This window comes from Acidovorax sp. 100, from assembly GCF_003688355.1.
Taxonomy (GTDB): domain Bacteria; phylum Pseudomonadota; class Gammaproteobacteria; order Burkholderiales; family Burkholderiaceae_C; genus Acidovorax; species Acidovorax delafieldii.
In genome coordinates this window covers 1,081,613-1,138,510 of the sequence record NZ_REFD01000001.1, presented here as the reverse complement: position 1 = coordinate 1,138,510, position 56,898 = coordinate 1,081,613, and the positions used below count along the sequence as shown (strand labels likewise).

50 protein-coding genes are annotated in these 56,898 nt (G+C 66.3%); 20 read left to right on the top strand and 30 right to left on the bottom strand.

Features of this window, described 5'->3' with window-relative positions:
* Positions 1-457: 457 nt before the first annotated feature.
* The gene (locus C8C96_RS05300; RefSeq protein ID WP_158605748.1) at positions 458-2,797 is read left to right on the top strand and encodes a choice-of-anchor U domain-containing protein; all 2,340 of its coding nucleotides are present in this window, start codon (positions 458-460) and stop codon (positions 2,795-2,797) included.
* A 526-nt stretch (positions 2,798-3,323) separates the two neighbouring features.
* On the opposite strand, the gene C8C96_RS05295 is transcribed toward C8C96_RS05300, so the two are convergent.
* From C8C96_RS05295 to C8C96_RS05250, 10 genes are all read right to left on the bottom strand, one after another.
* Positions 3,324-4,049: a YafY family protein gene (locus C8C96_RS05295; RefSeq protein ID WP_121941683.1), complete on the bottom strand. Its 726-nt coding sequence runs from the start codon at positions 4,047-4,049 to the stop codon at positions 3,324-3,326.
* Between the two features lie 59 nt (positions 4,050-4,108).
* Positions 4,109-4,753, bottom strand: coding sequence for a glutathione S-transferase family protein (locus C8C96_RS05290; RefSeq protein WP_056742202.1), 645 nt, complete (start codon positions 4,751-4,753; stop codon positions 4,109-4,111).
* A gap of 22 nt (positions 4,754-4,775) precedes the next feature.
* Positions 4,776-5,267, bottom strand: a complete 492-nt coding sequence (locus tag C8C96_RS05285; RefSeq protein ID WP_121941682.1) for a GyrI-like domain-containing protein — start codon at positions 5,265-5,267, stop codon at positions 4,776-4,778.
* A 234-nt stretch (positions 5,268-5,501) separates the two neighbouring features.
* Complete coding sequence (locus tag C8C96_RS05280; protein ID WP_056057231.1) at positions 5,502-6,464, bottom strand: ProQ/FINO family protein; 963 nt, start codon at positions 6,462-6,464, stop codon at positions 5,502-5,504.
* 129 nt (positions 6,465-6,593) lie between these two features.
* Positions 6,594-7,847, bottom strand: a complete 1,254-nt coding sequence (gene glcF / locus C8C96_RS05275; RefSeq protein WP_121941681.1) for a glycolate oxidase subunit GlcF — start codon at positions 7,845-7,847, stop codon at positions 6,594-6,596.
* 45 nt (positions 7,848-7,892) lie between these two features.
* The gene (locus C8C96_RS05270; protein ID WP_099732258.1) at positions 7,893-8,714 is read right to left on the bottom strand and encodes a YoaK family protein; all 822 of its coding nucleotides are present in this window, start codon (positions 8,712-8,714) and stop codon (positions 7,893-7,895) included.
* Between the two features lie 41 nt (positions 8,715-8,755).
* The gene (glcE, locus tag C8C96_RS05265) at positions 8,756-9,883 is read right to left on the bottom strand and encodes a glycolate oxidase subunit GlcE (protein ID WP_121941680.1); all 1,128 of its coding nucleotides are present in this window, start codon (positions 9,881-9,883) and stop codon (positions 8,756-8,758) included.
* Between the two features lie 257 nt (positions 9,884-10,140).
* Positions 10,141-11,688 (bottom strand): ammonium transporter, encoded by a 1,548-nt coding sequence (gene amt / locus C8C96_RS05260; protein ID WP_121941679.1) that lies wholly within the window; start codon positions 11,686-11,688, stop codon positions 10,141-10,143.
* 36 nt (positions 11,689-11,724) lie between these two features.
* Positions 11,725-12,063, bottom strand: coding sequence for a P-II family nitrogen regulator (glnK, locus tag C8C96_RS05255; protein ID WP_015012094.1), 339 nt, complete (start codon positions 12,061-12,063; stop codon positions 11,725-11,727).
* A 43-nt stretch (positions 12,064-12,106) separates the two neighbouring features.
* Entirely contained in the window at positions 12,107-12,817 is a 711-nt protein-coding gene (locus C8C96_RS05250) for a TorF family putative porin (RefSeq protein WP_056057222.1), read from the bottom strand.
* Between the two features lie 214 nt (positions 12,818-13,031).
* Between C8C96_RS05250 and C8C96_RS05245 the strand changes: the two genes are divergently transcribed.
* Both C8C96_RS05245 and C8C96_RS05240 read left to right on the top strand, forming a co-directional pair.
* The gene (locus C8C96_RS05245) at positions 13,032-14,576 is read left to right on the top strand and encodes a YifB family Mg chelatase-like AAA ATPase (protein ID WP_121941678.1); all 1,545 of its coding nucleotides are present in this window, start codon (positions 13,032-13,034) and stop codon (positions 14,574-14,576) included.
* 182 nt (positions 14,577-14,758) lie between these two features.
* The gene (locus C8C96_RS05240) at positions 14,759-15,256 is read left to right on the top strand and encodes a MarR family winged helix-turn-helix transcriptional regulator (protein ID WP_056057218.1); all 498 of its coding nucleotides are present in this window, start codon (positions 14,759-14,761) and stop codon (positions 15,254-15,256) included.
* Between the two features lie 42 nt (positions 15,257-15,298).
* On the opposite strand, the gene C8C96_RS05235 is transcribed toward C8C96_RS05240, so the two are convergent.
* Positions 15,299-16,186, bottom strand: a complete 888-nt coding sequence (locus C8C96_RS05235) for an amidohydrolase family protein (protein WP_121941677.1) — start codon at positions 16,184-16,186, stop codon at positions 15,299-15,301.
* Between the two features lie 160 nt (positions 16,187-16,346).
* Between C8C96_RS05235 and C8C96_RS05230 the strand changes: the two genes are divergently transcribed.
* The 6 genes from C8C96_RS05230 to C8C96_RS05200 all read left to right on the top strand — a co-directional run bounded on the left by C8C96_RS05230 (position 16,347) and on the right by C8C96_RS05200 (position 24,913).
* Positions 16,347-17,129 carry a crotonase/enoyl-CoA hydratase family protein gene (locus C8C96_RS05230; RefSeq protein WP_056057212.1) on the top strand — a complete coding sequence of 261 codons (783 nt, stop codon included), beginning with the start codon at positions 16,347-16,349 and terminating at the stop codon, positions 17,127-17,129.
* Between the two features lie 39 nt (positions 17,130-17,168).
* Positions 17,169-19,046 carry a feruloyl-CoA synthase gene (locus tag C8C96_RS05225; protein ID WP_121941676.1) on the top strand — a complete coding sequence of 626 codons (1,878 nt, stop codon included), beginning with the start codon at positions 17,169-17,171 and terminating at the stop codon, positions 19,044-19,046.
* A gap of 28 nt (positions 19,047-19,074) precedes the next feature.
* Positions 19,075-19,839 carry an SDR family NAD(P)-dependent oxidoreductase gene (locus C8C96_RS05220; RefSeq protein WP_121941675.1) on the top strand — a complete coding sequence of 255 codons (765 nt, stop codon included), beginning with the start codon at positions 19,075-19,077 and terminating at the stop codon, positions 19,837-19,839.
* Between the two features lie 98 nt (positions 19,840-19,937).
* Positions 19,938-20,927, top strand: coding sequence for a Bug family tripartite tricarboxylate transporter substrate binding protein (locus C8C96_RS05215; RefSeq protein ID WP_056057208.1), 990 nt, complete (start codon positions 19,938-19,940; stop codon positions 20,925-20,927).
* A 124-nt stretch (positions 20,928-21,051) separates the two neighbouring features.
* Positions 21,052-22,779: an acyl-CoA dehydrogenase family protein gene (locus tag C8C96_RS05210; protein WP_121941674.1), complete on the top strand. Its 1,728-nt coding sequence runs from the start codon at positions 21,052-21,054 to the stop codon at positions 22,777-22,779.
* A 421-nt stretch (positions 22,780-23,200) separates the two neighbouring features.
* Positions 23,201-24,913 carry a tannase/feruloyl esterase family alpha/beta hydrolase gene (locus C8C96_RS05200; RefSeq protein WP_121941673.1) on the top strand — a complete coding sequence of 571 codons (1,713 nt, stop codon included), beginning with the start codon at positions 23,201-23,203 and terminating at the stop codon, positions 24,911-24,913.
* A 191-nt stretch (positions 24,914-25,104) separates the two neighbouring features.
* Here the strand turns inward: C8C96_RS05200 and C8C96_RS24595 are convergent, their stop codons facing one another.
* From C8C96_RS24595 to pobA, 3 genes are all read right to left on the bottom strand, one after another.
* Positions 25,105-26,145, bottom strand: a complete 1,041-nt coding sequence (locus tag C8C96_RS24595) for a hypothetical protein (RefSeq protein ID WP_147455651.1) — start codon at positions 26,143-26,145, stop codon at positions 25,105-25,107.
* 189 nt (positions 26,146-26,334) lie between these two features.
* Positions 26,335-26,496, bottom strand: coding sequence for a hypothetical protein (locus C8C96_RS24995; protein ID WP_199737443.1), 162 nt, complete (start codon positions 26,494-26,496; stop codon positions 26,335-26,337).
* 413 nt (positions 26,497-26,909) lie between these two features.
* On the bottom strand, positions 26,910-28,082 hold the full coding sequence (gene pobA / locus C8C96_RS05195) for a 4-hydroxybenzoate 3-monooxygenase (RefSeq protein ID WP_121941672.1): 1,173 nt from the start codon (positions 28,080-28,082) through the stop codon (positions 26,910-26,912).
* A gap of 103 nt (positions 28,083-28,185) precedes the next feature.
* Between pobA and C8C96_RS05190 the strand changes: the two genes are divergently transcribed.
* The 3 genes from C8C96_RS05190 (at position 28,186) to C8C96_RS05180 (ending at position 30,009) form a co-directional block, all read left to right on the top strand.
* Positions 28,186-29,067, top strand: coding sequence for a helix-turn-helix domain-containing protein (locus tag C8C96_RS05190; protein WP_121941671.1), 882 nt, complete (start codon positions 28,186-28,188; stop codon positions 29,065-29,067).
* Positions 29,068-29,165: 98 nt separating this feature from the next.
* Entirely contained in the window at positions 29,166-29,543 is a 378-nt protein-coding gene (locus C8C96_RS05185) for a VOC family protein (protein WP_121941670.1), read from the top strand.
* 37 nt (positions 29,544-29,580) lie between these two features.
* Entirely contained in the window at positions 29,581-30,009 is a 429-nt protein-coding gene (locus C8C96_RS05180) for a VOC family protein (RefSeq protein WP_121941669.1), read from the top strand.
* Positions 30,010-30,017: 8 nt separating this feature from the next.
* On the opposite strand, the gene C8C96_RS05175 is transcribed toward C8C96_RS05180, so the two are convergent.
* Positions 30,018-30,467 (bottom strand): Lrp/AsnC family transcriptional regulator, encoded by a 450-nt coding sequence (locus C8C96_RS05175; protein ID WP_121941668.1) that lies wholly within the window; start codon positions 30,465-30,467, stop codon positions 30,018-30,020.
* Between the two features lie 101 nt (positions 30,468-30,568).
* Here C8C96_RS05175 and C8C96_RS05170 point away from each other — a divergent pair, with 101 nt between their 5' ends.
* Together C8C96_RS05170 and C8C96_RS05165 are read left to right on the top strand one after the other, a co-directional pair.
* Positions 30,569-31,189: a LysE family translocator gene (locus C8C96_RS05170; RefSeq protein ID WP_121941667.1), complete on the top strand. Its 621-nt coding sequence runs from the start codon at positions 30,569-30,571 to the stop codon at positions 31,187-31,189.
* Between the two features lie 162 nt (positions 31,190-31,351).
* Positions 31,352-31,831, top strand: coding sequence for an EVE domain-containing protein (locus tag C8C96_RS05165; RefSeq protein ID WP_121941666.1), 480 nt, complete (start codon positions 31,352-31,354; stop codon positions 31,829-31,831).
* 431 nt (positions 31,832-32,262) lie between these two features.
* Here the strand turns inward: C8C96_RS05165 and C8C96_RS05160 are convergent, their stop codons facing one another.
* The 13 genes from C8C96_RS05160 to C8C96_RS05100 all read right to left on the bottom strand — a co-directional run bounded on the left by C8C96_RS05160 (position 32,263) and on the right by C8C96_RS05100 (position 48,404).
* Positions 32,263-32,961 carry a hypothetical protein gene (locus tag C8C96_RS05160; RefSeq protein WP_233584165.1) on the bottom strand — a complete coding sequence of 233 codons (699 nt, stop codon included), beginning with the start codon at positions 32,959-32,961 and terminating at the stop codon, positions 32,263-32,265.
* Positions 32,962-33,144: 183 nt separating this feature from the next.
* Positions 33,145-36,888: a molybdopterin cofactor-binding domain-containing protein gene (locus tag C8C96_RS05155; protein WP_121941664.1), complete on the bottom strand. Its 3,744-nt coding sequence runs from the start codon at positions 36,886-36,888 to the stop codon at positions 33,145-33,147.
* Positions 36,885-37,391 (bottom strand): (2Fe-2S)-binding protein, encoded by a 507-nt coding sequence (locus C8C96_RS05150; RefSeq protein ID WP_121941663.1) that lies wholly within the window; start codon positions 37,389-37,391, stop codon positions 36,885-36,887. The genes C8C96_RS05155 and C8C96_RS05150 overlap by 4 nt, the downstream gene beginning before the upstream one ends.
* Positions 37,392-37,412: 21 nt before the next feature.
* Positions 37,413-38,585 (bottom strand): ABC transporter substrate-binding protein, encoded by a 1,173-nt coding sequence (locus tag C8C96_RS05145; RefSeq protein WP_082564832.1) that lies wholly within the window; start codon positions 38,583-38,585, stop codon positions 37,413-37,415.
* 120 nt (positions 38,586-38,705) lie between these two features.
* Positions 38,706-39,431 (bottom strand): bifunctional nicotinamidase/pyrazinamidase, encoded by a 726-nt coding sequence (pncA, locus tag C8C96_RS05140; RefSeq protein WP_121943889.1) that lies wholly within the window; start codon positions 39,429-39,431, stop codon positions 38,706-38,708.
* Between the two features lie 75 nt (positions 39,432-39,506).
* Positions 39,507-40,250, bottom strand: a complete 744-nt coding sequence (locus C8C96_RS05135; RefSeq protein WP_121943888.1) for an ABC transporter ATP-binding protein — start codon at positions 40,248-40,250, stop codon at positions 39,507-39,509.
* A 2-nt stretch (positions 40,251-40,252) separates the two neighbouring features.
* The gene (locus C8C96_RS05130) at positions 40,253-41,035 is read right to left on the bottom strand and encodes an ABC transporter ATP-binding protein (RefSeq protein WP_056057175.1); all 783 of its coding nucleotides are present in this window, start codon (positions 41,033-41,035) and stop codon (positions 40,253-40,255) included.
* The gene (locus C8C96_RS05125) at positions 41,032-42,939 is read right to left on the bottom strand and encodes an ABC transporter permease (protein WP_121941662.1); all 1,908 of its coding nucleotides are present in this window, start codon (positions 42,937-42,939) and stop codon (positions 41,032-41,034) included. The genes C8C96_RS05130 and C8C96_RS05125 overlap by 4 nt, the downstream gene beginning before the upstream one ends.
* Positions 42,940-43,115: 176 nt before the next feature.
* Positions 43,116-44,327 (bottom strand): ABC transporter substrate-binding protein, encoded by a 1,212-nt coding sequence (locus C8C96_RS05120; RefSeq protein WP_056057171.1) that lies wholly within the window; start codon positions 44,325-44,327, stop codon positions 43,116-43,118.
* 80 nt (positions 44,328-44,407) lie between these two features.
* On the bottom strand, positions 44,408-44,992 hold the full coding sequence (locus C8C96_RS05115; protein ID WP_063461058.1) for an amino acid synthesis family protein: 585 nt from the start codon (positions 44,990-44,992) through the stop codon (positions 44,408-44,410).
* A gap of 56 nt (positions 44,993-45,048) precedes the next feature.
* Entirely contained in the window at positions 45,049-45,690 is a 642-nt protein-coding gene (locus tag C8C96_RS05110; RefSeq protein WP_099731557.1) for an amino acid synthesis family protein, read from the bottom strand.
* Between the two features lie 21 nt (positions 45,691-45,711).
* On the bottom strand, positions 45,712-46,632 hold the full coding sequence (locus C8C96_RS05105; protein WP_121941661.1) for a UPF0280 family protein: 921 nt from the start codon (positions 46,630-46,632) through the stop codon (positions 45,712-45,714).
* A 152-nt stretch (positions 46,633-46,784) separates the two neighbouring features.
* Positions 46,785-48,404, bottom strand: coding sequence for a 6-hydroxynicotinate reductase (locus tag C8C96_RS05100; protein ID WP_121941660.1), 1,620 nt, complete (start codon positions 48,402-48,404; stop codon positions 46,785-46,787).
* Between the two features lie 175 nt (positions 48,405-48,579).
* Between C8C96_RS05100 and fdxA the strand changes: the two genes are divergently transcribed.
* The 4 genes from fdxA (at position 48,580) to C8C96_RS05080 (ending at position 51,776) form a co-directional block, all read left to right on the top strand.
* Positions 48,580-48,909 (top strand): ferredoxin FdxA, encoded by a 330-nt coding sequence (gene fdxA / locus C8C96_RS05095; protein ID WP_056057161.1) that lies wholly within the window; start codon positions 48,580-48,582, stop codon positions 48,907-48,909.
* Positions 48,910-48,975: 66 nt separating this feature from the next.
* A complete protein-coding gene (locus tag C8C96_RS05090; RefSeq protein WP_056742273.1) occupies positions 48,976-49,752 on the top strand; it encodes a ferredoxin--NADP reductase in 777 nt (258 codons plus the stop codon).
* 51 nt (positions 49,753-49,803) lie between these two features.
* The gene (locus C8C96_RS05085) at positions 49,804-50,520 is read left to right on the top strand and encodes a TetR/AcrR family transcriptional regulator (protein WP_056742275.1); all 717 of its coding nucleotides are present in this window, start codon (positions 49,804-49,806) and stop codon (positions 50,518-50,520) included.
* Between the two features lie 68 nt (positions 50,521-50,588).
* Positions 50,589-51,776, top strand: coding sequence for an amidohydrolase family protein (locus C8C96_RS05080; RefSeq protein ID WP_121941659.1), 1,188 nt, complete (start codon positions 50,589-50,591; stop codon positions 51,774-51,776).
* A gap of 90 nt (positions 51,777-51,866) precedes the next feature.
* On the opposite strand, the gene C8C96_RS05075 is transcribed toward C8C96_RS05080, so the two are convergent.
* Both C8C96_RS05075 and C8C96_RS05070 read right to left on the bottom strand, forming a co-directional pair.
* Entirely contained in the window at positions 51,867-52,658 is a 792-nt protein-coding gene (locus C8C96_RS05075; RefSeq protein ID WP_121943887.1) for a glycine zipper 2TM domain-containing protein, read from the bottom strand.
* A gap of 316 nt (positions 52,659-52,974) precedes the next feature.
* Positions 52,975-53,949: a YihY/virulence factor BrkB family protein gene (locus tag C8C96_RS05070; protein WP_121941658.1), complete on the bottom strand. Its 975-nt coding sequence runs from the start codon at positions 53,947-53,949 to the stop codon at positions 52,975-52,977.
* A gap of 328 nt (positions 53,950-54,277) precedes the next feature.
* Between C8C96_RS05070 and C8C96_RS05065 the strand changes: the two genes are divergently transcribed.
* Complete coding sequence (locus C8C96_RS05065; RefSeq protein ID WP_056742279.1) at positions 54,278-55,051, top strand: SDR family oxidoreductase; 774 nt, start codon at positions 54,278-54,280, stop codon at positions 55,049-55,051.
* A 104-nt stretch (positions 55,052-55,155) separates the two neighbouring features.
* Complete coding sequence (locus C8C96_RS05060) at positions 55,156-56,856, top strand: long-chain fatty acid--CoA ligase (protein ID WP_121941657.1); 1,701 nt, start codon at positions 55,156-55,158, stop codon at positions 56,854-56,856.
* Positions 56,857-56,898: the final 42 nt, after the last annotated feature.

The following is a 56,898-nucleotide window of genomic DNA, read 5'->3' as shown; positions in this document are numbered from 1 at the left end:
TTGCTCGCGGAAATCCTCGGAGTGCTGACATTCGAGGCTTTCCAGTTGGAAGGGACTCCCCGACATCGGGTTGAGGCCAGGCCTCCAAGCTCTGGTTGTCCCGTTGGCCCCGCCCCTGCCAGTTCACGGGCAACCAATTCTGGAGTGACCCGGTTGATCGAACTTTTCAGGATTTGTCTGGCAGGCTGCCTTCCGGCAAGCTTCTTTTTGGGAAACCTCTGAAAGAGCTTACCCAGCAAGGAGTGGTTCTTGGCGCCTCTGCGGACGCAGCACCACACGCGGCGCGCCTCGATAATTTTCCGATCATCCAATCGCCGCCTGGATGCGAGGAGCGATAGCGGGACACATTCGGCGTTCAAGGGCGTGGTATCAGCGAGTTGCCTCAGGAATTTGGCGCAGATTTGGTTACAGTATGTGTCATTCCGCTTCAGCCCCCTATAACTGTCGAGGCATTGGCATGACGAATATCAATCGGCTCGGAAGCGCACACCACGGTGCCTTGCAGCGGCTGCGCCCATGGAGCACCATCGTCGCGTACTGGGTCGGTCTGGTGATGTGGCTCGGAACCTCCGCCGCGTGGGCTCAGTTTCTTCCTCTTGATCCGACCCAGGTGGTGATCAACGCGGCGGGCGGCCAGACGGCTGTGGATGGGCTGCGCATTCACTTGGGCAATCTTGGAGGTATCCAGGTCGTCCGCGCCGGGGCTGGGCAATATTACGGCGACACGCCCACCGGCCCGCAGGGCGTCAACAACGGTTTTTTCATGGCAGTCGGTCCCGCAGGGTCGGCCACGGTGTACGGGCCACAACTCGACATTGCTTGGACAGCCACGGCCTGGACGCCCGTTTCGCAAACCCCGGTGACCGGGCAAGGCACCGCCGCAGACCCGTACCAAGCCGTCACCACCGTTTCAGCAGGTGGGTTTCGTCTCTTACAGACCGTTCGCTACGTCGTTCCCAACGTATATTTCGAAGTGCGATTGACGTTGGTGCCGCCAGCCGGCAATACCCAAAACGTCCGCATCTACCACTGGATCGACACCTACCTGGCCGGTGGAGACTTCGGCCCCGCCTTCTGGCAGCCGACCACCAATCCCACGGTCGTGGGCGTAGAAAAATCCGGTCAATACGACGTGCTGATCCAAGGCAACCGCGCTTGGAACGCCTATTTTTCTGGCCGCTACTACCGTCCAGGGGCACTGATGGAGTTGGGCGGCGCCCTGGACAACACGCTCGACGTCGACCCGTCCACAGACAACGGAATTGCGGCGCAGTGGGACTTCGCCGCACCTTCCAGCCCCGTCACTTGGACCTATCGCCTCGCCACGGGACAAAGTGGCGCTTCGACCTCCGGCGATGGTGTGATCTCGGGCTACGAGAGCTGTGACGACGGCAATACGAACAACAATGACGGCTGTAGCAGCATCAGTCAGGTCGAAGTCGGCTACACCTGCGTCGGTTCGCCCAGCGTCTGCAGTGTGGCCGCTCCGCCGACCATCACCTCTGCCAACGTGACAACGTTCACCGTGGGAGCAGCCAGCACCTTCTCCGTCACAACCTCCAGCGCCCAGATCGCCGCTATCACCACGGCGAGCACGCTGCCAGCGGGCATCACGCTGGTAGATAACGGCAATGGCACGGCGACGCTCTCTGGCACACCAGCGGCGGGAACGGCCGGGACCTACCCGCTCACCGTCACCGCAAGCAGCGGCGTGTCGCCCAATGCGGACCAGAGCTTTACCTTGAGCGTGAATCAGGCGCCAGCGATCACATCGGCCAACGCGACGACTTTCACCGTGGGAACGGCCGGCGCGTTCACCATCACGACCTCCGGCACCTCGATCGCGGCAATCAGCACGGCGAGCCCGCTGCCATCGGGCATCACGCTGGTCGATAACGGCAATGGCACAGCGACGCTCGCCGGCACGCCAGCGGCGGGGATGGCCGGGACCTACCCGCTCACCATCACCGCAAATAGCGGCGTGCTGCCGAATGCGAACCAGAACTTCACCTTGCTCGTGAACCCGGCGCCCGCGATCACCTCGGCGAACGCGACGACGTTCACCGTGGGAACAGCTGGCACCTTCACCGTCACGACGTCCGGTAACCCGATCGCGGCAATCAGCACGGCGAGCCCGCTGCCACCGGGCATCACGCTGGTCGATAACGGCAATGGCACGGCGACCCTCTCCGGGACAGCCGCGTACGGCCTGGGTGGCGTCTACACCCTGGCAATCACTGCCACTAACGGCGCGAGCCAGACGTTCACCCTGACGATCGCCAGCGTGACCCGCTTTTCCAGCCCGACCGCGACTGGAACAGGCACCGCAACCGCCCAAATCACCGGCGGTGGCTTGGCGTGCACGTTCCTCGGCGACGCCGCGTTCATCAACGCGAGCGGCGTCGGCACCCCTGTGCCGCTGCAGTTCCCCCACGGCCTGTTCTCCTTTACGCTGCGAGGCTGCACGGGCTCGGTGACTTTAACGATTACGTACCCCTCGGTGCTGCCGCCCGCCTCGGCCTACTGGAAGTACGGCCCGCAGCAAAAGGGGGCGCCCTCGACGTGGTACAAGTTCGTGGCAGCGCCGAACCCCGCCAGCGCGGTCTACACGCTGACGCTCGCAGACAATGCGCTGGGCGATGATGACTGGGACGCGACGACAGACATCGTGGACCAGGGCGGCCCAGCAGCATCACCGGTTGCGGCGGTTCCCACAGTCGGTGCCACTAAGCTGGCTCTCCTCGCGTGCTTGCTGGCGATCGCCGGTTTGCTGATGCTGCGGCGGATGGACACCTAACCCAGACCAGCTTCTTCAAGGGGCATCGCAGGGGCGCTGACACAGGCTGGTGATTGCGCGTGAGCAGAGCACTCGTCGCGCGGACTTCTCTTGCCTTTCAATGCAAAGGGGACAGCGCCGTAGGTGGGGTTGGTGGCCGTACGGTCAGCCCAATATCCAATCCAAAGGACTAAAGCAGTCTGTTTGAGTCGCTTTAATCGAATTCATTTGTAAGACATGTCGACCGACCGACATGCGTACTCGATGGCCTTGGGGCGCGGCTTCACGCATGAGAGTGTTCAACAGGAGGGTTCTGGGAAGCTGGATTTGCGGGGACTTCAGTCACCTCAGTAACCGAACTGGACAGATGACCACAAACATGCCAGAACGACGTTGGCGTAGTGCAAGTTGCTGGGTGATGAGGACTCCAAAACAAACCTGTCCGGAAGCTGGTGCATTCAGGTAGCTGCGGTTGGCGCATTGAGACCGCGAAGATCCGCAGTGAGTCCAGCCCTGTCTTCCGCCACTTCATCACTCCCTCAGAAATTTAGCGCGGCCCCGGCGCAGCCGCCCCCTCCACCGCTCGCCCCTCCATCTCCCCCTCCACCTTGCGCAGCAAGTCCGCCAAGGTCTTGCCGGGCTCCTGCCGGAACTGCTCGTCCAGCACGGTGATGGAAGAAATGCGGTCGATGCGAAAACCCCGGAAGTCATTGCGCAGCTCGCACCAGGCCGACAGCGTCCAGACCTTGCCCCAGTAAAAGCAGCCCAGCGGGCGCAGGCGGCGCAGGCTGGGGCGGCCGTTGACGTCAGCGTAGTCCACCTGCACCACGTGGCGGCTATGCACTGCCTCGCGCAGGGCCTGCAGGGTGGCCTGGGCGCGCGGGTCCAGGCCGACGGGCGGGGCATACAGGGCCTGGGCCTCGGCCGCCACGCGCGCGGCGGGGGGCAGCACGGACAGGATCTTGCCCAGGGCGCCTTCCACCTCTCGGGCCAGCCCGGCATCCAACCAGGTTTGGGCCAGACGGGCGGCAGCTACCAGCGCATTGGCTTCACCCTGGCTGAACATCAGCGGCGGCAGATCGAAGCCCGCGCCCAGGCGGTAGCCCACACCGGCTTCGCCCTCAATGGGCACGCCCTGGTGCTGGAGGTCCGCCACGTCGCGGTAGATGGTGCGGGCCGAGACTTCAAGCCGCTCGGCCAGGAAGGCGGCGGTGGACAGGCGCCGCCCCCGGATGAGCTGGACGATCTGGAACAGGCGGTCAGCGCGGCGCATGAACGTGCCCCCCGGGGCGAGCTGCAGCCGACCAGATGGGCAGTTTCAGGACGCAGAACTCAGCCATGGCCTTTGCTCTGCTGCGCCAGCGCGTCGTCGATCTGGGAGGCGCGCACAAACGCGGGGCGCTGCCTGAACGGTTGCACAAACTGCTCGAACGCGGGGCGGCGTTCGATGGTGCCGAACTGCATCCCCCAGATCAGGTGCGCGCCCACATACAGGTCGACGGCCGTGAAGTGGTCGCCGCACAGATGCGGGCCCTGGCTCACGGCTTGCTCCAGGGTGTTCATCACATCGGCGTAGCTGCCGTAGCCCACCATGGCCGCCCGTTCGGCGGGTGCCAGCAGGTTCAGCGCCTTGGCGGTGGCGGCGCTCTCCAGCGGGCCGGCGCAAAAGAACAGCCAGCGGTAGTACGCAGCGCGTGCAGGCGTGCCCACAGGGGGGGCTAACGATTTGTCGGGGAACAGGTCGGCCAGATAGGCGCAGATGGCCGCCACCTCGGTGACCACCACCTGCCCATGCCGCAGTGCAGGCACCTTGCCCATGGGGTTGATGGCCAGGTAGTCGGGAGCCTTCATGGTGGTGCCGTATTCAAGCAGCACGGTGTCGTAGGGCACACCACACTCTTCCAGCATCCAGCGCGCGGTACGGCCTCGGGACATGGGGTGGGTGTAGAACGTCAGGGCGGCAGAAGATGTGTTCATGGAGGCTCCTGGTTCGTTCAGGTCACGTGCGGGGCGCACTGGGGGCGATGCCGATATGGATGGCCACGCGGTCCGGGCCTTCATACAGCTCGAAATCGGTGCCAAAGCGCCGTGGCACTTGCGGGTGGGCCGCAAAGTAGCGCCAGACCTCGCCCCAGGCATCGATCACCATCTGCGGCATTGTGCCGTGGCCGTGGAACACCAGATAGTCGCCCGCCTGCACCGCGATCTGCACAGCCCCTGGCACCGAGGTGACGGGCGGTGGCACAGCCACGCCAGCAGTGACATCAAAGGCGCCGTGTTCGTCGGATTCGTAGTCGCTGTAGACGCCGAAGATGCGGCCATCCTCACCACGGCCGGGCAGGTTGCGCTCCCAGCTCTGGCTGAAAAAGCGGTCCCAGAGACCTCCAATGCGGGCGGTGGCGGGGTCCATCTCGTCGCGGTTGCGGGTGCGTACCGTCAGTCCAGTGACATGAAACGCGGCAACCGGGGTCATGGTGGGGGTTGGTGTCATGGTCAAGCTCCTCTCTGTGTCGGGCCAGGCATGGTGCAGCCCGGCTGCTGACAACATGGTGTCAGTAGCCTGTCTGCAGCATTGCAACAAGCCGTGACACGCGCCGACGCAGACGGAGCCACGCCGCAAGGCCCCATCTCGGCCGACGAGAAGACGACGGAAGCCGCTGCCAGCACGCCATGACCAGGGCGGGCAGAGGGAGCGTTGTGCCGCCCCCCGCTCAGCACGGGCCGGTCAGGCTGCGGCGGCGGAGTCGCCAGGCTCTGCGGCGGGAGCAGCAGATACCGCAGCCGCTGCAGAAGCCGCGGCAGCCGCCCGCCGGCGGGCGCGCTCCAGCTGCTGCCCCACCGTGCGGGGCACCATGCCGTACATATCGGCAAAGGCGTCCAGGGTCTGGCCGCTGGCCTCAAAGGCGCGCAGCAAGGCTTCATCCTTGGCGTTGCGGGCCGACCATTCGGCAAAGGCTTCTTCGAGGATGGCGTTGGCGGCTTCGTCGCGGCTCAACACCAGTTGGGTATATGCCTCGCGCGTGAGGCCCGAGGCCTCGAACGCAGCCATCATGCGGTTGCGCAGCTTGGGCAGCAGGTCTTCGGTGGCGCGCGCCTTCTTGCGGCGGTAGACCTCCAGCAGCGCATGGTGCACATGCTCGGGGGCCATGTCTTCCACAGGCTGGCCCTGCAGGTCGTGGCGCTTATCGCCTGCCGCCACGCTTTGCAGATAGCGCGTGGAGCGGGTGTGCAGGCCCAGCGCCACCTTGAGCGCCTCGCGCTCGAACAGCTCGGGGTGGGCCGCCAGGATGTCCTGGAAGATGCCGCGCTTGAGCGGACGGAACACGGCGCCAAACAGGTGGGGGTAGAGCCCTGCCAGCTGCTCCAGCGCGGGGTGCACGCGCTGCGGCGCGCGCGTGCCTGCGCCCGGGCCACCTGCGGGCGCTGCAGCGTCTGCCGCACCGTCGGCGCTTGCACGGCCCTGCGGCGCCTGGCGCCCTTCGGGTTTGCGGCGGTTGCGGCCACCCCGGCGCGAGCCGTCCTGGCGCCGCTGGGGCGCGCCGGCTTCGGCCAACGCAGCAGGTTCAGAGGCCGCCACGGCGACCGCAGCAGCCTCGGTCGGCACAGGCGCTGCCTGGGGAGCGGCAGGCGCTACGGGCGCGACGGGTGCGGTTTGGGGTTGTTCTTGTGCGGACACGGAGTCGGTCATGGCGGTGCAGTTCGGGGGCAAATGAGAGGCGACAAAACCCTCGATCATGCCAGCCTCGGGGCTACAGGCACCAAATGGGCCGGATTCCGGCGCACGCCGGGAGGGTTCGGCATCTCGCCCAACGCGCCCTCAACCTGTGCGCAGCGCCTCGTCCAGCACCTCCACCCAGTGCCGCACAGGCGTCCCCGTGCCGCTTTGCAGATGGGTGATGCAGCCGATGTTGGCCGACAGGATCATGTCGGGCGGCTGGTTGCCGAAGGCCTCGCCCAGCACACCGAGCTTGCGGTCGCGCAGCTGGTAGGACAGGTCGGGGTTGAGCACCGAATAGGTGCCCGCCGAGCCACAGCACAGGTGGGCATCGTTGCGCGCGGTGCGCAGCTTGAAGCCCAGCTGGTTCAGGTGCGCCTCCACCCCGCCGCGCAGCTTCTGGCCGTGCTGGAGCGTGCAAGGAGGGTGGTAGGCGTACAGGGTGTCCGGCTGGTTGACCCTGCCCTGCAGCTTGGTGGCCAGCTCGGGCAGCAGGGCGGGCAGCAGCTCCGACAGGTCGCGCGTGAGGCTGCTGATGCGTTCGGCCTTGGTCGCGTACTGTGGGTCGTCCTTCAGGATGTGACCGTATTCCTTGACGGTGACGCCGCAGCCCGAGGCGTTCATGACGATGGCCTCGACCCCACCTGCGGCCACCAGCGGCCACCATGCGTCGATGTTGGCGCGCATCTCTGCCATGCCGCCAGCCTGGTCGTTGAGGTGGAATTTGACGGCGCCGCAGCAGCCCGCCTTGGATGCGATCACGGTCTGGATGCCCACCGCGTCGAGCACGCGGGCGGTGGCCGTGTTGATGTTCGGCATCATGGCCGGTTGCACGCAGCCCGCCAGCATGAGCACCTTGCGCGCATGTTCACGCGTGGGCCAGGCGCCGGCGTCCTGCGGTGCGGGCACCTTGGCCTTCAGCGCCTCGGGCAGCAGGCCGCGCACCATTTGCCCTGCCTTCATGGCAGGGGCGAACAGCGGCGAAGGCAGGCCCTCCTTCAGCGCCCAACGCAGGGCTTTTTCGCCCACGGGGCGGGGCACTTTTTCATCGACGATCTTGCGACCGATGTCCACCAGGTGGCCGTATTGCACGCCACTCGGGCAGGTGCTTTCGCAGTTGCGGCAGGTGAGGCACCGATCTAGGTGCATCTGGGTCTTGCGCGTGGGCTCGGCGCCTTCGAGCACCTGCTTGATAAGGTAGATGCGGCCGCGCGGGCCGTCCAGCTCGTCGCCCAGCAGCTGGTAGGTGGGGCAGGTGGCGGTGCAAAAGCCGCAGTGCACACATTTGCGCAGGATGGATTCGGCCTCCAGGCCATCGGCGCGGGCGCGGTATTCGGGGGAGAGCTGGGTTTGCATGGGGTGCAGCCTGGGCGAAGAGACAAAAATTTCGGCGGTGGTTGGTCAGCGCGCGGCCGGGGGGTCCGCTGGCGGGGCCAGGCTGGGGTCGCCCGGCGCGGCGGGCGCCGAGGGCTTGCGCAAGGGGCGGCGCAGCCTGGCGCGGTCGGCCCACAGCGGTGGCAGCGACAGGGCCAGCAGCACCAGCGCCAGCGGCACCACAAACACAAAGCCCACGTGCTTGAAGCCCGCGGCCCCCGCAATACCGCCCACCAGAAACATGCCCACCAGCCCGGCAAACAGCCGCAGCCGGGCCTGGTTGGCACGCACCTGCGATTCGGGCGCGGTGCCTGTGCGGTTCCAGTAGAGCATCTTGCCCATCTCGATGCCCAGGTCGGTCACCACGCCTGTCATGTGGGTGGTGCGGATCTGGGACGAGGACATCTTGGTCACTGTGGCGTTCTGCAGGCCCATGATGAAGGACAGCAGCAGCACCGTGAGTGGCACCGCAAAAGGCGTGGGCCAGCTGAGGGTGATGGCGCCCACCAGGCCAAACAGCAGCATGAGCACGGACTCCAGCAGCAGCGGCAGCGCGTAGGTGCTGCGCAGCCTGCGCTGGCGCGCCCAGTTGACCATGATGGCCGTGGTGCCCGCCCCCGACATGAAGGCCCAGAGCGCGCCCACGGCGCCCAGCACCAGCTTCATCTGCCCCAGCACCAGGTTGTCGGCCAGCGACGACAGGAAACCCGTCATGTGCGAGGTGTAGAGGTGCACCACCAGAAACCCCCCGGCATTCACCGCCCCGGCGTTGAACGCCAACAGCAGGCCCAGCACCTGGTTGCTCGCAACCGTGCGGTGGTGTCCGGTGAGATGAAAAAGGCGTCGCATGGCCAGGGTGGCGGTGGTGGCTGTGAGGGGGGGTGCCTTGCCTACCAGGCCCGCGCCATGCGGCCGGGGTTGAAGATGCCGGCAGGGTCAAAGCTGTGCTTGAGGCGGGCGTGGATTTGCTCCAGCGCCTTGGATTGCAAGTCAAAAGCACCGCTGGCGCCGGATTTATTTGCCTCGGCAGCTACAAAAAGAGAAGCACTCCCACCCACCGCCCGGGCGGCTTCGCGCAGCGCGTCTCCGGTGGACTCGGGGGCCTGCACCCAGCGCAACGCCCCATGCCATTCCACCAGGGGCTGCACGCCGCCGGGCAAAGCCAGCACCGGCGCGGTGGCGGGCACCGACAGGCGCCACAGGGCGTGGTCGGGGCGCGTGACCCGGTCGGCGAACCACGGCAGGGTCTGCTCGCGGCAGGCGGTCCAGTCAGCGGCCACGGTGGCGTTGTCCATGCGCGTGCCACCCATGGTTTTGCACGCGGCCTCCACCGCCGCCACGGCGCCGCGCAGGCGCACATACAGGGTGCCTGCGCCTTCGTCCTGCACCCAACAGCTGGCGTTGAGGGGTAGCGGCTGCCCGCCCCAGGCGTGCAGCTTGCGCAACGCATCGGCCTGGTTGATGCCCTCGAACCGGAGCGTGGCCTCGCCGGGGGCCACGGGCAGCACCTTGAGGCTTACTTCGGTCAGCAGCCCCAGCGTGCCCCAGGCACCGGCCATGAGGCGCGCCACGTCATAGCCCGCCACGTTCTTCATGACCTGGCCGCCAAAGGTCAGCAACTCGGCCTTGCCGTTGAGCAGGGTCACGCCCAACAGATAGTCACGCACCGCCCCCACGCTGGCGCGCGCCGGGCCCGACAGGCCGGCCGCCACCATGCCGCCCACGGTGGCAGCACCCGAAAGGGGCTTGGCGAAATGCGGGGGTTCAAAAGGCAGGCACTGGCCCTGCTCGGCGAGCGCGGCCTCCAGCTCGGCCAGCGGGGTGCCGGCCCGCACGGTGACGACCAGCTCGCTGGGCTCGTAGCTCACGATGCCACGCAGCACCCGGGTGTCCAGCACCTCGCCGTGCAGCGCCAGGCCATGGAAGTCCTTGGTGCCCCCGCCACGGATGCGCAACGGGGTCTGGTCGGCGGCGGCAGCGCGCACGCGCTCAGTGATCGGGGCGAGGGAAAAGTCCATCCGTGCATCGTAGCGGCAGCGGTCCGCCGCACGGCATGCAGGGGGCGTGAATTTTTTGAACAGCGGACGTGCAAAGGACTGGCGGATGCCATGGGGCCTTTGGCCCCCTGGCGCGCCAGTCCCACACGCGTCACCCACCGGTACGAAAAAAGCCCGCCGGTGGTCGGCGGGCTGAAGTAACCAGAGGAGTAACTCGCTTGTTCTTATTGCGACGCCACGGTGCCACCAGACACCGCAGCGCGTAGGGCGCAGAGCGATCAGCGGTTGTACGCCGTCTCGCCGTGCGAGGTGATGTCCAGACCTTCGCGTTCGTCTTCTTCCGAGACACGCAGGCCCACCGTCAGGTCAACCACCTTGTAGGCCACGAAGGACACCACGCCCGACCACACGATGGTCAGCAGCACGGCCTTGGCCTGTGTCCACACCTGGGCAGCGATGGAGTAGTCAGCAGCCGTCACGCCGGTCGCCGTCACCCAGTCCGCCACGAAGCCGGGGCCACCCAGGCTGGGGGAGTTGAACACGCCGGTCAGCAGCGCACCCACGATACCGCCGATGCCGTGCACGCCGAACACATCGAGCGAGTCGTCTGCACCCAGCAGCTTCTTGAGGCCGTTGACACCCCACAGGCAGGCAAAACCACCCACCAGACCGATGACCAGCGCACCGCCGATACCGACGTTGCCGGCAGCGGGCGTGATGGCCACCAGGCCCGCCACAGCACCGGACGCTGCACCCAGCATCGAAGCCTTGCCGCGCATCAGCGCTTCACCCATGCACCATGCCAGCACGGCAGCAGCGGTAGCCACCAGCGTGTTGATGAAGGCCAGGGCTGCAAAACCGTTGGCCTCCAGGGCAGAGCCGGCGTTGAAGCCGAACCAGCCCACCCACAGCAGCGAGGCACCGACCATGGTCAGCGTCAGGCTGTGAGGCGCCATGGCTTCCTTGCCGTAACCAATGCGCTTGCCCACCATGAACGCACCCACCAGGCCCGCCACAGCGGCGTTGATGTGCACCACAGTACCGCCAGCGAAGTCCAGAGCACCCCACTGCCAGATCTGGCCGGCCTTGCTGGTCATGGCGTCGGCCACTTCCTTGGAGGCGTAGGCATCAGGACCCATCCAGAACCACACCATGTGGGCGATCGGCAGGTAGCTGAACGTGAACCACAGGACCATGAACAGCATGACGGCGCTGAACTTGATGCGCTCTGCGAACGCACCGACGATCAGGGCACAGGTGATGCCGGCGAACGTGGCCTGGAAGGCGGCAAACACCACTTCCGGAATCACGACACCCTTGCTGAACGTGGCAGCGTTGGCAAACGTGCCTGCGGCGTTGTCCCAGATGCCCTTCATGAACAGCCGGTCGAAACCACCGATGAAGGCACCGCCTTCGGTGAAGGCCAAGCTGTAGCCGTAGATGAACCACAGCACCACGATCAGCGAGAACGTGACCATCACCTGCATCAGCACGGACAGCATGTTCTTGCTGCGCACCAGGCCGCCATAGAACAGCGCCAGGCCGGGCAGGACCATCAGGATCACGAGGATGGTGGAGGTCATCATCCACGCGGTGTCACCCTTGTTGGGAACAGGAGCAGGCGCTTCTGCGGCGGGCGCTGCAGGCGCAGCGGCGGCAGCAGCAGCCGGTGCAGCCGCTGCGGCAGGGGCAGCAGGGGCTTCAGCCGCTGGTGCAGCCGCAGCGGGTGCCGAGGCCTCTGCCGTGGCGGGCGCCTGGGCGAGGACAGCCGATCCGCCGGATAGCAGACTCAGCCCCAGAATGAAGGAAGCAAGCAGTTTTTTCATGGCGTTTCTCTTCTTGGATGGGATGCGGCCTCGCCCTTACAGGGCTTCCTTGCCGGTTTCGCCAGTGCGGATGCGCACCACCTGCTCCAGGTGGGTCACGAAAATCTTGCCGTCACCGATCTTGCCGGTGCGCGCTGCGGTCTCGATGGACTCGATCACGCGGTCCACCAAGTCGTCGGCCACGGCGGCCTCGATCTTGACCTTGGGAAGAAAGTCCACCACGTACTCTGCACCGCGGTACAGCTCGGTGTGGCCCTTTTGGCGACCAAAGCCCTTGACTTCGGTCACCGTGATGCCTTGCACGCCGATGTCGGAGAGCGCTTCGCGCACTTCGTCGAGCTTGAAGGGCTTGATGATGGCTGTCACCATTTTCATTTTCAGTTCCTCCGGAATGGGCGCCACCGGCGCCCATTGAGACTTACAGGGTTTTGGTGAGCGTGACGATCACGCGCGACTTGTTGACCGGGCCGTAGAAGGCCTTCTTGGTGGCACCAACCACGGCAGCGCCGAGGGACACGCCGCCGCCGAAGTCGTACGAACCGCCCAGGCTGTAGTCCATGAAGTTGGGGGCCGTGATGTCACCACCAAAGCGGGTGAAGCCGACCGACGCCTTCAGCGTGGTGCTGGGGGCCACTTCCTGGGCAAACGCCAGGTTCAGGTAGCCGGTGTTGCGGCCCTTCATGCCGGGACCTGCGTAGGCAAAGTAGTCCTTGGACAGGGTGTGCGAGTACTTGGCCGTCACGGGGCCGAAGGTGGCAGCGCCATAGACTTCGGTGGTGTTGCCCGCGCTGTTGCCGGGGTAGATGTAGGTCAGCAGGCCCACGTCCAGGTCCACGTCACCGGCCTTGAACTTGTAGCCGCCGTAGATGTCGGATTCGAGCGAGTTGCCGGACAGCCAGTTGACGCTGGAGTTCCAGTTGCCCACGTAGAAGCCGGTTTCGCCGAAGGTGTAGTCAAAGCCGCCTTGCAGTGCGGGCTTGACGGCCTTGACCTTGGACGTGTCCTGGTCCTGGCCACGGAACTTGTAGTTCGTGGTCAGGCTGACGTTGGCGGTGAGCTGGGCGCTGGCCAGCATGGGAAGGGTTGCAACAAGGGCAACGCCCAGGGTCTTGATGATGGCGCGGGTCATGTTTCCTCCGGTTGGACAAAGTAGGGACAAGCGCTTTAAGCACGGACCGTGCCACACCAAGGTGCACGGCGCGCTGCACGGTTGCGTTGCGTTACAACAATCCCCAGTACAGTGGCGGTGACCGCGTCCGGCATGTTGCACCCAACTGGTGCAGACACCCAACAGGCCGCGCTAAAAAACCACAAAACGCACCCATCTGGGGAGAAATCGCTTCATGAGTCTTGCTTTGGTGCAAAGCCGCGCCCTTCTGGGGCTGCAGGCGCCTGCAGTCACCGTCGAAGTGCATCTGGCCAACGGTTTGCCCAGCTTCACGCTGGTCGGGCTGGCCGAGGTGGAGGTGAAAGAAGCCCGCGAGCGCGTGCGCTCCGCGCTGCAGAACGCGGGGTTGGAGTTCCCGTCGAACAAGCGCATCACCGTCAACCTTGCCCCCGCCGACCTTCCGAAGGATTCGGGCCGCTTCGATCTGCCGATTGCGCTGGGCATCCTCGCCGCCAGCGGTCAGGTGGACGCCAGCCGACTGGCAGGCTACGAGTTTGCAGGCGAGCTGTCGCTGTCCGGCGAGCTGCGCCCCGTGCGCGGCGCGCTGGCCACCAGCCTGGCCCTGCAGACCCAGCAGATTGACGCACAGCTGGTGCTGCCGCCCGGCAGCGCCGAAGAGGCCGCCCTGGTGCCCGCCGCGCGCGTGGTGCGTGCGCGGCACCTGCTCGATGTGGTGCGGGCGTTCCTGCCACCCGGCAGCACGGCCGGTGGCGATGCCGATGTGGCCAACAACGGCTGGACCCGCCTGCAGGCCACCGCGCTCACCGCCAGCACTACCGGGCCCGACATGGCCGACGTGAAGGGCCAGGCGGGTGCCAAGCGCGCGCTGGAGATTGCAGCGGCTGGCGGCCACAGCGTGCTGATGGCCGGGCCACCCGGCTCGGGCAAGTCGATGCTGGCGCAGCGTTTTGCCGGGCTGCTGCCCGCAATGACCGTGGAAGAGGCGCTGGAGAGCGCCGCCATTGCCAGTCTGGCAGGGCGCTTTCGGCCCGAGGCTTTCGGCGTGCGCCCCACCGGCCAGCCCCACCACACGGCCAGCGCGGTGGCGCTGGTGGGCGGTGGCTCGCCACCCCGGCCGGGCGAGATCTCGCTGGCCCACCAGGGCGTGCTCTTCCTCGATGAACTCCCGGAATTCCCCCGCGCTGCGCTGGAGGCTCTGCGCGAGCCGCTGGAGACCGGCCACATCACCATCGCTCGGGCAGCGCAACGCGCGGAGTTTCCGGCCCGGTTCCAGATGATCGCGGCGATGAATCCGTGCCCCTGCGGCTTTCTGGGCTCCACGCAGCGCGCCTGCCGCTGCACGCCCGACCAGGTGCACCGCTACCAGGCCAAGCTCAGCGGCCCGCTGCTGGACCGCATCGACCTGCATGTAGAGGTGCCCGCCCTGCCCGCCGAGCAGCTGGTGCAGGCGGCTGCGGGCGAGTCCACCGCCAGCATCCGCGCCCGGGTGGAGCAGGCCCGCGCCCTGGCGCTGGCGCGCCAGGGCAGCACCAACCAGGCGCTGCAGGGGCAGGCCATCGACGCCCACCTGCACCTGGACGATGCGGCCGCCAAGTTCCTCAACACCGCTGCCGCGCGCCTGGGCTGGTCGGCCCGCAGCACGCACCGGGCGCTGAAGGTGGCGCGCACCATCGCCGACCTGGCGGGCGCGCCCACCACCGAGGTCAGCCATGTCGCCGAGGCCGTGCAATACCGCCGCGTACTGCGCAGCCCGGTGTGAGTAGCGCTGGCGGCCCTTGAGGCACATCAGCACCTTGACGGAGACAGATATCAAATTGATAGCACCTGGCGCATGTATCACTAGCGCCTGCGGCTGATTTTGATCAAAAAGAGGGTGCGCAGCACCCAGCGGGCGCTGCGCACCGGCCGCAGGGGCCCGGGCGCCCGGCACAATCTCCCCCCATGTCCAGCGTCCGCTCCCCCAAGAAATCCCCGTCGGTCCCCGCCCCCACAGACACCGCAGCCCCCGCCAACGAGCCCGTGGACACCGGCTTTTTGCGCACGCTGGTGGGCTACAACACGCGGCGCGCGGCGCTGTCCATCATTGCCGTGTTCATGGAACGCATGGCCGTGTACGACCTGAAGGTGGTGGATTTCTCGGTGCTGTCGCTGGTGGCGCACAACCCGGGCATCACCTCGCGCCAGCTGTGCGCCACGCTCAGCGTGCTGCCGCCCAACATGGTGGGCTTGATTGCCGCGCTGGAACGGCGCGGCCTGATCGAGCGGCGCCCACACCCGAGCGATGGGCGCGCCATGGGCGTGCACCTGACGCCCGCCGGGGTGGAACTGACGGCGCAGGCCGAGCAGACGGCTGCGCAACTGGAAGAAGACGCCACCAACCGCCTGACGGCGGCCGAGCGCAAGACGCTGATCCGGCTGCTGCAAAAAGTCTACGACTGATCCAGCGGCCGCTCAGCCGGCCACAAGAGGCCTGGGTGCGTATCAGGCGGCCGGCGCTGCCGGGCCCTTGTCCAGCCCCAGCAAGCGCACCGCATTGCCCTTCAGGATGCCGGGCATCACCTCGGGCTTGAAGCCCGCTTCCTGGAAGTCCTTCATCCAGCGCTCGGGGGTGATCAGCGGGTAGTCGCTGCCGAACAGCACGCGGTCCTTGAGCAGCGTGTTGGCGTACTGCACCAGCTGCTTGGGGAAATACTTGGGACTCCAGCCCGACAGGTCGATCCAGACATTGGGCTTGTGCGTGGCGACCGACAGCGCCTCGTCCTGCCATGGAAAGCTGGGGTGGGCCATCACGATCTGCATGTCAGGGAAGTCGATGGCCACGTCGTCCAGGTGCATGGGGTTGCTGTACTCCAGCCGCAGGCCGCCACCGCAGCGCATGCCGCTGCCGATGCCGCTGTGACCGGTGTGAAAGATGGCGGGCATGCCGTATTCGGCGATCACCTCATAGATAGGCCAGGCCATCTTGTCGTAGGGGTGGTAGGCCTGCACCGTGGGGTGGAACTTGAAACCCTTGATGCCGAACTCCTCGATCAGGCGGCGGGCCTCGCGCGCGCCCATCTTGCCCTTGTGGGGGTCGATGCTGGCGAAGGCCGTCATCATGTCGCTGTTGGCCTTGGCGGCCTCGGCGATCTCTTCGTTGGGGATGCGGCGGCGGCCCATCTTGGACTCGGCGTCCACGGTGAACATCACCAGGCCAATCTTCTGCTCGCGGTAGTAGGCCACCGTCTCGGCAATGGTGGGGCGGCGGCCGTTCTTGAAGTACTTGTCGGCGGCGCGGTCGTACTCCTCGCCGTAGTTGTCAAACGGGTTCCAGCAGCTCACCTCGGCGTGGGTGTGGATGTCGATGGCGATCAGATTGGCGTGGTCCATGCGTGTCTCCTGGGTTGGCGCCCGCCGGTGCAGCGTCAAACCCCCAGCATGCGCCACGGCGCGTGACGCAGATCAAGGGTAAACACCAATAAAAAACGGGCTTGGCTTGCTTGAATTGGTTATGAACTATAACCACAATTCAACCAACACGAAAGCCTCTATGACCCATCCAGACATCCATTTCGAGCTGCGCGGCGACCACCAGGAAGTGGCCGTGATCCGCCTGACCCGTGCGGCCAAGCGCAACGCGCTGAACGACGGCCTGATCCTCGCGCTGCGCGACCTGTTCGAGAAAATGCCCAGCACCGTGCGCGCAGCCGTCATCGATGGCGACGGCCCCCATTTCTGCGCCGGGCTGGACCTGTCGGAGCTCAAAGAGCGCGACGCCGGCCAGGGCCTGCACCACTCGCGCATGTGGCATGCCGCGCTGGAGCGTGTGCAGTACGGCCCCGTGCCGGTGATCGCTGCGCTGCATGGCGCCGTGGTGGGCGGCGGGCTGGAGCTGGCCAGCGCCTGCCATATCCGCGTGGCCGACGAATCCACCTTCTACGCGCTGCCCGAGGGCTCGCGCGGCATCTTCGTGGGCGGCGGCGGCGCGGTGCGCATCCCCAAGCTCATCGGCGCTGCGCGCATGACGGACATGATGCTCACCGGCCGCGTCTACAACGCGCAGGACGGAGAGAAGGTCGGCTTTGCCCAGTACCTCGTGCCCGAAGGCCAGGCCTTTGACAAGGCCTTCGAGCTGGCCGTGCGCGTGGCGCAGAACGCGCCGCTGACCAACTACGCGCTGATGCATGCCCTGCCCCGCATTGCCGAGCAGCCCGCCGACCAGGGCTTCTTCACCGAAGCCATGATGGCCGCCATCGCCCAGAGCGCCCCTGAAGCCAAGTCCCGCCTCGCCGACTTCCTGGAAGGCCGCGCCGCCAAGGTCCGCAAGGACTGAGCCCGCCCCCAGTCACCCCTTGCCCCTGCTGGAACCCCTATGAGCGACCTCTCCACCCCCCTCGCCCCGGCCCGCTACCGCCCCGTGACCTTCGGCGTGACCCGCGTCAGCCTGCGTGACGGTGCACCGGGCGTGCGTTACCTGCAGGCAGACCTGCCCCTGGGCGCCTTTGCCCGCCGGGTGACGGACTACCTGGTGCACTGGGCAGAGACCACGCCCGACCACAGCTTTCTGGCACGCCGCGAACAGCTGCCCGGCGGCAAGACGGGTGACTGGCAGCATGTGAGCTACGCCCAGGCGCTCGACGCCGCGCGCAGCATCGGCCAGGCCCTGCTGGACCGGGGCCTGAACGCAGAGCGCCCGGTGGTGGTGCTGAGCGAGAACACCGTCGAACACGCACTGCTGGCGCTGGGCTGCATTTACGCCGGTGTGCCCTACTGCCCCGTGTCGCCCGCCTACGCCACCGTGAGCCAGGACTACGACAAGCTGCGCCACGTCATCGACACCCTCACCCCCGGCCTGGTGTTTGCCGCCGACGGCGCACGCTACGGCAAGGCCATCGCAGCCACCGTGGCGGCCGATGTCGAAGTGATCCTGGCCCAGGGCGCGCTGGAGGGCCGCAAGGTGGGCACCTTCCAGAGCCTGCGCCACACCACCGCCACCCCGGCGGTGGACGCGGCCATGCACTCCACCGGCCCCGGCACCATCGTGAAGTTCCTGTTCACCAGCGGCTCCACCAAGATGCCCAAGCCGGTCATCAACACCCAGCGCATGTGGTGCGCCAACCTGCAGCAGATCTCGCTGTCGCTGCCGGTGCTGGCCGAGGCCCCGCCCGTGTTGGTGGACTGGCTGCCGTGGAACCACACCTTCGGCAGCAACCACAACTTCGGCCTCACGATGATGCATGGCGGCACGCTGTACATCGACGACGGCAAGCCGACGGCCGCACTGATTGGCGAGACCCTGCGCAACCTGCGCGAGATCGCACCCACGGTGTACTTCAATGTGCCCACCGGCTTTGAAATGATTGCCGAGGCCATGAAGACCGATGCCCAGTTGCGCAGCAACCTGCTGTCGCGCGTGCGCCTGTTCTTTTACTCGGGCGCCGGCCTGGCCCAGCCCGTGTGGGACAGCCTGCACGCCACGCAGGAAGCCGCCATTGGCGAGCGCATCGTGATGTGCACGGGTCTGGGCATGACGGAATCCGCCCCCTCGGCCATGTTCTGCAACAGCCCCGACGTGCGCTCCGGCCACATCGGCGCGCCCGTGCCCGGCATGGTGCTCAAGCTGGTGGAGGTGGACGGCAAGACCGAGGTGCGCTATCGCGGCCCCAACGTCACGCCCGGCTACTGGCGCTCCGACGCCGCCACGCGCGACGCGTTTGACGACGAAGGCTACCTGTGCACCGGCGACGCCGTGAAGTGGATCGACGAGAACAACATCCACCGGGGCCTGGCGTTTGACGGCCGCATTGCCGAGGACTTCAAGCTCTCTACCGGCACCTTCGTGAGCGTGGGCCCCATGCGCGCCAAGATCATCGTGGCGGGCGCACCCTACATCCAGGACGTGGTGCTCACCGGCCTGAACATGAAGGAAGTCGGCGCCCTGCTGTTCCCCTCCCCCGCCTGCCGCGAAGTCGCTGGCCTGGGCCCGGACGCCCCCTGGGCCGACGTGGTGGCCCACCCCGCCGTGCGCCAGCGCATCGAGGCGGTGCTGGACGGGCTGGCCCGCGAAGCCACCGGCAGCGCCAGCCGCGTGGCCCGCGCGCTGTTGATGGCCGAGCCGCCATCCATCGACAAGGGCGAGATCACCGACAAGGGCTCCGTCAACCAGCGTGCCGTGCTCAAGCACCGCGATGCACTCGTCACGGCCTTGCACGACGACACGGCACCGGGCATCCTCAAGCCCGGCGCCTGAACCCCACCCCGAACAGGACAGACCCACCATGCAGATTCAAGGACAAGCCGCCCTCGTGACCGGCGGCGCATCGGGCCTCGGCGAGGCCACCGCACGCGAACTGGCCCGCCTGGGCGCCAAAGTGGCCGTGCTCGACCGCAATGCCGAGCTGGCCGAAAAGGTCGCCGCAGACATTGGCGGCGTAGCGTGCCCCTGCGACATCACCGACGCCGCCAGCGTGACCGCCGCGCTGGAGAAGGCCGCCGCCGCCCATGGCCCCGCCCGCATCCTCATGAACGTGGCCGGCATTGGCAGCGCCAAGCGCGTGGTGCAGCGCGACGGCAGCGCCGCGCCGCTGGAAGACTTCGTGCGCGTGATCAACATCAACCTCATCGGCAGCTACAACGTGAGCCGCCTGTTTGCCGCCGCCTGCAGCAAGCTGCCCGTGCTGGACAACGGCGAGCGCGGCGTGATGATGTTCACCGCCTCCGTCGCCGCCTTTGATGGCCAGGTGGGCCAGCAGGCCTACAGCGCCTCCAAGGCGGGTCTGGCCGGCATGACACTGCCCATGGCGCGCGACCTGGCGCAGCACGCCATCCGCGTGTGCACCGTGGCGCCCGGCCTGTTTGCCACGCCGCTGATGAAAGAGCTGCCCGAGGCCGTGCAGCAGTCGCTGGCGACCAGCATCCCCTTCCCGCCACGCCTGGGCAAACCCGAAGAGTTTGCCGAGCTGGCTTGCCATATCGTGACCAACGGCCACCTGAACGGCGAAGTCATTCGCCTGGATGGCGCCCTGCGCATGGCGCCCCGGTAAACGATCAGCGCCACACATCAGTAAATAACAAGAGGGCGCGAAAGCGCTCCAGCTTGACCCCCGAGATTTCCGTCAGACACACACCAGGAGACATCAGCATGACCACCACCCGCCGTCAATTCGTTCAGGCCCTTGGCGCCAGCGCCGCGCTGGGCGCCTTCCACCCCTTTGCCGCCCATGCCCAGGTGGACCAGGTGAAGGTGTACTTCGGCTTCCCCGCCGGCAGCTCGGGCGACACCGTGGCCCGCCGCGTGGCCGAGAAGTGGGCTGGCAGCGCGTTCAGCAAGAACCCTGGCGTGGTGGAAAACAAGCCCGGCGCGGGCGGCCGCATTGCGCTGGAGACGCTCAAAGCTGCGCCCGCAGACGGCTCGGTGCTGGCCGTGGCGCAAGTGTCGGCCCTGGCCAACTACCCGCACATCTACAGCAAGATGAACTACACCGACAAGGACTTCGCGCCTGTGTCGATCGCAGCCATCATGCACCACGGCTTGGCCGTGGGCCCCATGGTGCCCGCCAGCGTGAAGAACGTGAAGGACTTCCTGGCCTGGGCCAAGGCCAACCCCAAGGACGCCAGCTACGGCTCGCCCGGCGCGGGCTCCACGCCCCACTTCCTGGGTGCGCTGCTGGGCATCAACAGCGGTGTGGACCTGCGCCACGTGCCCTACCGTGGCTCCATCCCTGGCGTGACGGACGTGGTGGGCGGCCAGGTGGCTGCCATGGTCACGCCGCACGGCGACTTCATCGCCAACTACAAGGCCGGCAAGCTGCGCATCCTGGCCACCTCGGGCCCCAAGCGCTCCATCTACGTGCCGGATGTGCCCACGTTTGCCGAACAGGGCTTCCCTGAGCTGACCACCGAAGAATGGTTTGGCTTCTACGCCCCGGCCGCCACGCCCAAGCCGGTGATTGCTGCTGCCAACGCCGCCATCAACGCTGCGCTGAAGGAAAAGTCGGTCATCGACAGCCTGGCCATCGTGGGCCTGATGCCCCATGGCTCCACCCCTGAAGAACAGGCCCGCTGGCAAAAGGCCGAGTACGACAGCTGGGGCCCGCTGATCAAGAAGATCGGCTTCACCGCAGAGTCCTGATTTCCCCTGCGCCGCAGGTCCGGACTGGCACCCCAGTCCGGGCCGCCGCATGGCAAAAAATAGAAGAAACAGCCGCTAGCGCCCAACCATCAAGCGCAAACAGCTACCAATAAGAGAGCAAACCATGCAAGCCCGCCAGACCCTTGCCGACATCCAGCACCTGCTGACCACCGTGCTGAAGGCGCCCACGCGCTGGCAGGGCCTGGCGCCGTTTGCGGATACCGACGGCGACCTGGCGGCCCAGGTGCTCGACGAGGCGGCCAAGTTTGTGGACAGCGCCATCGCCCCGCTGCAGCGCAGCGGCGACGAAGAAGGCTGCCGCTTCGACGGTGGACGCGTGCACACCCCCGCAGGTTTTCCCGATGCGTACCAGGCCTTCTGGCAGGCAGGCTGGCCGTCGCTGTCTTGCGCGCCCGACGATGGCGGCCAGGGCCTGCCTGCGGTGCTGGAGTGTGTGCTGTTTGAATGGCTGGCCGGTGCCAACCACGGCTGGACCATGGCGCCCGGCCTGCTGCACGGCGCGTACGAATGCATCAAGCACCACGCCAGCGATGCACTGAAGGCGCAGTACCTGGAGAAGGTCGCCACCGGCGAATGGCTGGCCACCATGTGCCTGACCGAAGCCCACGCGGGCAGCGACCTGGGAATGGTGCGCACACGCGGCGTGCCCCAGCCCGACGGCAGCGCGCGGGTGAACGGCAGCAAGATTTTTATCTCTGGCGGCGAACACGACCTGACGGACAACATCGTGCACCTGGTGCTGGCGCGCCTGCCCGACGCACCGGCGGGGCCCAAAGGCCTGTCGCTTTTCCTGGTGCCCAAGGTGCTGCCCGACGGCAGCCACAACGCCGTGGTCTGCGAGCGCATCGAAGAAAAGATGGGCCTGCACGGCAGCCCCACCTGCGTGATGCGCTTTGACGACGCCACCGGCTGGCTGGTGGGCGAGCTCAACAAGGGCCTGAACGCCATGTTCGTGATGATGAACGCCGCCCGCCTGCACGTGGGCCTGCAAGGCATTGGCCTGCTGGAGGCCGCGTGGCAAAAGGCCAGCGCCTACGCCGCAGAGCGCCGCCAGATGCGCGCCCCTGGCGCCAAGGACACCAGCCTCATTCAAGACCACCCCGCCATCCGCCGCATCCTGCACACGCAGCGCGCCTGGATCGACGGCGGCCGCGTGCTGGCCTACCACACGGCCCTGCAGCTCGATGTGGCCAAGCACGGCACCGACGCGGGTGAACGCGCCGCTGCGCAGCGCTGGTGCGCGCTGGTCACGCCCGTGCTCAAGGCTGCACTCACCGACCAGGCCTTTCACGGCGCCAGCGCCTGCCTGCAGGTGTTTGGCGGCCACGGCTATGTACGTGAATGGGGCATCGAGCAGATCGTGCGCGACGCGCGCGTGGCCATGATCTATGAGGGCACCAACGAGATCCAGGCCATCGACCTGCTGGTGCGCAAGGTGCTGGCCGATGGTGGCCAGGGCCTGGCAACGCTACTGACCACACTGCCCGGCGCAGCCCCCAGCGCCGCCGCCAGCGCTCGCCGCCATGCCCTGGTGGAGATCACGCAGACCCTGGCGATTGCCGCCCAGTCCGACCCCGAACTGCCCTACTGGGTGGCCGACGACTACCTGCGCGCCGTGGCGCTGGTGCTGCTGGAATGGGCCTGGGCCCAGATCGGCGCCGCACGCTCCCACCGCGCGGAACAGTCCACGGCCGCCACAGACCGCTGGACCACACCTGCCCAGGCCTTCGCCCAGTGGGTGCTGCCCGAATTCGACCTGCGCACCACCATCCTGCGCCAGCGCATTGCCCAGGCGTTTGAATTCAGGCCCCAGGAGGCCGCAAGCGCATGATTTACATGTGCCAACAGCTCCTGATTCAGTAGCAAAACACCTTCCATCGATCTCCCTCCCACAGCGTGTTGAGGCCACGTTGCGGGTTCTAGAGAACCTGTTCAGAACCTTTTAGGGGATCGCATTGGAGTGCAATCGGGATGAGTGGATGCTTCGGATGCGCTGCATGGGCTCGTGCCCATGCAAGCAGCCGGGGCTTCCAATCGCCCGATTTCACTCCAACCCTTCGGGCAAGTGCCTTGCCGGGCGGTCTGCGGCGTTGCGGCGCTTGTTGATAGCCGAGCTATCAACTGCGTACCGCGCCTTGCATCCCATCCCGGCAAGGTACTTGTGCGACCCCGAAAAGGTTTTGAACAGGTTCTAACGCCTCAAAAAAACCACTGGAGACAACACCATGCGCTTGAAGATGAGAAGAAACCGGATGCGTGCCCACCACCCCCTGGCACTCTCGGCCGCAGCCGCCGCCTTGCTCATGGGCTGCGGCGGCTCGTCCGATGCCGCCCTGCCCCAGCTCTCCGCGGCCACACCGGCTACCCTGCAGTCGTGCGCCACGCTGGCCAGCAGCCTGGCGTTGCCCGACACGCGCATCACCTCGGCCGAGCAGGTGCCCGCCGGCCCGCTGACGCTGCAGGGCGTGACCACCCAGGCGCCCGCGCACTGTCTCGTCAAAGGCAAGATGAAAGAGCGCACCGGCCCCGTGGACGGCGCCAGCTACGCCATTGGTTTTGAAATGCGCCTGCCCGTGGAGTGGAACGGCCGCTTTCTGCACCAGGCCAACGGCGGCCTGGACGGTAGCGTGGTCACCGCGCTGGGCTCGGTCAGCGGCGCCGCACCCGTGGCACCCGGCCTGGTGCAAGGCTTTGCAGTGCTCAGCTCTGACGCAGGCCATGGCGCACCCACCCCCTTCTTTGGCGTGGACCCGCAGGCGCGGCTGGACTACGGCTACCAGGCCGTGGGCACCCTCACCCCCATGGCCAAGAACCTCATCAAGAGCGCCTACGGCAAGGCGCCCGACCGCTCGTACCTGGCCGGCTGCTCCAACGGCGGCCGCCACGCCATGGTGGGCGCGTCGCGCTATGCCGACCAGTACGATGGCATCCTGGCGGGCAACCCCGGCTTTCACCTGCCCAAGGCCGCCACCACGCAGCTGTGGAAGGCCCAGCAATACGCCAAGGTATCCACCAAGGACGCCAGCGGCCTGCCCGACCTGACCACCGCTGTGAGCCCAGCCGAGTTCAAGCTCATCAGCAGCAAGATCGTCGCCAAGTGTGACGCGCTGGACGGCGTGGCCGACGGCCAGGTCAACGACGTGGCCGCCTGCCAGGCCGCCTTCAACCTGCAGACCGACGTGCCCACCTGCACCGGCGCACGCGACGGCAGCTGCATCACCAGCGAGCAAAAGGGCGTGCTGGCCAGCATCTTTGCAGGCCCCAAGAACAGCAAGGGAGAGGCGCTGTACACCGGCACTTGGTGGGACCCCGGCGTTGCGGGCGCCAACTTTGCATCGTGGCACTTTGGCGCGCCCGCCACGCGTGACGCCGGTGCGGTGGCCTTCATCTTCACCTCGCCCCCATCCACCGTGGCAGCGTTCACCGCCATCCCCGGCATGCAGTACGCGCTGAACTTCAGCATGGAGACGGACTACCCCAAGATGTTCGCCACCAACACCACCTACACCGAGTCGCCCTGGTCGTACATGACGCCGCCCAACGAAGCCGACCTGAGCGCCCTGAAGAACCGGGGCGCCAAGATGATCGTCTTCCACGGCGTGGCCGACGGCGTGTTCTCGCCCATGGACACTGCCAACTGGATGGACCGCCTGCAGGCCAACCACAGCGGCAAGGCCGACGCCTTTGCCCGCCTGTTCCTGGTGCCCGGCATGAACCACTGCTCCGGCGGCCCCGCCACCGACCAGTTCGACATGCTGGCCCCGCTGGTCGCCTGGGTGGAACAAGGCAAGGCCCCCGACAGCGTGACGGCGAAAGTGCGCGGCGCGGGCGCCAATGTGGTCAACGCCGAGCTGCCCGCCAGCTGGTCCGCCAACCGCACCCGGCCGCTGTGCGTGTACCCCAAGGTGGCACGCTACAACGGCACGGGGGATGTGGAGAGTGCGAGCAGTTTTAGCTGCAAGTGAGGGGGGATTGAAAGTGGGAAGCCCGGCTTGTGCCGGGCTTTTTTTTGTCTGGAACATGACTGGAAGTGCCGCCTAGGCAATCTCATCTAGATTGCCGGATTTGGCGCGCCATGGCTTCTGTTGCTTTTAAGGTCAGGTTAATGTCAAAACTGCCTCCCCTCCCTAAAGACAGCCTATCCTCGCTAATACTTTTAGGGAGAAAATTTCAGTGCGTCCATCTTGCATAGAAGGATGTGGCGCACAGCCGAAAACGCGAGGTTTGAAAGCTCACCAAAGGAATGCCTCCCAGCTCGCTTTGCAGTGACCAATCCCTCATGTGTATACGCAGATCGAACCGCGTAGATCGCCGTAACTTTGCGATTGCACTCTTCCTCGCTGCTAAAAATACCGGGCTTGGGCGCTAAGGCACTGTTTGGCCCACAAAAATCCAAAACTAACCTTCTAACGGCGTTTGTGACTGATGTCCTCTTGGCGGACTGAAGCACACTGCGGATACGTTCCAGATCCACCGCGCTATCTGCTTGGTACTCTGCCTCCGCATAGCTGATCAATTTATCCACGGCCTCGCAAGTTCTTGCGCTGGAGGCTGTCTGTGTGGCGAGCATCTCCAAGACGGATACAACTCGCAGAAATGAAGACACCCAGCTAGTTGAACGGGTCGCTTCAACATACATCGCGATCGCCAGCATGAGATCTTGATCAGCGGTCAAAGCGAAAGGAGTAACTCCGTCTTGCTGCAACCCACTGACGAACTCGTGGGCAGACCCTAAAAACTTCGGAACAATAACTGACGTACCGTCGAGCACCACGTAATCATGCTCTGGATAAATGCTTGCACCGGTGTTTGGGACTACCTTCGGCTTGATTGCTTGCATTGGCCAGCCATGCTGCACGCACCTTTTGTCACCCTCTATAAGAAAAAAAGGAGCTTCGGCAGGCTCGTTTAGCTCCAGAGGAAAAGAGAGCGCGTGCCGATCAAGCAATGAACGATATGCCAGCGCAGTCTGCAACTGCGCAAAGAACTCCCGTGCTGAATCCGAGTCAGGTATTCCCCTAGCCTCAATGACAACCTCGCCGTCTGCAAAGGAAGCGGTACAGGCTTTATCGAGAAAGAAGAACTCGCGGGAATGTGGCGGTTCGTCGTATCCGAATTGCAGTGCTAGGCGACAGGGCACGCGCAGCGTGAACTCAACGGGCGGAGTACCGCGTGAAATAGGATTCATGACGTTCATGGTAGCAATGCGGCATCGCTGCAAGCACGCTTTGGATCATTGAACAGCGATGCACCACAGCAATCAAGACTTGGAGAGTGTGATGAGCGAAGCTGTACAGGATGGCAGTCGTCCACCACCAGAAGCGCTGCGCCTTACACATGCGTTCCAGCGCCGAACGTGCCTGTACAGAACGTCCGCGTCCGCAGCCTACTCCGCCGTGCCAGGCCTCCGCTCCACCGCCTCTTGCCGCAGCCGAGCCTCTTCTTTCGCCTTCTTCCCTTGGTCGTGGTGCCACTTGATGGCGTAGAACATGCAAGTGCCAAACACGAGCACCTTGAAGGTGATGAAGACGACCGGGACCCAATCCATTGTTGAAATTTTCCTGGCTGTTGGTTGGCACTGTCGGTGTGACGTGCACTGCCTCAAAACGCTGCGTCGGCAGCTTCATCGTGTTCAAGCCATCGTCGAATTGCTCATCGACACCACGGGGCGAATGATCTGAAAACTTGGTGCGATGCTATCGGGCCTGCTGTGCGAGCGTAAGCATCAGTTCTGCCTAAATTTTCCGTAGCAGATGGAGATCGTTGTGCAAGGCAACTGCCTGGAAAGCGGCTTTTCATTGGGGCTGTGTGCGGGCGCAATCCGCGAGCCATGGAGCGGTCCGAGAGTGAGCAAACGGATCGCCGGTTGCACGCAACGCCGACCGGGCACACACAAAAAAGGCCTGCATGAGGGAACCCCATGCAGGCCTTTGATTGGGTGGCGGTGCTACTACCAGGTGCTCAGAACGGCAACCCCACGTAGTTCTCTGCCAGCGAGCCCAGCGCCTTCTCGGACGAGAAAAGGTACGCCAGGTCCGTGTCCTGCAGCTTCTGGTCATACGCCAGCGACTCGGGGAAGGTGTGCAGCATGGTCGTCATCCACCACGAGAAGCGCTGGGCCTTCCACACGCGGGCCAGGGCCTTTTCGGAATATTTGTCGAGGCCGGTGCTGTCGCCGTTTTGGTAGTGCGCGACCATGGCGTGGTACAGGTAGTAGATGTCCGACGCCGCGCTGTTGAGGCCCCGTGCGCCGGTGGGCGGCACGATGTGGGCGGCGTCGCCAGCCAGGAACAGGTTGCCGTAGCGCATGGGCTCGGCCACAAAGGAGCGCAGGGGGGCGATGGACTTTTCGATGGAGGGGCCGGTGATGAGCTGATCGGCCACCTCGACGGGCAGGCGGCGTTTCAGCTCGGCCCAGAAGGCTTCGTCGGACCAGTCTTCCACGTTGTCGGTCAGCGGCACCTGGATGTAGTAGCGGCTCAGCACCTGCGAGCGCAGCGAGCACAGCGCAAAGCCGCGCTCGTGCTTGGCGTAGATCAGTTCGGGCGAGACGGGCTTGGTGCGCGAGAGCACGCCCAGCCAGCCGAAGGGGTAGACCTTTTCATACTCCTTGAGCACGTCGCGCGGGATGGACTTGCGGCTCACGCCGTGGAAGCCGTCGGCGCCGATGACGAAGTCGCAGTCGATGCGCACCACCTCGTCGCCACTGCGATAGGTCACATACGGGTTGGCGCTTTTCAGGTCGTGCGGCTGCACGTCTTCGGCGTTGTGGATGACGACGCCCTTCATGCGGTCGCGCGCTTCGTACAGGTCGCGCGTCAGCTCGGTCTGGCCGTAGACGACCACCGAACTGCCGCCGCTGTACTTGTGCAAATCGACCCGGTCCATTTGGCCGTCGTGGGCAATGATGAAGCCATCGTGGATCTCGCCTTCCTTGTCCATGCGCTCGCCGCATTGGGCCTCGCGCATGAGTGCGGCAAAACCGTGCTCCAGCACGCCTGCCCGTATGCGGCCCAGCACGTATTCGCGGCTTTGGCGCTCCAGCACGATGGTGTCGATGCCCTTGAGGTGCAAGAGCTGCGAGAGCATGAGGCCCGAGGGGCCTCCGCCGATGATGCAAACCTGGGTTTTCATAGCGTCTCCAGTAGTGGTTGGTGTGTTCATGACATGGGTCAAACGGACCACCCAAAGATACGTGGCACAGTCGCCGCGTTGAATGGACGGATGGAGCCAGAACATGCACTTTTCGAACATCGGAACCATCCACTCGTACAGCCTGTTTGGCGAGTCGCAGCACCTGCCCGATGTGCTGCACTGCGAGACGATTGCCGAGCGGTCGGCGCTGCACGACTGGGAGCTGGCGCCGCACCGGCACACGCGGCTGCACCAGGTGCTGCTGATCACCTCGGGCGGGGGCGTGGCGCACCTGGACGGCGAGCGGGTGCCGCTGTTTGCAGGCGCGCTCATCAACGTGCCGCAGGGGCATGTGCACGCATTCCGCTTCACGCAGCACACGCAGGGCTGGGTGGCCACGCTGGCCGATGAATTGATGGACGAGATTTTTGTGCGCGTGGGCGATGTGCGGCGCGACCTGGCGCGGCCCGCCGTGGCGCCTGCGCCGCCACAGCTGCACCAGGCCATGGGCCAGGTCTGGCAGGAGTTCTCGGGCCGGGCCAAGGCGCGTGCGCTGGTGCTGCGGGGCCTGAGCGCCACGCTGCTGGGCTGGGTGGCGCGCGCGATGGAAGACCACAGCCCGGACGACACCCACGCGCCAGAGTCCAGCCTGGTGCAGCGGCTGGAGGCGCTGATCGAGGCGCATTTTCTGGAGCACTGGCAGGTGGCCGACTACGCGCGGGCGCTGGCCGTGTCGCCCACGCACCTGAGCCGCGTGGCGCGTGCTGCCACGGGCGTGTCGGCCCAGCGGCTGATTGAGGCGCGGCTGATGCGCGAGGCGCGGCGCAACCTGGCCTACACCCACCTGGGCGTGGCCACCATTGCCTACACGCTGGGCTATGCCGACCCGGCGTACTTCACCCGCGCCTTCACGCGCGATGCGGGGCTGTCGCCGCGTGCGTTTCGGGCGCAGGTGGCGGCGTCGGCGCCCGCTCCGGCAATGTGATGCCGGATGACAGGCTGCTGACACTCCGCTGTCAGCAGCCCCCACTCACCATCGGGGCTTCTTACTTTCGTTCTTTCTTTCACACACAAGGAGCCCCCATGAAAAACGCCATCGCCTGGTTTGAAATCCCCACTACCCAGCTGGACCGCGCCCAGGCCTTTTACGAGGCCGTGCTGGGCCAGCCCATGCGCCGCGAGAACATGGGCCCGAGCGAAGGCGCCGTGTTTGCCTACGACCCCGAAGCCGATGGTGCAGGCGGCGCGCTGATGATGGGCCCCACGGCGCCCCAGGTGTCGGGCAGCGGCACGCTGGTGTACCTGGACGCATCGCCCTCGCTCGACGCCGCGCTGGACCGCGCGGTGGCCCAGGGCGGCCGCGTGGCCCTGCCGCGCCAGGCGCTGCCGCCGGGCATGGGCTTCTTTGCGCACATCCACGACCTGGATGGCAACCGTGTCGGGCTGCATGCGCCCGATTGAGACCTGGCACCGATCCCTCTCACCGAAAGGAGACCCCATGGAAGCACAGGAACTGCACCGAGGCCGGCTGATCGACCACATCCAGCTTGTGGTGCGCGACCTCGCCGCCAGCCGCAGGTTCTACTCGGCCGTGTTCGACGCACTGAACGTGCCCATGGGCGGCACGGCTGAGGACTACTTCTGGGCGGATGAGCTGTTCATCTCCACAGCCGACAGCGTGGCCGCGCAGGGGCACCTGACAGGCCGGCACCACCTGGCGTTTCAGGCGCAGGACCGGGCGATGGTGGATGCGTTCTACAAGGCGGCCCTGGCCCATGGCGGCAAGGACAACGGCGCACCGGGTGAGCGCGCCTACCACCCCGGCTACTACGCCGCGTTTGTGCTGGACCCGGACGGCAACAACATCGAGGCCGTGTTCCATGGCGACGCGCAGCGCAGTGCGGCGTCGGTAAAGATCACGTTCTGAGGTGTGGGTCAGCCCGCCTCCGGCCGGGCCAGGCCGCGCAGCGGGATGGGCGTGGAAAACACGATGGATGTGCGTGTTTCGCCATAGCCGTTGATATCGCCCAGAAAGCGCTCCAGATCGGGCAGGTCGCGCGCCACGACCTGCATCACGTACGAGTCGTTGCCGCTCACATGGTGGCATTCGAGCACCTGGGGCGACTGGCGCAGCTTGTCGATCAGCGCCTTCTTGCCGGGCTGCGGCACGTTGATGCCCACCACGGCGCGCACGCCGTAGCCGACCTTGGCGGGGTCGATGTCGGCATGCACGCCGCGCACCACGCCCACCTCTTGCAGGCGGCGCAGGCGCTCCAGCGTGGCGGGCACCGACAGGCCCACGGCCTCGGCCAGTTCCTTGAGCGAGGCGCGGCCATCGGCCTGCAGCGCGCTGATTAGGCGCCAGGCTTTGTCATCGACTTCCATAAAAGCCTTTATCGATTGGCACAGAAAAAACCGAAACCAATTTCTGGATTCGCCGAATTTTCTGCATTCTCCACCGCCCGCCGCCGCCCTAGCATCGGTGCATGGACTTGACCTCGCTCACCGTGTTTCTGCAAGCCGCCGTCATCGGCGTGCTCATCGCGGCCCCTGTGGGCCCCATTGGCCTGCTGACGATGCAACGCACCCTGGAGCGGGGCCTGGCAGCCGGGCTGGCCACCGGCCTGGGCGCGGCTGCGGCCGATGCGGTGTATGGCGCCGTGGGTGCCTTCAGCGTGCGCTGGCTCATCGATGGGCTGACCCAGGCCAAGACGCCACTGGCGCTGGGCGGCGGCGCACTGCTGCTGGTGCTGGCCTGGCGCACCTGGCACGCGCCGGTGGCCCACACCGCCGCCCCGGCCCGCGATGCGCGGGGGCTGCTGGGCCTGGCGGCCGGCACGTTTGCGCTGACGCTGGCCAACCCGGCCACCATCGTGTCATTCATTGCGGTGTTTGGCTCGCTGGGTGGCGGCAGGCCCAGCCTGCCGTCGCCGCTGTGGATGGTGGCGGGCGTGCTGGTGGGCTCTGCCGCCTGGTGGCTGCTGCTGACCGGCGCGATTGCCTACCAACGGCAGCGCTTTACACCCGCCTGGCGGCAGCGCATCAACCGGGCCTCGGCCCTGCTGCTGGGCGGGTTTGCACTGTGGCAGTGGGGGCAGTTGGTCTGATGGCTCAAGCGGCGCCGACAGGGATGCTGCAAAGGTACTGACACTGCGGTGTCAGCAGCACGCCCGCACCATCGGTGGCTTCTTTGACCAGGAGCTTTCTCATGACCGACGCCGTGCTGCAACACCCCCTTTTGGCCGGATGCCGCGCCTGAGCGCAGCGACATGCCTGTTTCGGCAGCTACCTCTGCGGCCGCCACGCGCCGCAACTGGATTGCCGTGGCCTGCGCCCAGCACGCCCGCCGGGGCTGTGCCACGCCGGGCGCGGGCTATATGCAGGTGTGCCATGGCAAGGTGGCGCCGCTGCAGCGCATCCGACCCGGCGACCGCGTGGCGTACTACGCGCCGACGGTGACCATGGGGGGCAAGGACCGGCTGCAGGCGTTTGTCTCGATTGGCATCGTGTTGCCGGGAGCGCCGTATGCGTTTGACATGGGCGGTGGGTTTGTGCCGTCGCGGCGGGACGTGGCCTATGTGCCTGCACGTGAGGCGGCGATTGCGCCGCTGCTGGACGCCCTGGAGTTTGTGGACGACCGCCAGCGCTGGGGCAGCAAGTTTCGGTTTGGGCTGTTTGCCGTCAGCGACCACGATATGCACCTGATTGCGCAGGCGATGCAGGCCGAGCTGCAATCACTACATTTTTGATAGCGCCTCAGGCAATCTGCACTAGCGCATCCGGCCCATAAGGCTTCAAACGGATCGCGAACAGCCCCGTGGGGCCTCCGAACAGCCCGCGGGCAGCTGTAGCTGTCAGCACACCGCCATCAGCGTGTCCACCACCCGGCGTTGGGCGGCGGTCAGGGCGGCATAGCCTTCACGCAGCAGTCGCAGCACGATCGCGTGGATTTCAATTTCGCTAGCGGGCATGGTCTTCTCCTTGAACGGACAACAGTGGGCGGCCTACCGCTGGGGCTGGCCGATGACATGGGCGCTAGCCACAAAGAGGCGGGCGCCCGGGCCTGCCCCACCATGGACCAAGCCCCGATGCCACTGTGCCGAGGTGGCGGCGCAGGCGGTGGGGCGATAAACAGGGAAGTTCGCGGCTTTTTTCGCGCGCCGCGACCAAGCCGAAGCGCTTAGGGCGCGGTGGCCCCGGGCACGTAGGCGTCGACGACCGGCGGCTCGCTGTCCCCCGCAGCGGTGCGGGCCAGCTTGAACCAGGTCCAGGTCTCCACATCGGGCGCGTCGTAGCTGCCGTAGGACTGCCCACCCCACGAAAAGTACGAGCCCTTGTTGCCCGTGCTGACGGTGCGCTTGCCCACGGCCAGCCCGCCATCCTTGAGCCGCGCCAGCCTGAAACCCTGCAGCACGCCCGAGGCCCCAGGCTCCTTGTCCGGCGACACGGTCTGCGGGACCAGGTCGAGCATGCCGGAGCTGCAGCGGGCCTGCGCGCCGCCGTAGGTGACCAGGCTCCACTGCCGAGTCAACGAGGTGCGCACGTTGCGCGCGCGGTTGACGGTGCGCGTGCGCAGCGTGGTTTCGCCGCGCTGCTGCTGCACCCAGACCTGCATCTCCGGCGAACCGGTGAAAAACGGCAGGCTGCCCCGCACGCCACCGGGCTCCACCGGCGGCCAGGCGTACACCCCTTGCAAGGACGGGCAGCCGAACCAGCTGCTCTGCACAGGGCCAAACGCCGGGGGCGGCTTGGGCGACCCCTGCACGTCCGGCCCGCAGGCCGTGAGGGCCAGGCAACACAGGGCCAGCGTTGCGGCCCCGCCGATGCGCTGCACGCGCCGGTGCGGGGTGCGCAAGGCGCTGTGCGATGGCAAAGACATGGCAGGTGTCATGGTGTCTGGACGGTGGTGCAGCCCGATTGTCGGGCTGAACACGGGGCCTGCGGATGATCCATTTGCTCCACTTTTGATAGCTGTTTGCGCATATTCCACTAGCGCCTCAGCACCAAAAGGCTCCAAAACCGTGTTGACGATCGCCCAGAGGGGGTCTGCGAGATCGCCAGGCTACGGATGTGCAGGCCCCGCCCGCACACGGGCCAGCGCCTCGGGCACATCGCGCCACGCCGGGCGGCCGGGGGCGTAGCGCTGGCGCATGTAGCCCGCCAGCTCGGTGATCTGCGCGTCGCTGAGCGCGTGGCCAAAGCCGGGCATGAAGCCGATGTCCCGCGCGGCGGGCTCGCGGATGCCATGCACGATGACCTGCAGCAGGTTGTCGGGCCGGTCGCTGTGCAGGTTGCTGTTGAGCGCCAGAGGCACGTTCACGCCCAGCAGGCGCGGGCCGTCGCCGTCGTGGTGGCAGGCGGCGCAGGCGCCGTCGAACAGGCGCTGGGCCTGGCCGGGTTGCGGGGCCAGCGCGGCGGCCTGGGCCACGGCGGTTTGTGCGCGCTGCTGCGCGTCAGACACAGGCTGTGTGGCTGGCTGGGTAGCGGCTTCCGCAGCGGTGAACGAGGCCAGGTAGCCCGCCATGGCGCGGATGTCTTCGTCCGGCAAGTGGGCCAGCTCGCGCACCACGGGCGCCATGGGGCCGGAGGCGCTGCCGTGCTGCGGGCTGTGGCCGTGGCGCAGGTAGCCATACAACGCATCGGCCGTCCAGGGCACGGGCGCCTTCGACAGGCCGGTGAGCGCAGGAGCCTCCCAGCCATCCACCATGGTGCCCGAGAGGAACGCAGCCCCGCCCAGCTCGGCCCCCAGCGCATTGCGCGGCGTATGGCAGGCGCCGCAGTGGCCCACGCCCTGCACCAGGTAGGCGCCGCGGTTCCATTCGGGCGGGCGATTCGGGTCGGGCTTGAACGGGGTCGCGTCGTGGAACAGCGCGTTCCAGCCCGCCATGAGCGGGCGCACGCTGAACGGGAAGGTCAACTCGGTCTTCGGCACCTCGGCCCGCACGGCGGGCTGCGCCATCAGGTAGGCGTACAGCGCGGTGAGGTCGTCGTCGCTCATCTTGGCAAACGACGTGTAGGGGAACGCGGGGTATAGGTGTTTGCCGTCACGCGAGATGCCTTCGCGCATGGCGCGCTGGAAGGCGCTGAAGGACCACTGGCCGATGCCGGTCTCGGCGTCGGGCGTGAGGTTGGTGGTGTAGACCTTGCCAAAGGGCGTTTCCATGGCGCGGCCGCCCGTGTTGGGCGTGCCGCCCGGTGCGGTGTGGCACACCACGCAGTCGCCCGCAGCGGCCAGCAGGCGGCCCCGCTCGATGGTGGCGGCGTTGTAGACCGAGGCACCCGCCGTCTGCACCACGGGCGCGATGGAGGGGCGCCAGCCCAGCAGCGCGGCGCCCATGGCGATGCCACCAGCGGCCAGGGCCAGGGCGCGCGCCCAGGGGCTGCGCTGGGTGGGCCATGTGGCGCTGGCTGGCACGGTGGGTGCGGGCAGCTCCAGCGTGGGCAATACCTCGGCCTGCTCAGTGGGTGCGGTGCTGCCTGCAGCCGCCTCGCCTGCGCCGCCGGGCAAGGGGTTGAGCCCGGCGCGCACCACCTCGGGCGTGAACGGCGGCGCGCGAAAGCGCACGCCCGTGGCGTCAAAAATCGCGTTGGCAATCGCCGCCGTGCCCGGCACAGAAGACGACTCGCCCGAGCCCAGCGGCGCCTCGTCCTGCCGGGGCATGTGCATGACCTCGATGACGGGCACCTCGCGAAAGCTCAGGATGGGGTAGCTGCCCCATTCGCGGTTGTCCACGGCCTGCTTGACGGGCTCGAACGTCACCTGCTCCTTGAGTGCGCGGCTGGTGGTCTGCAGCACGTTGCCGTGCACCTGCTGCTCCACCCCGGCGGGGTTCACCATCAGGCCCGCGTCGTGCCCCACGACCACGCGGCGCACATGCACCTCGCCGGTCTTCTTGTTGACCTCCACATCGGCCACCCAGGCCGCCCAGGCGGCGCCAAAGCCGGGCCACTTGCTGTGGATGTAGCGAGCGTAGGCAAAGCCCTGGCCTTGCACCCAGTCCCCCTCCAAGGGGCGCTGCTGCGGGCCAGTGCGGCGAATCCAGCCCGCCTTTTCGGCGGTGGCCTGCACCAGCTCGGCGGCGCGCGGGTCATTCAGCAATTGCAAGCGGAATTGCACCGGGTCCACGCCTGCTGCCGTGGCCAGCTCGTCCACATAGGACTCGTGCGCAAACGAGTTGGGCAGGGCCGACACGCCCCGCAGCCACGACGCGCGCACGATGGGCGGCATGTCGTTGACGGCCACGCGCAGGTTGTCGTACTGGTAGGGCGGGCGCGCGGTGCGGTCGCCCATCTCGTAGGCCTGGGCCACGGGCTCGATGGTGCGGGTGAGCAGCAGGGCCAGCGTGGGCGCGCCGTTGGAGGGGTAGGACGTTTCAAAGTCGTACGCCGCCACGGTGCCATCGGCCTTGAGCCCGCCGCGCACCTGCATGAGCTGCGCCGTGCCCTTGGGCTCCCACAAATGCTCCTGCTCGCGCGTGAGCTGCACGCGCACCGGGGCACCGACGGCGCGCGCGAGCAGCGCGGCATCGGCGGCCACGTCATCCGCGCCGTTGCGGCCATAACAACCGGCGGCCTCCATGCGGATGAGGTCGATGTCCACATCGGCCAGCCCCATCAGGCGGGCCAGGTCGGCGCGCAGCACATGGGGGTTTTGCGTGCCTGCCCACACCGTCATGCGCGGGCGGCCCGTGCTGTCATCACTGCGCCATTCGGCCACCGCGCACGATGGGCCGATGGAGCCGTGCATCTGGTACGGCCACACATAGATGCGTGGCATGGGCTGGCCGTTGGCAGACAGCGCGGCCAGGGCGCCCTCCACATCGCCCTCGTCCACCAGGCGGCGCTGCGTGGCGGGGTTGGCGCGGATGGCTTGTTCCAGCGCCTCGGTGCTGTCCTGGCGCGGGAAGCCAGGCCAGTCCTTCCAGTGCACTTTCAGATCGCGCAGCGCCTGCTCAGCCTGTTCCTCGCGCTCGGCGACGATGCCCACAAAGTCGCGGATCACCACCACGGCGCGGATGCCGGGGATGTGCGCGATGGACTGCTGGTCCACCGATTCGAGCGTGTTGCCGATGAAGTCGCCATGGTCGGCCCCCGCATACGGCGGGCGCACCACGCGGCCGTGCAGCATGCCGGGCACGCGCATGTCGTGCACAAACACCAGCTCGCCGCTGACCTTGGCGGGGATGTCCACGCGCGGCACGGACTGGCCGACCACGGTGTAATCGGCGGCGGCCTTGGTAGTCGTGGCATCCACCAGCTCCAGCGTGGTGTGTGCGCCCGCCAGCAGCGCGCCGTAGGCCACTTGGCGAGACGGGTCTGCAGTGACCTGCACCACACCGGCACGCACCTGCAATTGATCCACCGGCACGCCCAATCGCTCTGCGGCCTGGGCCACCAGCCAGTGGCGCGCCTGCGCGGCAGCGGTGCGCAGGGGCTTGGCGTGGATCTGGATGGATGCACTCGCGATGGTGGCGCCCTGGTTGGGGGCGCGCGTGGTGTCGCCCAGCACCATGTTCACCTGCGCCAAGGGCACGTCCAGTTCTTCGGCCACGATCTGCGCGAGTGCGGTGCGGATGCCGGTGCCCAGGTCCACATGGCCGTTGAGTGCGGTCACACTGCCGTCGTCCCACACGGCAATCAAGATCTCCACGCCCTCGGCCGGGTTGCCCGCCACCAGCGCGGGCTGGCCCTTGACGGGCGGTGGTGCGGGCGGCGGGTTGCGCACCACCAGCAGCACGCCCCGGGCGGCATGGAAGTCGGCGCGGGTGAGCGGGCTGTGGGCGCGCAGGGGTGGAGGCGTGTTCATGCCTGGGCCTCGCGCATCAACTGGGCCGCACGCAGCACGGCGCGGATGATCTCGACATGTGTGCCGCAGCGGCACAGGTTGCCCGACAGCTCGCGGCGCACGGCCGCTTCATCGGGGTCTGGATTGCGCTCCAGCAAGGCCACGGCCATCATCACCATGCCGCTCAGGCAATAGCCGCACTGCGCGGCTTGTTCGTCAATGAATGCCTGCTGCACCGGGTGAAGTCCTGCGGTGCGGCTGCAGCGCCCGGGCAGCCCTTCCAGCGTGGTCACCTCGCGGCCCGCCACGCCCTGCGCCGGGATCACGCAGGCCCGCGCGGCAATCCCATCCACCAGCACCGTGCAGGCACCACACTGCCCCAGGCCACAGCCGTATTTGGGGCCGTTGAGCGACAGGTCGTTGCGCAGCACGTGCAGCAGCGTGGCGCTGGCCAAGGTGCTCTGCGGCAGGGCAAACGGCTGGCCATTAACGACGACCGGGGAGAGTGAAGCGGGCGAGTGCATGTCTCGGTGGGTTGTTCTCAGTCAACGTCGCAGCGACCCGCTGCGCGTGTACATCTCCAGGTCCACAAAGTTGGAGCCATTGTGGTTGTTCGGGCCGTACTGCAGCGGAAAGTCGCCGATCTTGGTGGTGCCCATGTCTTCCATGGCCTTGATGAAGCCTTCCCGCGTGAGGGCTTTGCCTGCACGCTTGAGGCCTTCCACAAACACGCGCGCGGCGATATAGCCCTCCAGCATGGTGTAGCTGTCGATCTTTTCGCCCGCATCCGCGCGGTCCTTGCGGTAGTCGGCCACGATGGCCAGGCGGCTGGCCTGCGGCGAGGGCACGATGCTGGCCGTGACCAGCCCTTCGATGCCGCCGTTCAGGCGCTGCGCGGAGCCCGGTGCGTCGGTGATGCCCACAGAGATGGTGTACAGCGGCGACGCCGCGCCCGCCGCCCGGTAGTCGCGTAAGAACACCTCCACCATCTTGCCCGCCATGATCATCACCACCGCGCCCGGCTGGGCCTTGGTGAGCTGCGCCACCTGGGGCTTGGCGTCGGTGGCGGCGATCTCCATGGGCACGGAATCGACCACCTTGACCTTCAGGCCCTGGGCGATCTGCAGGCAGGTGTCGAGGTTGGATTTGCCAAACGCGCTGTTCTGGTAAATGACGGCGATGTTGTTGATGCCCAGCGTGGCGAGGTGGCCCACGATCTTGCGCAGCTCGGTCTCGTAGCTGGCGCGCACGTGGAACAGGTAGCGGTTGTGCGTGGTGCGAAACGAGGTGGTGCCCACCAGCGGCGCGAACATGGGCACGCCCGCCTTCTCTGCCAGGGGCATGGCGGCGATGAGGTTGCCGGTGGCCACGTAGCCGATCAGGGCGAAGACCTTGTCTTCGTCAATGAGCTTGGCGGTGTTCTCGGCGGTCTTCTTGGGCTCGTACGCGTCATCGTGCGACACCAGCTCCAGCGTGCGCCCCTGCACGCCGCCGGTCTTGTTCACCTTGTCGAACGCCAGCGCAATGCCCGCCTTGTAGTCCACCCCGAAATCCTTGGCCGGACCGGTGAACACGGCCGACTGTCCCACCTTGATGCGGGTGTCCGTCACCCCGGTCTCGGCAGCCGCCGGGCCCGCGGCCCCCAGAGCAGCGGCGGCCAGGGCCGTCAGCACCACACGGCGGTCGATGCTGCCCTCCTCCATCCCACGACATTTCATGAAACGCTCCTTACATCAAAGGCGCAAGTTTCCCTGCAAGCGGAGCGGCTGCGCAACCATTTCTGCGGGGTGTTGTGAATCCGTCAAACCCCGGCGCCGAAGCACCGGGGCGGTGCGCCGTCAGGCGACATCGATGTCGCTGGACTGGATGCGTTTGACGCCCTTGGCCTTCATGTTTTTCCAGGCAGCGTCGAGCGATCCGTTGAGGTCGATGGCGCGGGTCGCATCTTCGACCACATAGGTTTCGAAGCCCAGGCGTTTGGCGTCCAGCGCCGTCCAGGCCACGCAGAAGTCGGTGGCCAGGCCGGTGACAAACACGGTCTTGATGCCACGCTGCTTGAGGTAACCCGCCAGGCCGGTGGAGGTCTTGCGGTCGGCCTCTTCAAAAGCCGAGTAGCTGTCCACATGCTGGTGAAAGCCCTTGCGCAGGATCACCTGGGCCTTGGGCACCTGGAGGTCTTTGTGCAGGGCGGCATCGTCGGTGCCCTGCACGCAATGGTCGGGCCACAGCACCTGCTGGCCGTAACTCAGTTGGGTGGTTTCAAACGGCTTCTTGCCCGCATGGGTGCTGGCAAAAGAGGCGTGGCCCTGGGTGTGCCAGTCCTGCGTGACCACCACGTTTTCAAACGCTGTGGCAATGCGGTTGATGACGGGCACCACCTCATCCCCCTTGGCCACGGGCAGCGTGCCGCCCGGGACAAAACAGTTCTGCACATCGACCACGATGAGCGCCGCTCGCTCACCGGGTTTGATCTTGCCTGCCGCCCAGCTGGCGGGGAAGCTGGCCCCGGCCACGGTAAGCGCGGCCGATTGAAGAAGAAAGCGACGACGTTGCGCAGTTTGCATGGTGAACACTCCGGTTGGGAACGCACTGACACATCGGCCATGGCCCGGTAGGGCCAGGGCCGGGGAACTTCTGCTTCACACGCTGAGGTAGGCGCGCCGCACCTCGTCGTTGGCGGCCAGCTCTTCCATGCTGGCCTGGTAACGGATCTGGCCCTTTTCGAGCACATAGGCGCGGTCGGAGACCAGTTCGGCAAAGTGCATGTTCTGCTCGGACAGCAGGATGCTCACGCCCTGCTCTTTCAGCTCCAGGATCATGTGCGCCATCTGCTCCACGATGACGGGCGCCACACCTTCAGAGGGCTCGTCCAGCAGCACCAGATAGGGGTTGCCCATGAGCGTACGGGCCACGGTCAGCATTTGCTGTTCGCCACCGCTCATGCGACCGCCCGGGCGCTGGGGCATCTCGCCCAGGTTGGGAAAGAGCTTGAACAGGCGCTCGGGCGTCCACACCGGGGCGGCTGTGCCATCGGGCCAGGTGCGGGCGGGTTGGCGGCCCACTTCCAGGTTCTCCATCACCGTGAGGTCGGTGAACACTCGGCGGTCTTCGGGCACAAAGCCCAGGCCCAGGCGGGCAGCGTCGTGCGGGTCGGTTTTGGACAGGTCCTTGCCCATGAACTGGATACTGCCCTTGCGCTTGGCCAGCATGCCCATCAGCGTCTTGAGCGTGGTGGATTTGCCTGCGCCGTTGCGGCCCATCAGGGCCACGACTTCGCCCCGGCGCACGTCCAGGTCTACGTCGTACAGGATTTGCGCGGCACCGTACCAGGCCTGCAGGCCCTTGGCCTGGAGCAGCAGTTCTTTGGGGTTGTGGGTCGTCATGGTCATGCCGCCTCCGCATTGGCTGCGGCTTTCTTCTCAAACGTCTTGCCGGTGCCGAAGTAGACCTCCTGCACCTTGGGGTGGTCGCGCAGCTCCAGCGGCTTGCCCTCGGCAATCAGCCGCCCGCGCGCCAGCACGATCATGCGGTCGGCATAGGCAAACACCACGTCCATGCTGTGCTCGGTGAAGAGCACCGCCATATTGCGGTCGATCACCAGCTGCTTGGTCAGCGCCATGAGTTCGTTGCGCTCCTTGGGCGCCATGCCGGCAGTGGGCTCGTCCATGAGCAGGAGCTTGGGCGAGTTGGCCATGGCAATCGCCAGCTCCACGCGCTTCACATCGCCATAGGCCAGCACGCTACAGGGCCGGTCGGCCTGCGACTTCATGCCCACCTGGTCGAGCAACGCCAGGGCTTCTTCGCGTTTGTGGTCGGCAGCCCTGCGCCATAGGGAGAACAGCAGACCGTCGTTGGAGATCAATGCCATCTGCACGTTCTCCACCACCGTCAGCGATGCAAAGGTTTCGGCAATCTGAAAGGTGCGGCCCACCCCCATGCGCCAGATGTCGCGGGGCTTGCGGCCCACCAGCTCCTGGCCGTTGAGCTGGATGGAGCCTGCATCGGCAGGCAGCTGGCCGTTGACCATGTTGAAGGTGGTGGACTTGCCCGCGCCATTGGGGCCAATCAGCGCCAGCAGCTCGCCAGCCGCCAGTTCGAAGTGGATGCCATCCACCGCCTTGACGCCGCCAAACGATTTGCCCAGACCGGTGACTTTGAGGAGGCTCATGCTGCGCCCCCCTTGGTGTTCTTGGCGTCGCGCATGTTGTCAAAAATCTGTTTGATGGTGCCAGCGATGCCCTGCGGAAACAGCAGCACCAGGATGAGAATGATGGCGCCCAGCATGGCGCGCCAGTAGTCGGTGTTGCGCGCCACGGTGTCGTGCAGCCAGGTGAAGGTGACCGCGCCCACCACGGGGCCCGCCAGCGTCTGGATGCCGCCGAGCAGCACCATCACCAACCCGTCCACCGATTTGCCCACGGCCAGCGACTCCGGCGAAATGCTGCCCTTGGAGAACGCATACAGCGCCCCTGCCAGCCCTGCAGCAGTGCCCGCCACCACAAACGCCGCCCACTGCATGCGCTTGACGTCGATGCCGATGGCGTCGGCGCGCAACACAGAGTCGCGCCCCGCGCGCAGCGCATAGCCAAACGGCGAGAAGAGCACGCGGCGCAGCCACCACACCCCTGCTCCCACCAGTGCCAGCGTGAGCCAGTAATACATGCGCTTGTCTGCCAGCCAGGCCGCAGGCCAGACACCGGTCAGGCCGTTGCTGCCCCCCGTGAAACTGTCCCACTGGTAGGTGATGGCCCAGGTGATCTGGGCGAAGGCCAGCGTCAGCATGGCCAGGTACACACCCGACAGCCGCACTGCGAACCACCCGTAGACAAACGCCCCGGCCGCTGCCACCAGCGGCGCCACCACCAGTGCGATCTCCATCGGTAGCCCGAGCGAGCGCACCAGCAGGGCCGCGCCATAGGCGCCCAGCCCGAAGTAGGCGGCATGGCCGAAGGAGTGCATGCCCGCAGGCCCCATGATGAAGTGAAGGCTGGCCGCAAACAGCGCTGCGATCAGCAGGTCAATCAGCAACACCGTGGTGTACGGCGACTGCGCGGTCAGCAGCGGCGCTGCCGCCAGCAGCAGGCCCAGCACGGCGGCCGCCACCAGGTAGGCCTTGCCAGGCCGACGCAGCGGCTCCTCCTGCATGCCCACGTAGCGGCTGGGCGCCTGCGGCCTGCCGAACAGGCCCCACGGGCGCCAGACCAGCACCACTGCCATCACCAGAAAATCCACCACCAGGGTCAGCTTGGAAAACGACACACTCAGGCCAAACACATCGACCACACCCAGCCAGATGCAGATGGCCTTGATCTCGGAGATCAGCAGGGCGGCGGCGTACGCGCCCGGAATGGAGCCCATGCCACCCACCACCACCACCACGAAGGCGGCACCGATGGTGTGCAGGTCCATCTCCAGCGTCGCGGGCTCGCGCGGCAGTTGCAGTGCGCCACCCAGCCCGGCCAGCATCGCGCCCAGCGCAAACACGGCCGTGAACAACCAGGCCTGGTTGACGCCCAGGGCGCTCACCATCTCGCGGTCTTGCGTAGCGGCACGCACCAGCGTGCCAAACCGGGTGCGCGTGAGCAGCAGCCAGACCGCGCCCAGCACCAGCGGACCGACCACGATGAGGAACAGGTCGTAGCTGGGGAACTGCCGCCCCAGCAGGTTCACGGAACCCGAAAGTCCCGGCGCGCGTGGGCCCAGCAGTTCGTCGGGGCCCCAGAGCCACAGCACCGCGTCCTTGATGACCAGCACCAGGGCAAACGTGGCCAGCAGCTGGAACAGCTCGGGCGCCTTGTAGATGCGGCGCAGCAGCACCACCTCGATCAGCGCCCCCAGCACACCAACGATCAGCGCTGCCAGCGGCAAGGCCACCCAGAAGCCCAGCGCACCGCTCAGGCGCTCGACCAGCGAGTACGCGACGTAGATGCCCACCATGAAGAACGAGCCATGGGCAAAGTTCACGATGCGGGTCACGCCAAAGATCAGCGACAGACCCGCCGCCACGAGGAACAGCGACGACGCGCTCGCCAGCCCGTTGATGAGCTGAACGATGAAACCCGAAAAACTCATGTTCAATAAACCCTGTAGGGCCTGTTCACACTATTTTTGCCAGCGCGAAGGCCATGAAAGAAGCCGGCCGTGCCCCAGCCGACACCAGCCAGCACCCGCAGAATTTGCCTGTGCCGGGCTGCCAGTAGCGTCTGCCGGGACCGAGGCGCGGCAGGCGCCTCAGACCTCAGAGGGAATCAATCAGCGCTTCGTGACTTCTTCACGTCGGCAGCGGACGGCTGGTACTTGGCATCGGCACCATCCAGGTAGACGTAATCCACCATCACGCCCTTGCCGCCTTCGTTCTTGGTGCGACCGACAAATGCGCCCATGGTGGCCTGATGGTCTTCAGGCCGGTAGGTGATCTTGCCGAACGGGGTGTCCACCTGCAGTCCCTTGAAGGCAGCGACCAGCTTGTCGGTGTCGGTGCTCTTGGCTTTGGCAATGCCGGCCGCAGCCGACTTGATCATGCTGTAGCCCACCACCGAACCCAGGCGCGGGTAGTCCTTGAACTTGGCCTGGTACGCCTGCTCGAACGCCTTGTGTGCGGGGGTGTTGATGCCGTACCAGGGATAGCCGGTCACCAGCCAGCCGTTGGGGGCCTCGTCTTTCAAGGGGTCCAGGTATTCGGGTTCGCCCGTCAGCACGCTGACCACCTCGATGCCCTTGAAGAGGCCGCGCGTGTTGCCTTCGCGCACGAACTTCGACAAGTCTGCGCCAAACAGTACGTTGAAGATGGCGTCGGGCTTGGCATCCGACAGCGCTTGCACCACGCTGCCGGCATCCACCCGGCCCAGTGGCGTGGCTTGTTCGGCCACAAACTCCACGTCGGGCTGGGCGGCCTTGAGCAGTTGCTTGAACGCCGCCACGGCAGACTGCCCGTATTCGTAGTTGGGGTAGACCACGGCCCAGCGCTTTTTCTTCATCTTGGCGGCCTCGGGCACCAGCATGGCAGCCTGCATGTAGGTGCCGGGACGCAGGCGGAAGGTGTACTGGTTGCCACCCTGCCAGGTCATCTTGTCGGTCAGCGGCTCGCCTGCGAGAAAGAAGAACTTCTTCTGCTTGGCAAAGTCGGCCACTGCGAGGCCGGTGTTCGACAGGAAGGTGCCAGCCAGTACATCGACCTTCTCGCGCGACACCAGCTCTTCGGCCACACGAACGGCGTCGCCGGGGTTGGCGTTGTCGTCGCGCGTGATCAGTTCGATCTTCTTGCCATTGACGCCGCCCGCAGCGTTGATCTCATCGACCGCCAGCTCCATGCCTTTCTTGTAGGGCTCCAGGAAAGCGGGCTGCGCCTTGTAGCTGTTGACCTCGCCAATCTTGATCACGCCCTGGGCAAAAACAGGGGCCAGGGTAAGGGCCAATGCAGCCGCAGCCGTGGCACGCATGAGGTTTCGTCGCATCGTCATGGGGAGACTCCTGAAGGATGGTTGGAGAGAGATCGAACGGGGGTGAGACAGGACAGGTGTGTGTTGTACGCGCGCCGGGCTCAGCGCAGGCCGTCAACGCCTTTTATTTCAGAGGCCGTGAGGCCGCCGACACGTGGCAACGGCCGCCCGCTGTCGGTCACGACAACGGCCACCACGATTTCATTGGCCCGCGGGGCATCGGCTACACGGGCTTCCATGGCGTCGAAATGGCTGCGCACGTAAGCCGCATCCTTGTGGCCCAGGGGAACGTCGATGGCCGTGCCGAGGCCGCCCATTTTCTTGCTGGATGGGACCAACGCGGCACCCTTCTCGACAGCCACACGCAGTGGTGCGCCCAGCTTGGGGTGGAGGATGGCGGCGGCGTGCTCCAGCTCGCCCGCCTCGCCCACGATGGCGGCCTTGCCGTAGCTGTGCGCATCGCCCGGGGCAATGCCCAGGGCCTGCACGCAGCGGGCGCCCAGAAGGCCACCCAGCTCCTCACCGATGGCGATGAGTTCGTCGAGGTTTTCCACATAACGTCCGGCAAAGGGGTTCTCGATCACGGCCATGGCCAGCGCCTTGCGCACCGGGGGCTGAACGTCACGCCCCATTTCCACGCGGACCTCGTCGGTCTGGACGATGATCTTTCGAATCTTGGCTGGCATTTTTTGGCTCCTTGGGATCTTGTCTTGTTCGATTGGTGTGCGGGTCGGCGGGCGGCTCAGCGCAGGCCGTTCCACTGGCTGATGTCTGCCGCCTTGAGCCCTCCGACGCGGGCGTGGATGCGCGGGCCCGTGGTCATCGCAAGTATGAACACGATCTCATCAGCGGATGGCGCGCCGGGAACACGCACTTCGATCGCGTCGAAATGGCTGCGTACGTAGCTGGCGTTGATGTGGGTCAGCGGCACATCCAGCGCTGCACCGGGGCCGCCCACTTTCTTGGTGGAGGGCACGATGGACAGCGCATTCGCGGGCTGCCCGGTCTTCTCTTCGGCCTGGCCCTTGGCGTAGGCGTTGCGGTCGCCCTTCCAGCCCAGCAGTTCGCGCATGGCGTAGCCGCCGGGCACATGCCACAGCGCGCCGTGTTCCAGCTCACCGGCCGCGCCCACGATGGCGCCTTTGCCATAGGTCTCGATGCGCTCGGCAGGCACCGCCATGGCCTTCAGGAGGCGCTGGGCCATGTCCAGCCCCACGTCCTGCAGCGCGTCCATCATGGGGAGGATGTCGGGCTCGTACCGCCCCGCAAAGGGGTTGGTCAGCACCGCGCCGATGGCACCACGCAGCAGCGGCACGTCGGCCACCGGCCCGAATTCGTGCCGGATTTCCTCAAGATGGGTGAAAACGCGTCGTATCTGGATCATTCTGGAGACCTGTGCATTTCGTTAAGCAAATACTGAACCAACTTCCGATTCCACCGCCGGATCCCGGGGCCATACCGCATCCGCCAGCGCCTGGGGCGCCGAGGTCGCCACGAACTGCCCCTGGCACGCCAGCAGCGCAAACCACAGCAGGCCGCTGGACTGCAATTCTTGCGCTTTTTGCAGCCCCTGGTGCAATGCCCGGGCCACCAGCTCCCTGGGCAAGGCAGGGACATCCACGGTGACTGGAATGGCCCCCAGGTCACTGTCGTCCCGCACCTGCCACGCGGGCCTGCGTACAATCCGCGCATCGGCCACATCCACCGCGTTGGCCACGATGGTTGCCGCCGCATCGGCCTGCGCCGCCGTGCGCGCCAGCACCGTCACGCTGTCGGCAATGCCCAGCGACTGGCTGCGCCCCCGCCAGCCGCTGGTGGCCACACCGCGCACCGGCATGGCGCTGTCGATGCGAATCTGCCCATCCAGCACCAAACCGTTGTGCAACTGTGCCGCATTCAGTGCGGCGATGTCAGCGTACACCCCCACCGTGACCGACTGGCCGGGCGCCAGGTGCAGCGCAATGTCGCCGCCGTTGTTGGCCCAGGCGCGGTCTATGCCCGGCTGCTCGTAGCAGGCCAGAATCTCCTGCGCCACTGCACCCGCCACCGCCGCCATCGATGTGATGAAGCCTGCGCGGTAGGGACTGCAGGCGGCCCACATGCGGCGCGCCACCACGCCCTGCAACGTGCAGTGCGCACCCACCGGCGCGCGCAGGCCGGGAAGTTCATTCACCAGCTCCTGCAGCAGCCCTTCAAAACGTTGCCACGCGCGTTCGTGCGCCTGGGCCACGGCGTCGCGCATCCCTTCGGCCTGGAGGATGAGGTCCATCGGACCATGCTGGAAATGCCAGCGGCCATCGGACAGGGGCTTGCGAGCAGCTTGCATGTGCGTTTCAGTACTCACCGCAGGGCGCACCGCCCGCAGCCGTAAACACCGGCGCGCCCCCCGCCAGAGACGCCGAGCAAGGGCCGCCCCGCAGCGAGGGTGTCGTCCCCCTGGACGGGGAAGGCGCGAAGCGACTCAGGGGGTGTTTCATATCAGCCCAGCAGAGGTGGGCGACCCAGCGGCCACGGATTGGCGGCGGGCAAGGTCTGCCACACGCGCGCCTGCGGTGCACCATCGTTGTGCCACGCACCGCGCTCCAGCACGTCGCGCAGGCTGCGGATCTGTTCGATGTGCCCGCCCAGCGCTTCGTAGTCCGCACGGCGCATGCTGAACTCGATGGGCGCCACGATGGCGGGGGTGGGCACGGTGCCAAAGCTGTTGTCCGGCATGCGCAGCACGTCGGCCATCACGGTGATACCGCCGCCCGGCCATACATAGGCAGGGGCACCGCCACAGGTCACGTTGACCAGCGCGTTCTTGATGGAGCGCGTGAGCAGCACCGGGTTCTCGGTAACCCCTGCGCGCAGACTACCGCCGGCTCCGCCAAGGAACAGCACAGACGCCAGCGAGGGCTCACAGTTTTCGCCGATGCGGTCCACGATGCGGCGCACCTCGGCCGGCATTTCGGCTTCGACCGGATGGAGTTGCTCGTCCAGCACGTACCAGGAGGCATGCTCCCCGGTGGTGGAGGTCATCAACAAGCGCAGCCCCGGCCAGGCCACGGATTCGTCCCAGCCCTCAATGATGGACAGTGGGTCGGCAATGTCGGTGCCGCCCCAGCCGATGCCCGGGTTGGCCACCTGAAAGTAACGGCCCGGTGTGGACTTGCGCCCGCGCATCTGTATGCCCGAAGGCTTCATGTCGAGGCAACGGCCCGCCTGGTGCTCGGTGAGCACGCCGGTGATGTGGTCGTCCACCACCACCACCTCGTCGGCATGGCCGAAGAACTGGCGCGCAAAGATGCCAATGGCCGCAGAGCCGCAGCCCACGCGCATGCGCTGCTCAGCCACACCGTTGACGATGGGCGCACGCCCCGCCTGGATCACGAGCTGCGAGCCGCCGTCGATGGTGAACTCCACCGCCTGCTTGTTGCCCAGCGCCTGCATCATCTCGGCGGTGATGCGGCCCTCTTTCTTGGTGCCACCCGTGAGGTGGTGCACACCGCCCAGCGACAGCATCTGCGAGCCGTACTCTGCCGTGGTCACATGGCCCACCACCTCGCCCTTGCAGCGCACGTTGGCCTGCTCGGAGCCGAGGAAGCGGTCGGTGTCGATCTTCACCTTGAAGCTGCAGTAGCTGAAGATGCCCTCGGTGACCACGGTGACCATGTCCACGCCATCGGTTTGGGAACCCACGATGAAGGGCGCCGGCTTGTAGTCGGGGTAGGTGGTGGACGAGCCCACGCCCGTCACGAACACCTCTTCAGACAGCAGCAGGTCGCCGTTCCATGCGGGTTCTGAAGCCACTGCGGTCTCAGCGTCTTGTGTAGCCGGGGCGCGGCCCGCAAACGGCACCAGCGTCGCCTCGCCCGCTTCCAGGGCCTTGCGCAGCAGCACCACCGGGTCCAGCCGCACGAGCACGCCCGCGTGGTTGGCATAACGGTCGCAAGCCCCTGCGCGGCCTTCGGAAATCTGGCACAGCACCGGACACGCATTGCACTCGACCTTGGCAGCGTTCATGCGCTCATTGCGGGGCCGGGCGCGCTCGAGCACCTGCGGCAGATCCGGCGCATCCATGCCAGGTAGCCCGTCGGTCTTGGTGTGTTCAGTCATCGTGGCGGCCCATTCATTGCATTGTGGCAAGTGCTTGTACGCGCATTGCATTTTGTGTAGCATTCACTTAACTTAAATGTTGTGAACACTACATTCGATGTCAATGTAGCGGAATCAATCAGACTCTGCAATGGTGTTTTTGCGCCCCCAAAAATGGTGCATGAGGAGCCCCAAAATGACGCACGTTGTGACAGACGCCTGCATTCGGTGCAAGTACACCGACTGCGTCGATGTGTGCCCTGTCGATTGCTTCAAGGAAGGGCCGGAATACCTGGTCATTGACCCGGACGAATGCATCGACTGCGCGGTGTGCATTCCGGAGTGCCCGGCCAACGCCATCTATGCCGAAGACGACCTGCCCGAAGGCATGGAAATCTTTCTGCAGTTCAACAAAAAGCTGGCGCCCACGCTCCCCACAATCACCAAAAGAAAAGCGGCTTTGCCAGATGCGGAACAATGGAGGGTTGTGAGCCACAAGCTTTCAGGCCTGAACATTGCGCTGTAGAGCGCACAGGGCCCTGCTCTTCAGCCAAATTCCTTATTTGCTTCCAACTTTTCCATCTAACGCACCATGAGCGCCTTTCTTGACGAACGCGTCCTGACGGTCCACCACTGGACGGACCGCCTTTTCTCCTTCACCACCACGCGCGACACCGCGCTGCGCTTCTCCAACGGCCATTTCACGATGATTGGCCTGCGCGGCGAAAACGGCAAACCCCTGCTGCGCGCCTACAGCATCGTGAGCCCCAACTACGAAGAGCACCTGGAGTTCCTCTCCATCAAGGTGCCCGACGGCCCGCTGACCTCGCGCCTGCAGCACATCAAGGTGGGCGACACCATCGTGGTCGGCAAGAAGCCCACAGGCACCCTGCTGATCGACTACCTGCTGCCCGCCAAGCGTCTGTACATGCTCTCCACCGGCACGGGCGTGGCCCCGTTCCTGAGCTTGATCCGCGACCCCGAGACTTATGAGAAGTTCGAGGAAGTCATCCTGGTGCACGGCGTGCGCGAGGTGAAGGAGCTGGCCTACCACGACTACATCACGCAGGAGCTTCCACAACACGAGTTCCTGGGCGAGATGGTCACCAAGCAGCTCAAGTACTACCCCACCGTGACGCGCGAGCCTTTCAAGCACCAAGGCCGTGTGACCACCGTGATCGAAAACGGCCAGATGGCCCGCGATCTGGGCTTGCCCGCACTCAACCCCACCGAAGATCGCGTGATGATCTGCGGCAGCCCCGAAATGCTGCGCGACCTCAAGCACATGATGGAAGAGCGTGGCTTCAAGGAAGGCAACACCACGAAGCCTGGCGACTTCGTGATCGAGCGCGCGTTCGCAGAGCAGTGATCCCCCGGCGGCCCCCTTACCGGGGGCCCGCCTCATCCACCAGGACCCGCCATGTCTGCCACTCCCACCAAGACCCGGACCGCGTCCCCCCGCGCAGCCTCTGCCCGCAAGACGGGCGTGCGCGAGCAGGCCGCACAGACCACGCGCGACAACATCCTGAAGGCGGCGACCAAGGTGTTCGCCCGCTACGGCTACGAAGGCGGCAGCGTGGAGAAAATCTCCAAGGCGGCCAAGTCCTTCGACCGGATGATCTATTACTATTTCGGCAGCAAGGAAGGCCTGTTCATCGAAGTGCTGGAGGAAACCTACCGGCGCATGAACGACGCGGAATCCAAACTGGATCTGGACACCGCCAAGCCGGTGGAAGCGCTGCAGGCGGTGATCCGCTTTGTGGTGGGTTACTACCGCAAGAACCCCGAGTTCATCACGCTGCTCAACACCGAGAACCTGCACAAGGGCAAGCACATCTCCAAGTCGATGCGCGCCCGTGAATACTCGTCGCCCGCCATCGAGGTGATCCGCCGCGTGCTCGAAAGCGGCCAGGCGCAAGGGCTGTTCCGCAAGGACGTGTCGGCGCGCGATGTGTACCTGCTGATCGCCGCCACGGGCTACTTCTACATGTCCAACCGGCACACGCTGTCGGCCTTTCTGGGCGAAGACCTGGAGACGCCCGACGCGCTGGCGCACTGGGAATCGTTTGTCATCGACAGCGTGCTGCGCACCGTGGCACCCGGCCCCAGCCTGCCCAAGGGCAGGGCAGCGGCCTGAATCAACAAGAGATTTTTCCCTGCGGGGTGCCGCGTGGTGCCCCGCCCACCACCCCACGAGGAGAATCCATGGCAGAAGCAGCAGCAGGCGGCAAATCGGGCAAGGTCGTCATCCAGAACATCGGTCTTTTGTTGTCGGGCGACCTGGACCACCCCATCCTCGACGCCGACACCATCGTGGTGAATGACGGCCTCATCGTGGCCGTGGGCCGCTACAAGGACTGCGATACCGACCACGCCAACACCGTGATCGACGCACGCCAGACCTGTGTGGCGCCGGGCCTGATCGACAGCCACGTGCACCCGGTGTTTGGCGACTGGACGCCGCGCCAGAACCAGATCGGCTGGATCGACTCGACCATGAACGGCGGCGTGACCACCATGGTGTCGGCCGGTGAAGTGCACCTGCCCGGCCGGCCCAAGGACATCGTGGGCCTGAAGGCGCTGGCCATCACCGCACAGCGCTCGTTCGACAACTTCCGCCCCGGCGGCGTGAAGGTGATTGCAGGCGCCCCGGTCATCGAGAAAGGCATGACCGAGCAGGACTTCAAGGACCTGGCCGACGCGGGCGTGACGCTGCTGGGCGAAGTGGGCCTGGGCTCCGTCAAGGCGGGCTACGAGGCCCAGCAGATGGTGGCCTGGGCGCGCAAGCACGGCATCCAGAGCACCATCCACACGGGCGGCCCGTCCATCCCGGGCTCGGGGCTGATTGACAAGGACGTGGTGCTGGAGGCCGATGCCGACGTGATCGGCCACATCAACGGCGGCCACACCTCGCTGCCCTGGAAGCATGTGTGCGAGCTGTGCGAGAAGTCGTCCCGCGCCATCGAGCTGGTACACAACGGCAACGAGAAGATCGCCATCCAGGCCGCGCGGGCGGCCATCGAACTCAAGTGCCCGCACCGCGTGATCCTGGGCACCGACGGCCCGGCCGGCTCGGGCGTGCAGCCGCTGGGCATGCTGCGCATGATTGCGCTGATATCGAGCTTTGCCGACATCCCCGCCGAACTGGTGTTCTGCTTTGCCACGGGCAACACGGCGCGCATCCGCAACCTGAACTGCGGCCTGATCGAGGTGGGCCGCGCAGCCGACTTCGTCTTCATGGACCGCGCCCAGCACACCGCCGGCGCCACGCTGCTGGAGAGCGTGCAGCTGGGCGACATCCCGGGCATTGGCATGGTGATGATCGACGGCCTGGTGCGCTGTGGACGCAGCCGCAACACCCCGCCTGCGACCGAGATCCCGGTGGTGCTGTAACCCGCCCACCAAGCGGCAATCAGCCAACGGCTGAACAAAACAAAAGCCCGCGTCTGCGGGCTTTTGTTTTGGTGGAAGCGACTGCCGGGCTCAGTAGGTGTCCGACACCCGCACCGCACCCGGCTGGGGCTGTGGCTGCGCATAGGGGTCTGCAGCACGGGCCGAGCCACCCTGGTCCACGCGGAAGCCCTTGCCCTGCAGCACCACGGGCGTGCCCACAGCAGTGGGTTCGGCGCGCTGGAAGTGGCGCAGCGAGCCGTCTTCCATACGCACCGCCACCTGGTACACCGTGTGGGTGCGGGTGCGCTCTTCGACCTTGTGGCCCACATAACCACCGCCCACGGCGCCCAGCACGGTGGCAGCGGTGCGGCCGCTGCCCTTGCCGATCTGGTTGCCCACCACGGCGCCCAGCACACCGCCGGCCACGGCGCCCACGCCCGTGGCGGGGGCAGCTTGTTGAACCGCCTGCACCGATTCGACACGGCCGCAGCTGCGGCACACAGGGGCTGCCGCACGCACGGGCTGGGCAGCGCCCCCGGGGGCCATGCCACCCGCCATGTCACCGGACCGGCCTGCGCTGCCACCGGTCTGCGGACGGTAGTTTGCTCCGCTATTCATAGCATTCTGGGCAGGTACAACCGGCGCTTGGGCCCGTTTTTCTTCAATGATCTCGGATTCGGGCGTGCGGGGGGCCGCCGCCAGGGTGGCGGGGGCTGTCGCATCGGCTGCCGAGGGCGTGCGGTTTTGCATCACCAGGGTGGCGCCCAAGGCCAGCACGCTCACGCCCAGCGCGCCAATGGCCGCCCACATCCATTTCAGGGCTGGTCCGGCGGGGGCTGCAGCGGGTACGGGCGAGGCTGGAGAAGAAACTGTCAGGTTCATGGTCATGTCCTTGTTCATGTCGGAGAAATCCGCAGGGGGTGGCAGGTAGATGTGCGCTGCACGTCCGCTACGGAATGGGGCCGTGGTGTTTCAACGGCCTGGATGGTGCAAAGGTACACAGCGGGGGGCGTTGCGGTGTGGCCGGTTTGTAAGCGGCAGTAAGCAGCGGTAAACCACCTTGGCCAGCACTCGCGACGCCAGGCCCCGCATATGGGCCCTGCCCGCACGGCCCGGCAGCGCAACGGGCACCATCGCAGCGGCCCGGACGATCCGGCCGCCGCGCCAGCCCCGGCTTGTTGTGCGCTGTTGCCAACATTTACAGCTCCTGCACCCGCGCGCGGGCCGCGGCCGTCCACCGGGCCCAGCCCACCGGTCGGCGTGGCCCGGGGTGCAAGGCCTGCTCCAGCGCCTGGGCGCAGCTGGCAGAAAACAGCAGGATGGCCGATGAAAAATAGATCCACATGAGCAGCACCACCAGCGAGCCCGCCGCACCATAGGCCGACACCACGGCTGCTGTGGACAGGTACCACGCCAGCAGCTGCTTGCCCACCGTGAACAGCGTGGCCCCCACCACGGCGCCCATCACCAGGTAGCGCAGCGACGGCTTGGGGCCCGCGCCGATGCGCATGAGCCCCACAAACAGGGCCACCGCGAACCCGAAGGCAATGGCTTCGTTGACGACCTGCAGCAACGGTGCCAGGGGCGCCAAGGTGGGCAGGTGTGCCACGGTCAGCCGCTCTCCCGCCCAGCCCGCCAACAGGTGGATCAGCGTGGACAGCGCCAGCGACACCATGAGCAAAAAGCCCAGCGCCAGCACATAGGCCAGCCCCCGCAGCCGCAGCGACGCCATGCGCCACCACGCGGCCCGCTGGGGCGGTGTGTAGCCATCCCGGCGCCACAGCCGCTCCAGCGCGGACTGCAGCTCCACAAACACGCCGGTGGCGCCCGAGACCAGCACCACAAACCCGATGACCGATGCCAGTCGCCCCTCGGACGGGGCCTGGGCGCTGGCCATGGCCTGGCGCACCACATCGGCCACCTGCTGACCCATCACCGACTGCACCTGGGCAACCAGGCTGCTCTCCAGGTAGCTGCGGTCCACCCACCAGCCCAGCACGCCCACCAACAGCAGCAGCAGGGGCGCCAGGCTGAGCATGCCGTAGAACGACATGGCCGCGCTCATGCGCAGCCCATCGGCGTCCAGCCACATCTGCGCGGCGCGCCAGAACGGCTGCACCAGGCGCCACAGGGGCAACAGGGGCTGGGCGATGCGGGCAAGCAAAGTCGCCATCAGGGACGGAGGGGGCGCGGTCATCTCCGCGAGCGTAAGGCCTGGCGGCGGCCCCCTCCATCCGCCGCAGCCGCGAGGCGGGGTAGGCGCTGTCCCACACGCACTGTGCCGGGCGCAGCGCACAGAGTTTCAAAGGTGACAGCACCGGTTTTACACGGTGCCTGGGCAGGGCTAGCATGGGGCGCTGTCGGTTGACTCGACCGCCATTGACACAGCGGCCACCGCCGCCCCAGCCGCACCTCCTCACCCACCCTGCGGGCCACAAGCCGCTGGGCTGGTCTTGGCATTCATTCACCTTCACCCCTCTCTGCACGAAAGCGTTTTTTCCATGAGCGTCAAGCAACTCTTCGATCTCACCGGCCAGGTCGCCCTGGTCACCGGCGGCTCGCGCGGCCTGGGCCTGCAGATGGCCGAGGCCCTGGGCGAAATGGGCGCCAAACTCGCCATCACCGCGCGCAAGGCCGATGAGCTGGCCGAGGCCAAGAAGCACCTGGAGGCGCAGGGCTACGAGGTGCTGACCGTGGTGAACGACCTGCAAAAGACCGAGGACATCCCCGGCCTGGTGGACCAGGTGGTCGAGCGCTTCGGCACCATTGACATCCTGGTCAACAACGCCGGCGCCACCTGGGGTGCCAAGGCCGAGGACTACCCAGACGCCGCCTGGCACAAGGTGATGGACCTGAACGTGAGCGCGCCGTTCTTCCTGTCGCGCGAAGTGGGCAAGCGCTGCATGATCCCCCGCGGCAAGGGCTCGATCATCGTCACGGCCTCGGTGGCCGCGCTCAAGGGCACGCCCCCGGGCATGAACACCATTGCCTACAACACCTCCAAAGCCGCCGCGCTGCACTTTGCGCGCACGCTGGCGTCCGAATGGGGGCACTACGGCGTTCGCGTCAATGCGATCTGCCCTGGCTTCTTCCCGAGCAAGATGGCCAGTGGCCTGATTGAAAAACTGGGCCCTGCGATGATTGAGCGCACGCCCCTGCGCCGCATTGGCGGCGAAGAGGACCTCAAAGGCGCGGTGGTGTTTCTGGCGTCCAACGCCTCGCGGCACATCACGGGTGAAAGCATCGTGGTGGATGGTGGTGCTAGCTTGATTTGAGACACCCCCTGAGCCGCTGCGCGGCGTCCTCAGCCTGGGGCGCGCCCTCTCTTGCACAGCTTGCGCCTTAGACGCATAAACGCATAAAACCGGTAACACCCCCCATGTCCGACCGCCACCTCGCCAATTGGCCGCCCGGCCTGTCGCGCCACCTCACGCTGCCGCAGACGCATCTGTTCCACAACGCTGAGGTGTCGGCCGCGCGTTACCCGGACAAGCCTTTTCTGGTGTTCTACGACACGCTGGTGACCTTCCGCCAGTTCCAGCAGCAGGCCGAGCACATTGCAGGCTTCTTGCAGCAGGTGTGTGGCGTGAATGCGGGCGACCGCGTGCTGCTGTACATGCAGAACAGCCCGCAGTGGATCCTGGCGTTCTACGGCATCCTGCGCGCCAACGCGGTGGTGGTGCCGGTGAACCCCATGAACCGCACCGACGAGCTGCGCCACTATGTGCACGACAGCGGTGCCACCGTGGCCTTTGTGCCGCAGGACCTGCATGCACAGGCCCAGCCGCTGGTGGATGTAGGGGGCGAGGAGTCTGGTGAGGGCAAGCTCCAGCACCTCATCGTGGCCGCGTACAGCGACTACCTGCAGGTGCCCACCGACCTGTCCGTGCCCGCTTTCGTGTCGGCACCGCGCCAGGCTATTGATTCCCCGGGCGTCACGCTGTGGAGCGACATGCTCGCGCTGCAGCGCACCCCCGGCCCCATCACCACCGGGCCGGACGACCTGTGCGTGATGCCCTACACCTCGGGCACCACGGGCCACCCCAAGGGCTGCATGCACACGCACCGCAGCGCCATGAGCACGCTGGTGGGCGGCGTGCAGTGGTTTGCGCGCACGCAGGATTCGACCTACCTTGCGGTGCTGCCGCTGTTCCACGTCACCGGCCTGTCGGGCAGCATGAACGGACCGCTGTTTGTGGGCGCCACCGTGGTCGTGCTGCCGCGCTGGGACCGTGACGCGGCCGCCCAGCTCATCCAGCGCTACCGGGTCACCATCTGGCAGGCCATCTCGACCATGGTGGTGGACTTTCTGGCCAACCCGCGCATTGCCGACTACGACATCAGCAGCATCCAGGCCATACGCGGTGGCGGCGCGGCCATGCCCAAGGCCGTGGCGCAGCAGCTGAAGGACCTGACCGGACTGGACTACGTGGAGGGCTACGGCATGTCCGAAACCATGGCCGCCACCCACATCAACCCGCCCCACCGCCCCAAGCCGCAGTGCCTGGGCATCCCGGTGTTTGACGTGGATGCGCGCGTGGTGGACCCGGCCACCTTCGCCGAACTGCAACCGGGCGAGATTGGCGAGATCGTGGTGCATGGCCCGCAGGTCATGCTGGGCTACTGGAACAACCCGCAGGCCTCGGCCGACAGCTTTATCACGCTGGACGGCAAGCGCTTCTTGCGCACGGGCGACCTGGCGCAGGTGGATGAAGATGGCTACTTCTTCATGGTGGACCGGCTCAAGCGCATGATCAATGCGTCGGGCTTCAAGGTCTGGCCCGCCGAGGTCGAGGCCATGATGTACGCCCACCCTGCGATCCAGGAGGTGTGCGTGATCGCCGCGCACGATGAGCGCCGGGGCGAGACGGTGAAGGCCCTGGTCGTGCTGCGTGACGCCTTCAAGGGCCAGGTGAACGAGCAGTCCATCATCGACTGGAGCCACGAACACATGGCCGCCTACAAAAGCCCACGCATCGTGCAGCTGGTGGACAGCCTGCCCAAGTCCGGCACGGGCAAGGTGCAGTGGCGCGAGCTGCAGGAGCAAGAGCGCAGCCGTGCCGCTGGCACGGCGTCCTGAGCCTCATTACAGGTCTACCCCATGCGCTCTTTTTTTGATAGC

Coding starts and splice junctions, on each gene's coding strand:
- C8C96_RS05300 (WP_158605748.1), top strand. CDS start 458: ATGACGAATATCAATCGGCTCGGAAGCGCACACCACGGTGCCTTGCAG.
- C8C96_RS05295 (WP_121941683.1), bottom strand. CDS start 4,049: ATGCGCCGCGCTGACCGCCTGTTCCAGATCGTCCAGCTCATCCGGGGG.
- C8C96_RS05290 (WP_056742202.1), bottom strand. CDS start 4,753: ATGAACACATCTTCTGCCGCCCTGACGTTCTACACCCACCCCATGTCC.
- C8C96_RS05285 (WP_121941682.1), bottom strand. CDS start 5,267: ATGACACCAACCCCCACCATGACCCCGGTTGCCGCGTTTCATGTCACT.
- C8C96_RS05280 (WP_056057231.1), bottom strand. CDS start 6,464: ATGACCGACTCCGTGTCCGCACAAGAACAACCCCAAACCGCACCCGTC.
- glcF (WP_121941681.1), bottom strand. CDS start 7,847: ATGCAAACCCAGCTCTCCCCCGAATACCGCGCCCGCGCCGATGGCCTG.
- C8C96_RS05270 (WP_099732258.1), bottom strand. CDS start 8,714: ATGCGACGCCTTTTTCATCTCACCGGACACCACCGCACGGTTGCGAGC.
- glcE (WP_121941680.1), bottom strand. CDS start 9,883: ATGGACTTTTCCCTCGCCCCGATCACTGAGCGCGTGCGCGCTGCCGCC.
- amt (WP_121941679.1), bottom strand. CDS start 11,688: ATGAAAAAACTGCTTGCTTCCTTCATTCTGGGGCTGAGTCTGCTATCC.
- glnK (WP_015012094.1), bottom strand. CDS start 12,063: ATGAAAATGGTGACAGCCATCATCAAGCCCTTCAAGCTCGACGAAGTG.
- C8C96_RS05250 (WP_056057222.1), bottom strand. CDS start 12,817: ATGACCCGCGCCATCATCAAGACCCTGGGCGTTGCCCTTGTTGCAACC.
- C8C96_RS05245 (WP_121941678.1), top strand. CDS start 13,032: ATGAGTCTTGCTTTGGTGCAAAGCCGCGCCCTTCTGGGGCTGCAGGCG.
- C8C96_RS05240 (WP_056057218.1), top strand. CDS start 14,759: ATGTCCAGCGTCCGCTCCCCCAAGAAATCCCCGTCGGTCCCCGCCCCC.
- C8C96_RS05235 (WP_121941677.1), bottom strand. CDS start 16,186: ATGGACCACGCCAATCTGATCGCCATCGACATCCACACCCACGCCGAG.
- C8C96_RS05230 (WP_056057212.1), top strand. CDS start 16,347: ATGACCCATCCAGACATCCATTTCGAGCTGCGCGGCGACCACCAGGAA.
- C8C96_RS05225 (WP_121941676.1), top strand. CDS start 17,169: ATGAGCGACCTCTCCACCCCCCTCGCCCCGGCCCGCTACCGCCCCGTG.
- C8C96_RS05220 (WP_121941675.1), top strand. CDS start 19,075: ATGCAGATTCAAGGACAAGCCGCCCTCGTGACCGGCGGCGCATCGGGC.
- C8C96_RS05215 (WP_056057208.1), top strand. CDS start 19,938: ATGACCACCACCCGCCGTCAATTCGTTCAGGCCCTTGGCGCCAGCGCC.
- C8C96_RS05210 (WP_121941674.1), top strand. CDS start 21,052: ATGCAAGCCCGCCAGACCCTTGCCGACATCCAGCACCTGCTGACCACC.
- C8C96_RS05200 (WP_121941673.1), top strand. CDS start 23,201: ATGCGTGCCCACCACCCCCTGGCACTCTCGGCCGCAGCCGCCGCCTTG.
- C8C96_RS24595 (WP_147455651.1), bottom strand. CDS start 26,145: ATGAACGTCATGAATCCTATTTCACGCGGTACTCCGCCCGTTGAGTTC.
- C8C96_RS24995 (WP_199737443.1), bottom strand. CDS start 26,496: ATGGATTGGGTCCCGGTCGTCTTCATCACCTTCAAGGTGCTCGTGTTT.
- pobA (WP_121941672.1), bottom strand. CDS start 28,082: ATGAAAACCCAGGTTTGCATCATCGGCGGAGGCCCCTCGGGCCTCATG.
- C8C96_RS05190 (WP_121941671.1), top strand. CDS start 28,186: ATGCACTTTTCGAACATCGGAACCATCCACTCGTACAGCCTGTTTGGC.
- C8C96_RS05185 (WP_121941670.1), top strand. CDS start 29,166: ATGAAAAACGCCATCGCCTGGTTTGAAATCCCCACTACCCAGCTGGAC.
- C8C96_RS05180 (WP_121941669.1), top strand. CDS start 29,581: ATGGAAGCACAGGAACTGCACCGAGGCCGGCTGATCGACCACATCCAG.
- C8C96_RS05175 (WP_121941668.1), bottom strand. CDS start 30,467: ATGGAAGTCGATGACAAAGCCTGGCGCCTAATCAGCGCGCTGCAGGCC.
- C8C96_RS05170 (WP_121941667.1), top strand. CDS start 30,569: ATGGACTTGACCTCGCTCACCGTGTTTCTGCAAGCCGCCGTCATCGGC.
- C8C96_RS05165 (WP_121941666.1), top strand. CDS start 31,352: ATGCCTGTTTCGGCAGCTACCTCTGCGGCCGCCACGCGCCGCAACTGG.
- C8C96_RS05160 (WP_233584165.1), bottom strand. CDS start 32,961: ATGTCTTTGCCATCGCACAGCGCCTTGCGCACCCCGCACCGGCGCGTG.
- C8C96_RS05155 (WP_121941664.1), bottom strand. CDS start 36,888: ATGAACACGCCTCCACCCCTGCGCGCCCACAGCCCGCTCACCCGCGCC.
- C8C96_RS05150 (WP_121941663.1), bottom strand. CDS start 37,391: ATGCACTCGCCCGCTTCACTCTCCCCGGTCGTCGTTAATGGCCAGCCG.
- C8C96_RS05145 (WP_082564832.1), bottom strand. CDS start 38,585: ATGAAATGTCGTGGGATGGAGGAGGGCAGCATCGACCGCCGTGTGGTG.
- pncA (WP_121943889.1), bottom strand. CDS start 39,431: ATGCAAACTGCGCAACGTCGTCGCTTTCTTCTTCAATCGGCCGCGCTT.
- C8C96_RS05135 (WP_121943888.1), bottom strand. CDS start 40,250: ATGACGACCCACAACCCCAAAGAACTGCTGCTCCAGGCCAAGGGCCTG.
- C8C96_RS05130 (WP_056057175.1), bottom strand. CDS start 41,035: ATGAGCCTCCTCAAAGTCACCGGTCTGGGCAAATCGTTTGGCGGCGTC.
- C8C96_RS05125 (WP_121941662.1), bottom strand. CDS start 42,939: ATGAGTTTTTCGGGTTTCATCGTTCAGCTCATCAACGGGCTGGCGAGC.
- C8C96_RS05120 (WP_056057171.1), bottom strand. CDS start 44,327: ATGACGATGCGACGAAACCTCATGCGTGCCACGGCTGCGGCTGCATTG.
- C8C96_RS05115 (WP_063461058.1), bottom strand. CDS start 44,992: ATGCCAGCCAAGATTCGAAAGATCATCGTCCAGACCGACGAGGTCCGC.
- C8C96_RS05110 (WP_099731557.1), bottom strand. CDS start 45,690: ATGATCCAGATACGACGCGTTTTCACCCATCTTGAGGAAATCCGGCAC.
- C8C96_RS05105 (WP_121941661.1), bottom strand. CDS start 46,632: ATGCAAGCTGCTCGCAAGCCCCTGTCCGATGGCCGCTGGCATTTCCAG.
- C8C96_RS05100 (WP_121941660.1), bottom strand. CDS start 48,404: ATGACTGAACACACCAAGACCGACGGGCTACCTGGCATGGATGCGCCG.
- fdxA (WP_056057161.1), top strand. CDS start 48,580: ATGACGCACGTTGTGACAGACGCCTGCATTCGGTGCAAGTACACCGAC.
- C8C96_RS05090 (WP_056742273.1), top strand. CDS start 48,976: ATGAGCGCCTTTCTTGACGAACGCGTCCTGACGGTCCACCACTGGACG.
- C8C96_RS05085 (WP_056742275.1), top strand. CDS start 49,804: ATGTCTGCCACTCCCACCAAGACCCGGACCGCGTCCCCCCGCGCAGCC.
- C8C96_RS05080 (WP_121941659.1), top strand. CDS start 50,589: ATGGCAGAAGCAGCAGCAGGCGGCAAATCGGGCAAGGTCGTCATCCAG.
- C8C96_RS05075 (WP_121943887.1), bottom strand. CDS start 52,658: ATGAACCTGACAGTTTCTTCTCCAGCCTCGCCCGTACCCGCTGCAGCC.
- C8C96_RS05070 (WP_121941658.1), bottom strand. CDS start 53,949: ATGGCGACTTTGCTTGCCCGCATCGCCCAGCCCCTGTTGCCCCTGTGG.
- C8C96_RS05065 (WP_056742279.1), top strand. CDS start 54,278: ATGAGCGTCAAGCAACTCTTCGATCTCACCGGCCAGGTCGCCCTGGTC.
- C8C96_RS05060 (WP_121941657.1), top strand. CDS start 55,156: ATGTCCGACCGCCACCTCGCCAATTGGCCGCCCGGCCTGTCGCGCCAC.